61 protein-coding genes and 1 tRNA gene (2 of these 62 only partly in view) are annotated in these 55,943 nt (G+C 56.6%); 23 read left to right on the top strand and 39 right to left on the bottom strand.

The features are described 5' to 3' along the window. On the top strand, positions 1–925 hold the end of the coding sequence (pta, locus tag CWM57_RS16215; RefSeq protein WP_061153786.1) for a phosphate acetyltransferase. It extends 1,223 nt beyond the left edge of the window; only the last 925 of its 2,148 coding nucleotides appear in the window; its start codon lies beyond the left edge, outside the window; the stop codon is at positions 923–925. A 90-nt stretch (positions 926–1,015) separates the two neighbouring features. Here pta and yfcD read toward each other — a convergent pair whose 3' ends face one another. Genes yfcD through yfcF form a run of 3 tightly spaced genes read right to left on the bottom strand, consistent with a single transcriptional unit; the run spans position 1,016 to position 2,871 of the window. Then, a complete protein-coding gene (gene yfcD / locus CWM57_RS16210) occupies positions 1,016–1,561 on the bottom strand; it encodes an NUDIX hydrolase YfcD (protein WP_012540981.1) in 546 nt (181 codons plus the stop codon). 57 nt (positions 1,562–1,618) lie between these two features. Continuing rightward, positions 1,619–2,170, bottom strand: coding sequence for a phosphodiesterase (gene yfcE, locus CWM57_RS16205; RefSeq protein WP_074387939.1), 552 nt, complete (start codon positions 2,168–2,170; stop codon positions 1,619–1,621). A gap of 56 nt (positions 2,171–2,226) precedes the next feature. After that, entirely contained in the window at positions 2,227–2,871 is a 645-nt protein-coding gene (gene yfcF, locus CWM57_RS16200; RefSeq protein ID WP_100676085.1) for a glutathione transferase, read from the bottom strand. A 190-nt stretch (positions 2,872–3,061) separates the two neighbouring features. Between yfcF and yfcG the strand changes: the two genes are divergently transcribed. From yfcG to CWM57_RS16170, 6 genes are all read left to right on the top strand, one after another. Next, positions 3,062–3,691: a GSH-dependent disulfide bond oxidoreductase gene (yfcG, locus tag CWM57_RS16195; protein ID WP_074387938.1), complete on the top strand. Its 630-nt coding sequence runs from the start codon at positions 3,062–3,064 to the stop codon at positions 3,689–3,691. 65 nt (positions 3,692–3,756) lie between these two features. After that, positions 3,757–4,119, top strand: a complete 363-nt coding sequence (gene folX / locus CWM57_RS16190) for a dihydroneopterin triphosphate 2'-epimerase (RefSeq protein ID WP_002913200.1) — start codon at positions 3,757–3,759, stop codon at positions 4,117–4,119. A gap of 18 nt (positions 4,120–4,137) precedes the next feature. Then, entirely contained in the window at positions 4,138–5,031 is an 894-nt protein-coding gene (locus tag CWM57_RS16185) for a TIGR01777 family oxidoreductase (protein ID WP_100676084.1), read from the top strand. Positions 5,032–5,241: 210 nt separating this feature from the next. Beyond that, complete coding sequence (locus CWM57_RS16180) at positions 5,242–5,502, top strand: hypothetical protein (RefSeq protein ID WP_100676083.1); 261 nt, start codon at positions 5,242–5,244, stop codon at positions 5,500–5,502. A 3-nt stretch (positions 5,503–5,505) separates the two neighbouring features. Beyond that, on the top strand, positions 5,506–6,060 hold the full coding sequence (locus CWM57_RS16175) for a helix-turn-helix transcriptional regulator (protein ID WP_061153780.1): 555 nt from the start codon (positions 5,506–5,508) through the stop codon (positions 6,058–6,060). A gap of 75 nt (positions 6,061–6,135) precedes the next feature. Further along, positions 6,136–6,663, top strand: coding sequence for a GNAT family N-acetyltransferase (locus CWM57_RS16170; protein WP_074387935.1), 528 nt, complete (start codon positions 6,136–6,138; stop codon positions 6,661–6,663). Between the two features lie 5 nt (positions 6,664–6,668). Here CWM57_RS16170 and hisP read toward each other — a convergent pair whose 3' ends face one another. The 5 genes from hisP to argT all read right to left on the bottom strand — a co-directional run bounded on the left by hisP (position 6,669) and on the right by argT (position 10,748). Continuing rightward, positions 6,669–7,442 carry a histidine ABC transporter ATP-binding protein HisP gene (hisP, locus tag CWM57_RS16165; RefSeq protein WP_008803931.1) on the bottom strand — a complete coding sequence of 258 codons (774 nt, stop codon included), beginning with the start codon at positions 7,440–7,442 and terminating at the stop codon, positions 6,669–6,671. Positions 7,443–7,449: 7 nt separating this feature from the next. Continuing rightward, complete coding sequence (locus CWM57_RS16160; RefSeq protein ID WP_061153778.1) at positions 7,450–8,166, bottom strand: ABC transporter permease; 717 nt, start codon at positions 8,164–8,166, stop codon at positions 7,450–7,452. Then, entirely contained in the window at positions 8,163–8,849 is a 687-nt protein-coding gene (locus CWM57_RS16155) for a histidine ABC transporter permease HisQ (RefSeq protein ID WP_061153777.1), read from the bottom strand. Before CWM57_RS16155 ends, CWM57_RS16160 begins: the two co-directional genes overlap by 4 nt. Before the next feature lie 66 nt (positions 8,850–8,915). Beyond that, complete coding sequence (gene hisJ / locus CWM57_RS16150) at positions 8,916–9,698, bottom strand: histidine ABC transporter substrate-binding protein HisJ (protein WP_002913209.1); 783 nt, start codon at positions 9,696–9,698, stop codon at positions 8,916–8,918. A gap of 267 nt (positions 9,699–9,965) precedes the next feature. Next, positions 9,966–10,748 (bottom strand): lysine/arginine/ornithine ABC transporter substrate-binding protein ArgT, encoded by a 783-nt coding sequence (gene argT, locus CWM57_RS16145; RefSeq protein WP_008803930.1) that lies wholly within the window; start codon positions 10,746–10,748, stop codon positions 9,966–9,968. A 40-nt stretch (positions 10,749–10,788) separates the two neighbouring features. On the opposite strand from argT, the gene CWM57_RS27765 reads away from it, so the two are divergent. After that, positions 10,789–10,950, top strand: coding sequence for a hypothetical protein (locus CWM57_RS27765; protein WP_165784213.1), 162 nt, complete (start codon positions 10,789–10,791; stop codon positions 10,948–10,950). A gap of 65 nt (positions 10,951–11,015) precedes the next feature. Here CWM57_RS27765 and CWM57_RS16140 read toward each other — a convergent pair whose 3' ends face one another. From CWM57_RS16140 to pdxB, 10 genes are all read right to left on the bottom strand, one after another. Beyond that, on the bottom strand, positions 11,016–11,600 hold the full coding sequence (locus CWM57_RS16140) for a UbiX family flavin prenyltransferase (protein ID WP_074387934.1): 585 nt from the start codon (positions 11,598–11,600) through the stop codon (positions 11,016–11,018). A gap of 136 nt (positions 11,601–11,736) precedes the next feature. Next, entirely contained in the window at positions 11,737–13,254 is a 1,518-nt protein-coding gene (purF, locus tag CWM57_RS16135) for an amidophosphoribosyltransferase (protein WP_100631067.1), read from the bottom strand. A gap of 33 nt (positions 13,255–13,287) precedes the next feature. Next, the gene (cvpA, locus tag CWM57_RS16130; RefSeq protein WP_002913214.1) at positions 13,288–13,776 is read right to left on the bottom strand and encodes a colicin V production protein; all 489 of its coding nucleotides are present in this window, start codon (positions 13,774–13,776) and stop codon (positions 13,288–13,290) included. Between the two features lie 216 nt (positions 13,777–13,992). Continuing rightward, the gene (gene dedD, locus CWM57_RS16125; RefSeq protein ID WP_100676082.1) at positions 13,993–14,688 is read right to left on the bottom strand and encodes a cell division protein DedD; all 696 of its coding nucleotides are present in this window, start codon (positions 14,686–14,688) and stop codon (positions 13,993–13,995) included. Further along, on the bottom strand, positions 14,678–15,946 hold the full coding sequence (gene folC, locus CWM57_RS16120) for a bifunctional tetrahydrofolate synthase/dihydrofolate synthase (protein WP_100676081.1): 1,269 nt from the start codon (positions 15,944–15,946) through the stop codon (positions 14,678–14,680). The genes dedD and folC overlap by 11 nt, the downstream gene beginning before the upstream one ends. 75 nt (positions 15,947–16,021) lie before the next feature. After that, complete coding sequence (gene accD, locus CWM57_RS16115) at positions 16,022–16,942, bottom strand: acetyl-CoA carboxylase, carboxyltransferase subunit beta (protein WP_061153771.1); 921 nt, start codon at positions 16,940–16,942, stop codon at positions 16,022–16,024. A gap of 186 nt (positions 16,943–17,128) precedes the next feature. After that, a complete protein-coding gene (locus tag CWM57_RS16110; RefSeq protein WP_100676080.1) occupies positions 17,129–17,788 on the bottom strand; it encodes a DedA family protein in 660 nt (219 codons plus the stop codon). Between the two features lie 26 nt (positions 17,789–17,814). Beyond that, a complete protein-coding gene (gene truA, locus CWM57_RS16105; protein WP_100631064.1) occupies positions 17,815–18,627 on the bottom strand; it encodes a tRNA pseudouridine(38-40) synthase TruA in 813 nt (270 codons plus the stop codon). Further along, positions 18,627–19,640 (bottom strand): aspartate-semialdehyde dehydrogenase, encoded by a 1,014-nt coding sequence (locus tag CWM57_RS16100; protein ID WP_100676079.1) that lies wholly within the window; start codon positions 19,638–19,640, stop codon positions 18,627–18,629. The genes truA and CWM57_RS16100 overlap by 1 nt, the downstream gene beginning before the upstream one ends. A 63-nt stretch (positions 19,641–19,703) precedes the next feature. Continuing rightward, positions 19,704–20,840 (bottom strand): 4-phosphoerythronate dehydrogenase PdxB, encoded by a 1,137-nt coding sequence (pdxB, locus tag CWM57_RS16095; protein ID WP_074387930.1) that lies wholly within the window; start codon positions 20,838–20,840, stop codon positions 19,704–19,706. 110 nt (positions 20,841–20,950) lie between these two features. On the opposite strand from pdxB, the gene flk reads away from it, so the two are divergent. Next, the gene (flk, locus tag CWM57_RS16090; protein WP_100676078.1) at positions 20,951–21,931 is read left to right on the top strand and encodes a flagella biosynthesis regulator Flk; all 981 of its coding nucleotides are present in this window, start codon (positions 20,951–20,953) and stop codon (positions 21,929–21,931) included. 58 nt (positions 21,932–21,989) lie between these two features. Here the strand turns inward: flk and CWM57_RS16085 are convergent, their stop codons facing one another. The 4 genes from CWM57_RS16085 to CWM57_RS16070 form a co-directional block, all read right to left on the bottom strand. Then, positions 21,990–23,663 carry a carbohydrate porin gene (locus CWM57_RS16085; protein WP_100676077.1) on the bottom strand — a complete coding sequence of 558 codons (1,674 nt, stop codon included), beginning with the start codon at positions 23,661–23,663 and terminating at the stop codon, positions 21,990–21,992. A 60-nt stretch (positions 23,664–23,723) separates the two neighbouring features. Continuing rightward, positions 23,724–24,035, bottom strand: coding sequence for a PTS lactose/cellobiose transporter subunit IIA (locus CWM57_RS16080; RefSeq protein WP_023340577.1), 312 nt, complete (start codon positions 24,033–24,035; stop codon positions 23,724–23,726). After that, the gene (locus tag CWM57_RS16075) at positions 24,022–25,368 is read right to left on the bottom strand and encodes a PTS sugar transporter subunit IIC (RefSeq protein ID WP_061153763.1); all 1,347 of its coding nucleotides are present in this window, start codon (positions 25,366–25,368) and stop codon (positions 24,022–24,024) included. Before CWM57_RS16075 ends, CWM57_RS16080 begins: the two co-directional genes overlap by 14 nt. Positions 25,369–25,476: 108 nt before the next feature. After that, on the bottom strand, positions 25,477–25,791 hold the full coding sequence (locus tag CWM57_RS16070) for a PTS sugar transporter subunit IIB (RefSeq protein WP_100676076.1): 315 nt from the start codon (positions 25,789–25,791) through the stop codon (positions 25,477–25,479). 195 nt (positions 25,792–25,986) lie between these two features. Here CWM57_RS16070 and CWM57_RS16065 point away from each other — a divergent pair, with 195 nt between their 5' ends. Next, a complete protein-coding gene (locus tag CWM57_RS16065; protein WP_061153761.1) occupies positions 25,987–26,724 on the top strand; it encodes a GntR family transcriptional regulator in 738 nt (245 codons plus the stop codon). Position 26,725: 1 nt separating this feature from the next. Here the strand turns inward: CWM57_RS16065 and CWM57_RS16060 are convergent, their stop codons facing one another. Beyond that, positions 26,726–27,907 (bottom strand): MFS transporter, encoded by a 1,182-nt coding sequence (locus CWM57_RS16060; protein ID WP_100676075.1) that lies wholly within the window; start codon positions 27,905–27,907, stop codon positions 26,726–26,728. Positions 27,908–28,116: 209 nt separating this feature from the next. Beyond that, a complete protein-coding gene (fabB, locus tag CWM57_RS16055; RefSeq protein WP_008803915.1) occupies positions 28,117–29,337 on the bottom strand; it encodes a beta-ketoacyl-ACP synthase I in 1,221 nt (406 codons plus the stop codon). Positions 29,338–29,495: 158 nt separating this feature from the next. On the opposite strand from fabB, the gene mnmC reads away from it, so the two are divergent. After that, the gene (mnmC, locus tag CWM57_RS16050; RefSeq protein WP_100676074.1) at positions 29,496–31,484 is read left to right on the top strand and encodes a bifunctional tRNA (5-methylaminomethyl-2-thiouridine)(34)-methyltransferase MnmD/FAD-dependent 5-carboxymethylaminomethyl-2-thiouridine(34) oxidoreductase MnmC; all 1,989 of its coding nucleotides are present in this window, start codon (positions 29,496–29,498) and stop codon (positions 31,482–31,484) included. 61 nt (positions 31,485–31,545) lie between these two features. On the opposite strand, the gene CWM57_RS16045 is transcribed toward mnmC, so the two are convergent. The 6 genes from CWM57_RS16045 to prmB are packed head-to-tail and all read right to left on the bottom strand — an operon-like array spanning position 31,546 to position 36,102. After that, positions 31,546–31,827 carry a YfcL family protein gene (locus CWM57_RS16045; RefSeq protein ID WP_008803913.1) on the bottom strand — a complete coding sequence of 94 codons (282 nt, stop codon included), beginning with the start codon at positions 31,825–31,827 and terminating at the stop codon, positions 31,546–31,548. Positions 31,828–31,858: 31 nt separating this feature from the next. Then, the gene (locus CWM57_RS16040; RefSeq protein ID WP_100676073.1) at positions 31,859–32,407 is read right to left on the bottom strand and encodes an elongation factor P hydroxylase; all 549 of its coding nucleotides are present in this window, start codon (positions 32,405–32,407) and stop codon (positions 31,859–31,861) included. Next, entirely contained in the window at positions 32,407–33,216 is an 810-nt protein-coding gene (locus CWM57_RS16035; RefSeq protein WP_008803911.1) for a sulfite exporter TauE/SafE family protein, read from the bottom strand. The genes CWM57_RS16040 and CWM57_RS16035 overlap by 1 nt, the downstream gene beginning before the upstream one ends. Next, on the bottom strand, positions 33,216–34,040 hold the full coding sequence (mepA, locus tag CWM57_RS16030; RefSeq protein WP_074387922.1) for a penicillin-insensitive murein endopeptidase: 825 nt from the start codon (positions 34,038–34,040) through the stop codon (positions 33,216–33,218). Before mepA ends, CWM57_RS16035 begins: the two co-directional genes overlap by 1 nt. 2 nt (positions 34,041–34,042) lie before the next feature. Then, a complete protein-coding gene (gene aroC, locus CWM57_RS16025) occupies positions 34,043–35,128 on the bottom strand; it encodes a chorismate synthase (protein WP_061153754.1) in 1,086 nt (361 codons plus the stop codon). 41 nt (positions 35,129–35,169) lie between these two features. Then, positions 35,170–36,102, bottom strand: a complete 933-nt coding sequence (prmB, locus tag CWM57_RS16020; protein WP_074387921.1) for a 50S ribosomal protein L3 N(5)-glutamine methyltransferase — start codon at positions 36,100–36,102, stop codon at positions 35,170–35,172. Between the two features lie 167 nt (positions 36,103–36,269). Between prmB and smrB the strand changes: the two genes are divergently transcribed. Beyond that, positions 36,270–36,821, top strand: a complete 552-nt coding sequence (gene smrB, locus CWM57_RS16015; protein WP_100676072.1) for an endonuclease SmrB — start codon at positions 36,270–36,272, stop codon at positions 36,819–36,821. Between the two features lie 18 nt (positions 36,822–36,839). Here the strand turns inward: smrB and sixA are convergent, their stop codons facing one another. The 4 genes from sixA to CWM57_RS15995 form a co-directional block, all read right to left on the bottom strand. Beyond that, positions 36,840–37,325, bottom strand: coding sequence for a phosphohistidine phosphatase SixA (gene sixA, locus CWM57_RS16010; protein ID WP_008803906.1), 486 nt, complete (start codon positions 37,323–37,325; stop codon positions 36,840–36,842). Positions 37,326–37,534: 209 nt separating this feature from the next. Beyond that, a complete protein-coding gene (gene fadJ, locus CWM57_RS16005; protein WP_100676071.1) occupies positions 37,535–39,679 on the bottom strand; it encodes a fatty acid oxidation complex subunit alpha FadJ in 2,145 nt (714 codons plus the stop codon). Next, the gene (fadI, locus tag CWM57_RS16000; protein ID WP_008803904.1) at positions 39,679–40,989 is read right to left on the bottom strand and encodes an acetyl-CoA C-acyltransferase FadI; all 1,311 of its coding nucleotides are present in this window, start codon (positions 40,987–40,989) and stop codon (positions 39,679–39,681) included. The genes fadJ and fadI overlap by 1 nt, the downstream gene beginning before the upstream one ends. Positions 40,990–41,146: 157 nt before the next feature. Then, on the bottom strand, positions 41,147–41,431 hold the full coding sequence (locus CWM57_RS15995) for a YfcZ/YiiS family protein (RefSeq protein ID WP_012967491.1): 285 nt from the start codon (positions 41,429–41,431) through the stop codon (positions 41,147–41,149). A gap of 373 nt (positions 41,432–41,804) precedes the next feature. Between CWM57_RS15995 and fadL the strand changes: the two genes are divergently transcribed. Further along, positions 41,805–43,127, top strand: a complete 1,323-nt coding sequence (gene fadL / locus CWM57_RS15990; RefSeq protein ID WP_061153750.1) for a long-chain fatty acid transporter FadL — start codon at positions 41,805–41,807, stop codon at positions 43,125–43,127. Positions 43,128–43,188: 61 nt separating this feature from the next. Here the strand turns inward: fadL and mlaA are convergent, their stop codons facing one another. After that, the gene (gene mlaA, locus CWM57_RS15985; protein ID WP_008803901.1) at positions 43,189–43,950 is read right to left on the bottom strand and encodes a phospholipid-binding lipoprotein MlaA; all 762 of its coding nucleotides are present in this window, start codon (positions 43,948–43,950) and stop codon (positions 43,189–43,191) included. Between the two features lie 289 nt (positions 43,951–44,239). Between mlaA and CWM57_RS15980 the strand changes: the two genes are divergently transcribed. From CWM57_RS15980 to CWM57_RS15965, 4 genes are all read left to right on the top strand, one after another. After that, positions 44,240–45,169, top strand: coding sequence for a formate/nitrite transporter family protein (locus CWM57_RS15980; RefSeq protein ID WP_074387918.1), 930 nt, complete (start codon positions 44,240–44,242; stop codon positions 45,167–45,169). Positions 45,170–45,257: 88 nt separating this feature from the next. Continuing rightward, positions 45,258–45,332: transfer RNA gene (locus CWM57_RS15975), tRNA-Arg, on the top strand. Positions 45,333–45,579: 247 nt separating this feature from the next. Continuing rightward, positions 45,580–46,062, top strand: a complete 483-nt coding sequence (locus tag CWM57_RS15970; protein WP_100676070.1) for a WbuC family cupin fold metalloprotein — start codon at positions 45,580–45,582, stop codon at positions 46,060–46,062. A 365-nt stretch (positions 46,063–46,427) separates the two neighbouring features. After that, positions 46,428–47,285: a hypothetical protein gene (locus CWM57_RS15965; RefSeq protein WP_100676069.1), complete on the top strand. Its 858-nt coding sequence runs from the start codon at positions 46,428–46,430 to the stop codon at positions 47,283–47,285. Positions 47,286–47,315: 30 nt separating this feature from the next. Here the strand turns inward: CWM57_RS15965 and cynR are convergent, their stop codons facing one another. Then, positions 47,316–48,224, bottom strand: a complete 909-nt coding sequence (gene cynR / locus CWM57_RS15960; protein WP_100676068.1) for a transcriptional regulator CynR — start codon at positions 48,222–48,224, stop codon at positions 47,316–47,318. A 132-nt stretch (positions 48,225–48,356) separates the two neighbouring features. Between cynR and CWM57_RS15955 the strand changes: the two genes are divergently transcribed. The 3 genes from CWM57_RS15955 (at position 48,357) to ypdK (ending at position 50,418) form a co-directional block, all read left to right on the top strand. Further along, on the top strand, positions 48,357–48,815 hold the full coding sequence (locus CWM57_RS15955) for a nucleoside deaminase (protein ID WP_100676067.1): 459 nt from the start codon (positions 48,357–48,359) through the stop codon (positions 48,813–48,815). Then, positions 48,812–50,008, top strand: a complete 1,197-nt coding sequence (locus tag CWM57_RS15950; protein WP_100676066.1) for a cyanate transporter — start codon at positions 48,812–48,814, stop codon at positions 50,006–50,008. The genes CWM57_RS15955 and CWM57_RS15950 overlap by 4 nt, the downstream gene beginning before the upstream one ends. 338 nt (positions 50,009–50,346) lie before the next feature. Further along, on the top strand, positions 50,347–50,418 hold the full coding sequence (gene ypdK / locus CWM57_RS15945; protein ID WP_099119320.1) for a membrane protein YpdK: 72 nt from the start codon (positions 50,347–50,349) through the stop codon (positions 50,416–50,418). A 70-nt stretch (positions 50,419–50,488) separates the two neighbouring features. On the opposite strand, the gene alaC is transcribed toward ypdK, so the two are convergent. Both alaC and CWM57_RS27760 read right to left on the bottom strand, forming a co-directional pair. After that, positions 50,489–51,703 carry an alanine transaminase gene (gene alaC, locus CWM57_RS15940; protein ID WP_008803894.1) on the bottom strand — a complete coding sequence of 405 codons (1,215 nt, stop codon included), beginning with the start codon at positions 51,701–51,703 and terminating at the stop codon, positions 50,489–50,491. Positions 51,704–51,970: 267 nt separating this feature from the next. Further along, positions 51,971–52,087, bottom strand: coding sequence for a hypothetical protein (locus CWM57_RS27760; RefSeq protein WP_162677109.1), 117 nt, complete (start codon positions 52,085–52,087; stop codon positions 51,971–51,973). Between CWM57_RS27760 and CWM57_RS15930 the strand changes: the two genes are divergently transcribed. After that, positions 52,086–53,783: a sensor histidine kinase gene (locus CWM57_RS15930; RefSeq protein WP_074387912.1), complete on the top strand. Its 1,698-nt coding sequence runs from the start codon at positions 52,086–52,088 to the stop codon at positions 53,781–53,783. The two genes, CWM57_RS27760 and CWM57_RS15930, sit on opposite strands and share 2 nt — an antisense overlap. Before the next feature lie 11 nt (positions 53,784–53,794). Beyond that, positions 53,795–54,532, top strand: coding sequence for a LytR/AlgR family response regulator transcription factor (locus tag CWM57_RS15925; protein ID WP_012967486.1), 738 nt, complete (start codon positions 53,795–53,797; stop codon positions 54,530–54,532). A gap of 52 nt (positions 54,533–54,584) precedes the next feature. Here the strand turns inward: CWM57_RS15925 and glk are convergent, their stop codons facing one another. After that, entirely contained in the window at positions 54,585–55,550 is a 966-nt protein-coding gene (glk, locus tag CWM57_RS15920) for a glucokinase (protein WP_012540954.1), read from the bottom strand. A gap of 263 nt (positions 55,551–55,813) precedes the next feature. On the opposite strand from glk, the gene CWM57_RS15915 reads away from it, so the two are divergent. Then, a protein-coding gene (locus CWM57_RS15915) for an ion channel protein (protein ID WP_100676065.1) crosses the window boundary here: on the top strand, positions 55,814–55,943 show its start. 1,106 nt of this gene lie beyond the right edge of the window; only the first 130 of its 1,236 coding nucleotides appear in the window; its start codon is at positions 55,814–55,816; its stop codon lies off the right edge, out of view.

Genomic DNA, 55,943 nt, shown 5'->3' with positions numbered 1-55,943 from the left:
CCTGCCGGAAGGCGACGAACCGCGTACGGTGAAAGCCGCCGCTATCTGTGCGGAACGCGGCATCGCCACCTGTGTGCTGCTGGGTAACCCGGATGAGATCAACCGCGTTGCCGCAGCGCAGGGCGTTGAGCTGGGCGCGGGTATCGAAATCGTCGACCCGGAAGTGGTTCGCGAAAGCTACGTGGCTCGCCTGGTCGAACTGCGTAAGAGCAAGGGCATGACCGAAGCAGTCGCTCGCGAGCAGCTGGAAGACAACGTGGTTCTCGGCACCCTGATGCTGGAACAAGACGAAGTCGACGGCCTGGTGTCCGGCGCGGTTCACACCACCGCCAACACCATTCGTCCGCCGCTGCAGCTGATCAAAACCGCACCGGGCAGCTCGCTGGTCTCTTCCGTATTCTTCATGCTGCTGCCGGAACAGGTTTATGTCTACGGCGACTGCGCGATCAACCCGGATCCGACGGCAGAACAGCTGGCGGAAATCGCCATTCAGTCCGCTGACTCCGCGATTGCCTTCGGTATCGAACCGCGCGTAGCGATGCTCTCCTACTCCACCGGTACCTCCGGCGCGGGTAGTGATGTTGAGAAAGTCCGCGAAGCGACCCGTCTGGCGCAGGAAAAACGTCCTGACCTGATGATCGATGGCCCGCTGCAGTACGACGCCGCCGTCATGGCTGACGTGGCGAAATCCAAAGCGCCGAATTCGCCGGTTGCTGGCCGCGCGACCGTGTTCATCTTCCCGGATCTGAACACCGGTAACACCACGTACAAAGCGGTACAGCGCTCTGCCGACCTGATCTCCATCGGGCCGATGCTGCAGGGTATGCGCAAGCCGGTCAACGACCTGTCTCGTGGCGCGCTGGTTGACGATATCGTCTATACCATCGCTCTGACCGCGATCCAGTCAGCTCAGCAGCAGAATTAATTCCCCGCTGAGATAAAAGCAAAAGGCAGCCAGATGGCTGCCTTTTTTCATCAGGAGGCGAGCAGCTGTTGCTGCTGCGCGATGGCGATATTACTCGCCCTCTTCCGCGTCATCATACTCATTACCCGCGTTACGGGTCATCCACAGCGCCAGCGCTTTCAGTGAGTCCGGCGTGAACTCATCACAGCGGGCAGTGATCTCTTCCGGCGTTAACCAACACACCTCGCTTACCTCTTCTTCCTGCAGCGCAAATGGCCCATGCGAGACGCAGCTGAACAGGCTTCCCCAGACGCGACAGAACTTATCTTCGTAATAAAACTGACCGTGATCGGCAAACGGTACTCCCGCGATGCCCAACTCTTCTTCGGCTTCGCGACGGGCAGACTCCAGCAGTTGCTCATCGGCCTGAACGACGCCGCCGGCGGTCGCATCCAGCATGCCCGGATGAAAGTCTTTTGTCTCGGTGCGTCGCTGCACCAGAATTTTTCCCATTCCGTCGTGAACGACGATATAGGTCGCCCGGTGACGCAGGCACTGCGCGCGCATCTGCTCGCGGCTGGATTGTGCTATCACCTCATTGTTTTCATTAACAATATCGACCCATTCTGTGCTTGCCAAATGATTCTGTTCCGCCATCAGGAAACCTTACTTTGAAAGCGCTCTCACGGCGCGTCTTTATGATTGAGGGCTAAATTACGGGTAAATTGCGACCTCTGCAATAACCTGATTATCATTGAGTGCTAAAACCTGCAGACGCCCCTCATCCAGCAGCCCATAGCTGGCGGAATATCCCCCTTTCGGGATACTCACTGAGCCTGGATTAAACAGGTAGATCGCACCGCGTTTTTCCGCGACCGGAATATGAGTATGGCCATAAGCCAGAACATCACCAGCGTCCAGCGGCGGCAAATTTTCCGGACTATACAGATGGCCATGGGTCAGAAACAGGCGGTAGCGTTCGCTGAGCACCTGTTGCCAGGGCGCGGTCATGGGAAAACGAAGTAGCATCTGATCCACTTCGCTGTCGCAATTGCCGCGAACGGCAATAATGCGCTCCGCCACGCTGTTAAGCCGCTCGGCCACCTCCGCCGGCGCATACCCTTCCGGCAGCGCATTACGTGGCCCGTGATTGAGCACATCGCCGAGAATAATAAGCCACCTGGCGCCGCTTTGCGCGAACCGTTCAAGCACGCGTTCCGTAGCGGGCAGCGAACCATGAATATCGGAGGCAAACATCAGTTTCATAGATTCCATCTCCACTGGTTACGATGCCACTATGATAGCGGAAGCGTGGCGGGCGATCAGCCTGCGCGTTTGGCGGAAAGCGCCACGTAACGCTGGATTGAAGCCCGCTGCCACTGGAAAGTCGCATAATCGGCCAGCGCCTCCGGCACCTCATCGCCATTGAGAACCAGACGATTGAGCATCAGCGCCAGGTCGGCGTCGGCAATAGACCATTCGCCAAATAAATTTTGCCCGCCGTGGGCCAGTAGCGTAGCGGCGGTAGCAAACAGTTTTTCCGCAGATTGCTTGCCTGCCTCGCTGAGGGCCGGCATTTTCACCCCGCCAAACACCACGGCGGTGGATCGCTCTTCACGAATCGGCACCAGATCGCTGCGCAGCCAGGCCTGGATCTGCCGGGCGTGGGCGCGTTTTTGCAGGTCATGCGGGTAAATGCGCTCCCACTCCGGCGGGGCGAAACGCTCATCCAGATACTCGGTAATCGCCGAGGACTCGCTCAGCGCGAAATCATCAACCTCCAGCAGCGGTACGCGACGGGTGGCGGCATAGCCCGTCCAGCCAGCCTGCAGATGTTCGCCGCGGTTCAGATCGACGGTTTTAAGGCTAAAAGGCAGGCTTTTTTCCTGCAGAGCGACATAGACAGACATCACATACGGTGAGAAAAAATCGGCATCGGACCACAGGGTAATCACTGGCTGGCTCATGGCTTCCTCAAGGGTGGTAGACAGGACAATAAGCCAACATAGCCTGGCTTGCCGGCGATGTCACTGCTCGTCCGCGCGTCAGCATCAAGTGGCAGCCTCCAGAGCGACGCGCCGCTCGCGGATTTCCTCCCGGGTTGCGCAGCTTCACCTATACTCGAACAGTTTGCGACCCACGACGGCGGGAAATATTATGATCGATCTCTACTATGCACCCACCCCAAACGGCCACAAAATCACCCTGTTTCTCGAAGAGGCGCAGCTGGCCTATCGGCTAATCCGGGTCGATATTGGCAAAGGGGAACAGTTTCATCCGCAGTTTCTGGCGATTTCGCCGAATAACAAAATCCCGGCGATTGTCGACCACATGCCTGCCGATGGTGGAGCGCCGTTGAGCGTCTTCGAATCCGGTGCCATCCTGCTCTATCTGGCGGAGAAAAGCGGCAAGCTGCTGAGCGGTGAACTGCGGGAGCGCTATATTACTCTGCAATGGCTATTCTGGCAGGTCGCCGGTCTTGGGCCGATGCTGGGACAAAATCAGCATTTTACCCACTCGGCGCCGCAAACAGTGCCCTACGCCATTGAACGTTTTCAGGTGGAAACCCAGCGACTGTACCGGGTTCTCAATCACCGCCTCGAAGCCAGTCCGTGGCTTGGCGGCGACCATTACAGCATCGCCGATATTGCCGCCTGGCCCTGGGTCAACAGCCATGTCCGACAGCGTATCGATCTGGCGAACTATCCGGCGGTACACAACTGGTATGAGCGCATTAAGCAGCGGCCGGCGACGGTTGAAGCAATGCTAAAAATTCAGCCTTATTAACCCCCTGCTCGCCCGTCGCGCTTTGTTGTATGATTGCAGGACTTACAACACGGAGGAAGCCTGCAATGTCTCAACCAGACGCCATTATTCGTATTAAGAACCTGCGCCTGCGTACTTTTATTGGAATTAAAGAGGAAGAGATCGCCAACCGCCAGGACGTGGTGGTGAATGTTGCGATTCACTATCCCGCCGATAAGGCACGCGACAGCGAAGACATCAATGATGCGCTGAACTACCGCACCATTACCAAGCGCATCATCAGTCATCTTGAGAATGGCCGTTTCTCGCTACTGGAAAAATTAACTCAGGATGTGCTGAATATCGCATGCGAACATCACTGGGTCACATATGCTGAAGTGGAGATCGATAAACTTCATGCGCTGCGCTATGCCGACTCGGTGTCGATGACCATGAGCTGGCGGCGATAACGATGTCAGGGAGGTGGTATGAAGATCCTGCTTACGGGTGGCACCGGCCTGATTGGCCGACATCTGATACCCCGGTTGCTGGAACTGGGGCATAGCGTCACGGTATCCACACGGCATCCGGATACCGCCCGCGCCCGCCTCGATCCGCGCGTCACGCTGTGGCGCGATTTCGAAGGCCATCACCACCTCAACGAGATTGATGCCGTCATCAATCTCGCAGGCGAGCCCATTGCTGATAAACGCTGGACGGCCGAGCAGAAACAACGCTTGTGCCATAGCCGCTGGGATCTCACTCAGCGGCTGGTTGGCCTGATCCACGCCAGCGACACGCCTCCCTCCGTGCTGATCAGCGGGTCCGCCACCGGCTACTATGGCGATCTCGGCGAGGTGGTGGTGACCGAAGAAGAGCCACCGCACAATGAGTTTACCCATAAGCTCTGCGCCCGCTGGGAGCAAATTGCCTGCGAAGCGCAAAGCGAACAGACCCGCGTCTGCCTGCTGCGCACCGGTGTGGTACTGGCCCCGCGGGGTGGTATTCTCGGCAAAATGACGCCCGCCTTTAAGCTCGGCCTCGGCGGGCCCATCGGCAGCGGCAGACAGTACCTGGCCTGGATCCATATCGACGATATGGTTAACGGTATTCTGTGGCTGCTGGATAACGATCTACGCGGCCCGTTCAATATGGTTTCTCCCTATCCGGTGCATAACGAACAGTTCGCCCACGCGCTGGGTCATGCGCTCAATCGACCAGCCATTTTCCGCGTTCCTGCCGCTGCTATCCGCCTGCTGATGGGTGAGTCCGCCGTCCTGGTGCTCGGTGGCCAGCGCGCGCTGCCTAAGCGTCTGGAAGCCGCTGGCTTCGCCTTCCGCTGGTACGATCTGGACGAAGCGCTCAAGGATGTGCTGAGCTAATGGCTAAACGGGGGAGCATTGGCTCCCCTGATTTCCTCCAACTGGACACTACCTCGCAACGTTTTTTTCTTCTGTTCCCTTCACCGCGTTGATTGTGAAGTGTATTCCAACGTCAAATGACTTCTTCTGCCATAACGTCCTGGCGATGCTTTTATCGCCAAAAATGTTGACGAACGTCAACACCCCTTTTATTCTGAGCAGGACATCGCGATGAAGGAACATCCGGACAAACATATCAGGGCCGCCATCACCAGAGCGTTGGCGGAGGGCTGGATAGTGATACCCGCGGGCAGAAGCAGCCACTGCTTTGCGCGGCTGATTTGCGGGATAGCCGAACACCGTCAGCACATGATGAGCATATGGTCGACGCCTGCGCCGCCTGAAAATCATGCCCGGCAGATCATCAGAATGATCGAACGCTGCTCGCTTTCAGCGACGGACCGTATCACGCACACGCATAAGGAACGCTAAACGATGCCGCTTTTTAATTTTACGCTGACGCTTTCCGGCGTCACCAGCCAGACGCCAGGACTGGAAGATGCGCTCTTTGCCGCAGGCTGTAGCGATGCGCTGATCTGCTTCTACGGCACTGCGGTCTACCTGGAATTTGACCGCGATAGCGAATCTCTCGAACAGGCGGTACTGTCCGCGATCCGCGACGTTGAATCCGCCGCGCTACCCCAGGTCCGTGTGGAATCGGTAGATTCAACGCTGGTGGGGCTGAGCGATATCGCCGAGCTCACTGGCGTCTCCCGCCAGGCTATCGCCATGCTAAAAGAAGGCACTCGCGGTAGTGGGCGTTTTCCCGGGCCGGTCCAGCGGGTTACAGGCAACTCCCCGCTATGGCGCTGGAAAACCGTCGTTGACTGGCTGGTCGCGGAGAAGCGCCTCGCCGCCGATTCTACGCTGGTGGCTCATGCTCAACTCCTGGATAGCCTCAACCTGGCGCTGCAGCTTCGTAGTATCCCGGACAACCAGCGCGTACAGGGACACCTGAAACTCCTGAGTTCATCGCCAGCTGGCCGCTGACTGGCCGGTTCGCCGGTGTAATCAGAAGAAGCAAAGTGGTAAGGTGGACCTTCCTTTCTCCGTATTGACTGCTTTATGACGACAATAACCACGCTGCGCCTTTCGCTTACCCACTTTGTTGCCGCCGACTGGCCCTTTTTTCTGCGCCTGCGTCAGGATCCGCAGGTGATGCGTTTCATGGGGGAAGTGTTAAGCGAGACGGCGCTGCGCAGCGTGTTTGCCAGCCGCTGTGCCGATCCCGGGGTGTTTGTTTTGCGAGATAAACGCGGCGACGCACTGGGCGATATTGGGCTACGCATCAGTCCGAAAAATCCGCACGAGGCTGACGTCGGCTACGCCCTGCTGCCGCAGGCTCAGGGAAAAGGCTACGCCAGCGAAGCGCTGCGTGCGATCTGCGATTATGGTTTCAGCACGCTGGGCGTGCAGGCCATCAATGCCTGGGTGCTGGGAGAAAATCGTGGCTCATCGCGTCTGCTGGAGAAACAGGGCTTTGTGCGCACCCAGGTGCTGGAGAAAGCCTATCATCTGAACGGCGTCGATTACGATGACTGGATCTATCGGCTGGAGCGTGAATCTCACCCGACGCCCACAGACGCCGGGTGAAGCATTTATTTCAGCGAACCTTTCAGAAACTGCTGCAGGCGCGGGCTTTTCGGCGCGCCAAACAGCGCGTCCGGATGCCCTTCTTCTTCAATTTTGCCCTGATGCAGGAAAATAACATGCGAAGAGACGTGGCGGGCAAAGCCCATTTCGTGGGTCACCACCACCATGGTTTTTCCCTCTTCCGCCAGCTGCTGCATGATACGCAACACTTCGCCCACCAGTTCCGGATCCAGCGCTGACGTCGGCTCATCAAACAGCAGCACTTCCGGCTCCATCGCCAGCGCGCGGGCAATAGAGACACGCTGCTGCTGGCCGCCGGAGAGATGTACCGGGTATTTCGCCTGCTGACGTTCGTCAATCCCGACCTTGGCCAGGTATTTTACCGCGCGATCGCGCGCTTCCTGTTTGCTTAAGCCCAGCACCTGAATCGGCGCCTCCATGACGTTCTCCAGCACCGTCATATGGCTCCACAGATTGAAATGCTGGAACACCATGGTCAGGCGAGTACGCAGCAGACGCAGTTGGTTCTTGTCAGCCACCTTCAGCTGGCCGTCTTTATCCCGCACCAGGCCAATATTCTGGCCACTGACGACGATCGTGCCCTCGCTCGGTTTTTCGAGGAAGTTAATGCAGCGCAAAAAGGTGCTTTTCCCGGAACCCGATGAACCGATGATACTGATCACGTCCCCGGCTTTCGCCTGCAGGGAGACGCCCTTCAGCACCTCGTGTTCTCCATAGCGTTTGTGCAGATCGATAACGTTTAATTTATTGTCGGACATGGCGTTCTCAATGCGTCGAAGAAGGTTTGATATGCTGCAACCAGCGCTTTTCCGCTTTACGGAACAAGCTAATCAGCACATACGAGATAATTAAATAGAGCACCGCGGCGATGCCAAAGGCAGTGAACGGCTGATAGGTCGCGGAGTTAATATCGCGAGCGATTTTCAGCAGATCGGGCACCGTAGCGGTAAACGCCAGCGCGGTGGAGTGCAGCATGAGGATCACTTCGTTACTGTAGGCCGGTAGCGCAATGCGCAGCGCGGAAGGCAGAATAATGCAGCGGTACAGTTTGACGGACGAGAAGCCGTAGGCCCGCGCCGCTTCAATTTCCCCGGCAGGTACTGAGCGGATCGCCCCAGCGAAAATTTCAGTGGTATAGGCGCAGGTATTCAGGGTTAACGCCAGCACCGTGCAGTTTAGCCCGCTGCGGAAAAAAGCGTTCAGCAGTTCCGTGCCTTTGACGATTTCCAGGGTATACATGCCGGAGTAAAAAACCAGCAGTTGCACATACAGCGGCGTGCCGCGAAAGATGTAAGTGAACAGCCAGATGGGGAACTGGATAAATTTATTGCTTGAGACGCGGCCGATCGCCAGAAACACCGCCATAACGCCGCCCATCACCACCGAGGCGATCAGCAACCATAAGGTTATTGCCACGCCGGTAAAGCGATAGCCGTCGGTCCACAGCAGTGATTTCCAGTACTCCTGAATAATTTCAATCACAGGTCAGCCCTCTTCACGCCAACGGTATAGCGGCGTTCGAGCAGCAGCAGTACGCCATTAGAAAGGGTGGTAAACACCAGATAAATCAGGCCGCAGACGATGGCAAAGTAGAACGGCTGCCAGGTGCTTTTCCCGGCCAGCTGCGTGGCTTTGACCACATCCTCCAGACCCAGCAGCGAGACCAGCGCCGTTGCCTTGAGGATAACCTGCCAGTTGTTGCCGATCCCCGGCAGCGCGTAGCGCATCATCGCCGGGAACAGAATACGCCGGAACGTCTGCCCGCCGCTAAAGCCGAATGCGGTAGCCGCTTCGATATGCCCCTTTGGCACCGCAAGGTAGGCGCCGCGGAAGGTTTCCGTAAAATAGGCGCCATAGATAAAGCCGAGGGTGATAATCCCGGCGATCATCGGATCGATATCAAACTGCGTCATGCCCAGCGCATCAGTGACGCTGTTTAGCGCAATCTGCAGGCCATAGAAAATCAGCAGCATCAGCACCAGGTCGGGGACGCCGCGAATCAGTGTGGTATAGCCTTCAAACACCAGCGCCAGAGGACGATTGCTCGATAGCTTCGCGCCAGCGCCGGCCAGCCCGATCAGGATCGCAATAACGACCGAGCTGAGCGCAAGCTCCAGGGTGACGAGCGCACCCTGCAAAATAACCTGTGAAAACCCATACAGCATGCTGCCTACCCTGTCTGTCATTCACCACTGCGCGTGAAACGCACGCGCAGTGGTGAGGCGTGAGAATTATTCGCCGTATACGTTAAAATCGAAGTATTTTTTCGCCAGTTTGTCGTAGGTGCCGTCCTTACGCATCTCTGCAAACGCCTTATTCAGCGCTTCACGCAGTTCGTTGTCTTCCTTACGCAGCCCCATACCGGTGCCGACGCCGAACAGCTTCTCATCTTTAATCGACGGTCCGCCAAACTGGTAATCTTTACCGATAGGCTGTTTAAGGAACCCTTCACTGGCCGCGACCTCATCCTGGAACGCGGCGTCGATACGGCCGGCGGTCAGGTCGGAATAGATATTGTCCTGCCCCTGATAGGAGACAATTTCGATACCTTTCGGCGCCCAGTGCTCATTGCCATAGGTTTCCTGAGTCGTCCCCTGCAGCACGCCCACGCGCTTACCTTTCAGCGTGGCCAGATCCGGCGTTACCGGGCTGCCCTTTTTCACCACCAGACGCGAATCTGCCGCGTACAGCTTGTCGGTGAAGGCAATTTCCTGCTGGCGCTTTTCGGTAATCGACAGCGAAGACATAATCGCGTCGATTTTCTTGGCTTTTAAGGAGGGGATCAGTGCATCCAGCGGGTTTTCAACAAAGGTACATTGGGTATTAATACGCTTACACAGCTCTTTTGCCAGATCGATATCAAAACCCACCAATTCCCCCTGCGCATTCTTCGATTCGAAGGGGGCATAAGTCGGATCGGTGCCAATACGAATTTTTTGCGGAATGGCGGCAAAGACCGTGGAAACGCTGGAAAGGGCCAGCGCTAAAGAGAGAGACAACGCCAGTTTTTTCATAACTATCCTCGACAGACTGTCATTCTAACGGGTTTATTAGAACTATTTACGCCAGTTATCGTGCCATTATTCGCCCCTTGAGGGCAAAGATTTATGCACCAGAAAGGCCGATTTTTTGCATCAGAAACGCTTAACTATGCATTTTTTAGCCAAAAAACTGGCTGCTTTTGCACTGAAATGATCCACAGCGTTTTTTGTTGCACCGTTCTGGGGCAGGATCACGAGTATGGCGTCAGGCCCACACTATCGTGCGGGCCTGCAGCAGTCTTAGTCGCCGTAAACGTTAAAATCGAAGTATTTCTTCGCCATTTTGTCGTAGGTGCCGTCTTTACGTATCTCGCCCAGCGCTTTATCAAACGCGGCTTTCAGTTCGACGTCGTCCTTACGCAGGCCGATACCGGTACCGTCGCCAAAGTACTTTTTATCTTTCACCGACGGGCCGGCGAAGGCGAAATCTTTCCCGGCAGGCTGTTTCAGGAAGCCTTCGCTGGCGGCGACTTCATCCTGCAGCGCCGCATCCAGACGGCCTGCAGCAAGGTCTGAATAGATCAGATCCTGGTTCTGGTAGGCCACCACGTCAACGCCCTGGCTACGCCAGCGGTCGTTGGCATAGGCTTCCTGAGTAGAACCTTGCAGCACCCCGACGTGCTTGCCTTTCAGCGCCTCCAGCGTCGGCTGGATCGGCGACCCTTTGGCGGCGATCAGACGCGAGTCAGCGGCATAAAGCTTGTCAGAGAAGGCGATCTCTTGCTGACGCTTCTCGGTGATGGAGAGCGAAGAGATGATGGCGTCAATTTTCTTCGCTTTGAGGGAGGGGATCAGGGAGTCAAAATCACTGCCGACCCAGGTACATTTCACCTTAATTCGGGAGCACAGCTCATTGCCTAAATCGATATCAAAACCAACAAAGTCCCCTTTTGCGTCTTTCGACGAAAATGGCGCATAGGTCGCGTCAGTGCCAATGCGAATGCTCTGCGGCAGAGCAGCAAACACGCTCGCCGTGCTGCTCATTCCCACGAGTAAAGAGAGAGCCAGAATCGTCTTCTTCATACAGTACCCTTAAGTGTCGTGATGTGGTGCGTTGCTTGTTATGGTGATTGCCGATCAATCCTGCAGTTTTTGTGCCATCTTCCCGGTGCGTGTCGGGAACAGGGTTAAATTTGTTAAAATAAAGTTGCAGGATTGTCTTGGAAGGGAAGATACCAGCATTACTGGCGAAACCGCAGTGCCTCAGCGCAAAAAGACGAAATAAATGTCGAGGATTTGATCGGGACGACAAATTTGCACCACCGAGGCGCAAGCGTACATTGAATGCACTTATTTAGTGCAATCCAGTGTCCCCTGCCAGCGAGTAAACAGGTCTTGAGACAGGCTAATATCGAACTGATCGAGCACCCGATTGACGGTCTGGTTGATGACATCATCCAGGCTTTGCGGCCGGTGATAAAAGGCCGGCACCGGTGGCATAATGACCGCCCCGAGCTCCGCGGCCTGAACCAGCAATCGCAGATGGCCGAGATGGAACGGCGTTTCCCGCACGCAGAGCACCAGCGGACGACGCTCCTTCAGCACGACATCGGCCGCCCGCGTCAGCAGGCCATCCGTATAGCTATGGACAATGCCAGAGAGCGTTTTCATTGAGCAGGGTAAAATCACCATCCCGGCGGTTTTAAACGAACCGGAAGAGATACTGGCGGCGATATCGCGGGCGTCATGCACCACATCGGCCAGCGCCTGCACGTCGCGCACGCTGAAGTCGGTCTCGAGGGCCAGCGTTTGCCGCGCCGCCTGGCTGAGGATCAGATGGGTTTCAATCTCCGGCACACCCCGCAGCACCTGCAGCATCCGCACGCCATAGATAGCGCCGCTGGCGCCAGAAATGCCAATAATCAGTCGTTTCACGTTCTGTTACCCCTTGCGCGTGTGCCGCAGACTTTGCCGGATTATAGCCTCTGGCGCAACCATTGAGGCACCACCAATGGGATAAAAAAAGGCCCGCCGTCCCTCAGGAACGGCAGGCCCGCGATGCGCGAAGGGGTTAACCCTCGTTGTGCATCTCCAGATTTTCGACTTCGTTCTGCAGCTGTACCGCTTTGGCATCATCGTTACGCAGGGAGTCAAGGTAGTCGAGGTACTGTTGGTCGACATCCCGGGTGACGTACACGCCGTTGAACACCGAGCATTCAAACTGTTGAATATCCGGGTTCTCCGCGCGCACCGCGTCGATCAAATCGTTGAGATCCTGGAAAATCAGGCCATCGGCGCCGATGATCTGGCGGATCTCATCCACTTCGCGGCCATGGGCGATCAGTTCGTTGGCGGTCGGCATATCGATACCGTACACGTTCGGGAAACGAATTTCCGGCGCAGCGGAGGCCAGATAAACCTTTTTCGCCCCCGCTTCGCGCGCCATCTCAATGATCTGCTCAGAGGTGGTGCCGCGTACAATGGAATCATCGACCAGCAGCACGTTCTTATCGCGGAATTCCGCACGGTTGGCGTTGAGCTTACGACGAACAGATTTACGACGCAGCTGCTGACCCGGCATGATAAACGTCCGGCCGACGTAGCGGTTCTTCACGAAGCCCTGACGATAAGGCTTGTCGAGAATGCGGGCGATTTCCAGAGCGATGTCGCAGGAGGTCTCCGGGATCGGGATAACGACGTCAATATCCAGATCTTCCCACTCACGGGCAATCTTTTCGCCCAGCTTAGTCCCCATGTTGACGCGGGCGCTGTAGACGGAAATTTTGTCGATAAACGAGTCCGGGCGGGCAAAATAGACGTACTCGAACAGGCACGGGTTGCTGACCGGATTATCGGCACACTGACGGGTAAACAGCTGGCCTTTCTCGGTAATATAGACCGCTTCGCCCGGTGCGACATCGCGCAGGAATTCAAAACCAAGCGTATCGAGCGCCACGCTTTCAGACGCCACCATATACTCGGTGCGGCCGTCGCCAACGTCACGTTTACCCAGCACCAGCGGACGAATGCCGTTGGGGTCGCGGAAGGCCACCATGCCATGACCGATAATCATCGCCACGCACGCATACGCGCCGCGGATCTGGCGGTTGGTCGCCGCAATCGCAGCGAAGATGTTGTCCGCTTCCAGCGGGTAGTGGCGGAAGTTATCCAGCTCGCTGGCGAAAATATTGAGGAGGATTTCGGAATCAGAGGTGGTATTGATGTGGCGGCGTTTTTCTTCAAACAGCTTTTTACGCAGCTCGTGCGCATTGGTCAGGTTGCCGTTATGCGCCAATGTGATGCCATACGGCGAGTTAACGTAAAACGGCTGCGCCTCGGAGGCGCTGGAGCTGCCCGCCGTAGGATAACGCACGTGGCCAATACCCATATTGCCCTGCATACGCTGCATGTGGCGGGCTTCGAATACGTCGCTTACCAGCCCGTTAGCCTTACGCAACCGGAAGCAGTTGTTGGCATCAATGGTGATGATGCCAGCGGCATCCTGTCCACGGTGCTGGAGCACCGTTAGCGCATCATAAATCGACTGGTTAACCGGCATAACACCGGCGATACCGACAATACCGCACATACGTCTTTTCCTCGTTCAGCAACGACCCAAAGTCTATACTTTAGGCAAGAAACTTGACGAGCTTTGCAGGTATTCAAAAAACCATCTGATGACGGGGGTAAAATAGGGAATAAACTGCGACTGATGCCAGTCATCGCTCTTCGCCATCCCGGTAAAAGTGTCAAGGAAGAACAAGATAGCGGCGATGATCAGCACCCCACGTAGCGCGCCGAAGCAGATCCCCAATACCCTGTCGGTACCTGACAAACCGGTCTTCTCCACCAGCTGACCTATCACATAGTTCACGATAGCGCCAACGATGAGCGTCACGATAAACAGCGCCGCAATAGCAATCCCATTTCGAACCCGTTCATCCTCAAAGCCCGTAAACCAGACAGACAGGTCAGCGTAGTAATGGCTGGCGACATAAAACGCGCAACCCCACGTCACTAACGATAAAGCTTCGCGAACAAAGCCGCGGATCAGGCTGACCAGGCAAGAAAGACCCAGCACCGCCATAATGGCGTAATCAATCCAGACCATATACGTCCCACGATTTACGCCCTGTCGTCCAGTTCGGGGCGCATTCTAACAGAAAAAGAAAACGTTTGCGTAGGGATTTCCATGCCCTACAGAAATAAAAATGGCGCTGAAAAAACATTCAACGCCAGACTGCCTTTCGCCTCTTCAGGGCGGCTGAGACAGGGTTTGCGGGGCGTTTCTCCCCGCAACGTTCTCTCCGCATTACGAAAAAAACAATCAGTTTGGGGTGAAGCCCATCACGACCCCGCTGAGTCCGGAGATCTGTTGCAGATCGCCCAGTTGGCCTTTCAGCTTGTCTTTTGACGCATCCGGGCCGACGAGGATGCGGGTAATTTTACCCTGTACCGGCGTCGAAGGCGACGTATAGACTTTGAAACCCGAGGCCCGTAGTTTACCGACAATCTCATTCACTTTATCGGCGTTCTTCAACGCGCCCAGTTGAACCACATAGGCTTTGCCGGTCGGCGCCGGCAGGGCCGCCTGCTGCTGCGGTGGCTGTTGCTGCTGCGGCTTAGCCGGCTGCGGCGTTGGCGTCGCGGCCTGCTGTTGCGGCTGTGGCTGTGGTTTCGGCTGCGGCTTGGGTTGCGGTTTCGCGGCCACCACCGGCTCCTGAACGTCATCGAAGCTGTTGCTGTTCACCGGAATACGCGACGGATCTAACGATGGCGCGGCGGCATCGCCCGCCCGCACCTCTTCCGCCGCCCCTTCCGGCGGTTGCGAAGGCAACGCCTGGGTCGCCGCTGGCAACATATCCGGTTCATCGCGATCGCCCGGTTTCGGCACCAGTGGGATCGCGGCAAACTCATCCTGGTAATGCTTTTTCTGCCCGTCCAGCAGCCCTGGCAGGATAATCACCCCCAGCGCCACCAGCACGATTGTCCCGACTAAACGGTTCTGAAACTTACTCGCCACCGATTCTCCCCGCGTCTATCTCTTCCATTACCTGCGCTACGGTGTGAAATGAACCACACACCAGCACGGTATCTTCCACTTTAGCGTCAGCCATGGCCGCATGCCACGCCTGCGCCACGCTGGTATAGACTGTGCCGCCACGCAAATGTTCCACCAGTTGCTCCGCCGTCGCTCCGCGCGGCCCTTCCAGCGGCGCACAGTACCAGGCATCGACTTCCGGGGCCAGATTGGCCAGCGTGCCGGCAATGTCTTTATCATGCAGCATACCAATAACCGCCAGCACGCGTCCCGTTTTCGCTAACGTTTTGAGACGCACGGCGAGGTAGGCCGCCGCGTGTGGGTTATGCGCTACATCGAGGATCACCCGCGGGGCGTCGCTGATTATCTGAAAGCGTCCCGGCAGCATCGCATCGCGGATCCCATCGCGGAGGATAGTCTCATCGACAGCAAGCCCGCTGGCGCGCAGCGCCGCCACGGCCGTCGCCGCATTCGGCAACGGCACCTGAGGCAACGGCAGGCGGCTTAACGCCCCGGCCCCGTCGTGGAAGGACCATGTTTCGCCCTCCACCTCATAGCGCCAGTCGACGCCGCGGCGCTGGAGCAGCGCGCCTTTCTCGCTGGCCACGTCGGCAATGGTGTGCGGCATATCCGGCTCACCCACCACCGCCGGTTTACCGGCACGAAAGATACCCGCTTTTTCCCGGCCGATACTTTCGCGATCCGGCCCCAGCCAGTCGGTATGATCGAGGGCGATGCTGGTGACCACCGCCACGTCAGCATCCACGATGTTAGTGGCGTCGAGACGGCCACCCAGCCCTACCTCAAGGATCACCACGTCCAGCTGCGCCTGCTTAAACAGCCACAGCGCCGAGAGCGTGCCGTACTCAAAATAGGTCAACGATATGTCACCGCGCGCCGCTTCGATTTCAGCAAACGAGGCCGTATGCGCCGCCTCCGGTAGTTCAGCTCCCTGAATGCGCACGCGTTCGGTGTAGCGCACCAGGTGCGGGGAGCTGTAAACCCCCACTTTATAGCCAGCCGCCATCAGGACGGTTTCCAGGGTACGGCAGGTGGTGCCTTTGCCATTGGTGCCAGCAACCGTAAAGACAAACGGCGCCGGTTTGACGATAGCCATCTGCCCGGCGACCTCGCTGACGCGCGCCAGCCCCAGATCGATGGTTTTACTGTGCAGATGTTCCAGATAAGAAAGCCACGTAGCCAGGGGCGACGTGGCCTGAGGAATAGGATCTTTTTCCATGATGCCCGCAAGAATTGACGGTTAACGCGTATGAATAAAAAAGGGCAGCGCCGCCAGGCCCTGCCCTCTGCTTTATCAGGCCTCTGGTTCCTGATCCGGTGCCGGCGGCACCACCACGCCTTCATTAGGCGCTTCCGAAGCGGGAACCGGCGCCGGCAGGTTCATCAGCTTCGCCAGAATGCTGGCCAGCTTGAGACGCATTTCCGGGCGGCGAACGATCATATCAATCGCCCCTTTTTCAATCAGGAACTCACTGCGCTGGAATCCCGGCGGCAGCTTCTCACGTACGGTCTGCTCAATCACGCGAGGACCGGCAAAGCCGATCAGCGCTTTCGGCTCGGCAATGTTCAGATCGCCCAGCATCGCAAAGCTCGCCGATACGCCGCCCATGGTCGGGTCGGTCAGCACGGAGATGTACGGTAATCCGCGCTCCTGCATTTTTGCCAGCGCAGCGGAGGTTTTCGCCATCTGCATCAGCGACATCAGCGCTTCCTGCATACGGGCACCACCGGAGGCGGAGAAACAGATCAGCGGGCAGTTGTCTTCCAGCGCCTGCTCCACCGCGCGCACAAAGCGTGCACCGACGACGGAACCCATCGAGCCCCCCATAAAGGAGAACTCAAAGGCGGCGGCAACCACCGGCATCTCATAGAGCGTACCTTTCATCACCACCAGCGCGTCTTTCTCGCCCGTCTCTTTCTGAGCGGACGCCAGGCGGTCTTTGTATTTTTTTGAATCGCGGAACTTCAGCACATCTTTTGGCTCAAGTTCGCTACCCAGTTCTACCAGAGAACCTTCATCCAACAGGCTATGCAGGCGATTACGCGCCGACATGCGCATATGGTGATCGCACTTAGGACAAACCTCCAGGTTGCGCTCCAGCTCGGCGCGGTAGAGTACCTGACCGCAGCTGTCGCACTTGGTCCATACACCCTCAGGAATGCTCGCCTTGCGGGTGGGAGTGATGTTGCTTTTAATTCGTTCAATCCAGCTCATTGATAACCTTTCTGCCTGAACCTGGTCGATGCCAGTTTTGTCGTAAGGGGCGCATAATGCCATTTTTGCCTCTTACAGACCATGAATGTTGCACATTAAATCATATCATCCCGGAACATGGGATAAAAAAGTGGTCAAACCGCTGCGCGTGACGACACATGGCCGTCACGCGCAGCGCAGGGCGAGCTACTTCGCCTGCTTTGACGCCGCCCGCTTATGGCGGATGATTTCAATCACGCCGGGCAGGACGGAGAGGACGATGATCGCCACAATCAGCAGCTTCAGGTTCTCCTGCACCACCGGCAGATCGCCAAACAGATAGCCGGCGTAGGTGAACAACAACACCCACAGCAGCGCCCCGACCACGTTATAGGCTGCAAAATGACGATAGGACATATGCCCCATTCCCGCCACAAACGGCGCGAAGGTTCGGACTATCGGCACAAAGCGCGCCAGGATAATGGTTTTTCCGCCGTGACGTTCATAGAAGCTATGGGTTTTATCCAGATAGCTATGACGGAAAATCTTCGAGTTCGGATTACTGAACAGCTTCTCGCCGAACAGTCGGCCAATAGTGTAGTTAACCGCATCGCCGACGATAGCCGCGATAATCATCAGCAATACCATCAGGTGAACATTGAGATCGTTGGTCGGCAGCGCCGAGAGCGCGCCCGCCACGAACAGCAGTGAATCGCCCGGCAGGAACGGCGTCACCACCAGCCCGGTTTCGCAGAACAGAATCAAAAACAGAATGGCATAAACCCAGACGCCGTACTGGGCAACCAGTTCGGCAAGGTGCACATCAATATGCAGGATGAAATCAATTAAAAAGTGAATCAAGTCCATATTTGTCTTTACCCTTAATGACCCTATTAGTCCGCCAGAAACAGCGGGCCCATTGGCAGCACCGGTAAATCATAGTGGGCCGGGTAATCAACCGACACCAGATATAACCCTTCCGCTTTTGCCGTTGCCGCAGCGAGCGTCCTGTCTTTTGCTGCCAGCAGTTCTGCCATCCAGCTCTCCGGCTGGTTTCCGGCGCCGACTTCCATCAGGCTGCCCACAATATTCCTGACCATATGATGTACAAAGGCGTTTGCTTTGATATCCACCACCACATAAGCACCGTAGCGGGTAACGTTAATATGCATCACGTTTCGCCACGGGGTGCGCGACTGACACTGCACCGCGCGAAACGAGGTAAAGTCATTCTCCCCCAGCAGACACTGCGCAGCGCGCTGCATACGCTCGGCGTCGAGCGGTTGGTGAAAATGCGTGACGCCCTGGCTCAACACCGCCGGGCGCAGGCGATGATTATAGATAACGTAACGATAGCGTCGCGCTGTGGCGCTGAACCGGGCGTGAAAATCCGCCGGCACATGTTTAACCCAACGCACCGCGATGTCACCAGGTAAATTCGCATTTACCCCCAGCGTCCAGGCGGCATCTTTACGCTGCGCCCGGGTTTCGAAATGCACCACCTGGCCGGTGCCATGGACACCGGCGTCGGTGCGACCGGCGCAAAATACGCTTACCGGTTCGTTAGCCACCTGCGACAACGCCTTTTCCAGCTTCTCCTGCACGCTGCGCACTTCGTTTTGCCGCTGCCAGCCATAATATTTGCTGCCGTCGTACTCGATGCCCAGCGCGATTTTAAAGATCGGCTGCTGCTCCATCTCAGACATCAGTACAGGTACTCCTCAATCAGCTTCTCGGCGATCTTCACCGCCATCAGCGCGCCACCGAAGCGGACGTTATCCGCGACGGACCAGAACTGAATCTGCTCCGGCATGCCGTAATCGTTATGCACACAGCCGATGGAGAGACGGGCATTGCCGGAAGCGTCGCCAACCTGAGTTGGGAATTCGCCCTCTTCAGAAAGCTCAATTTCTTCGCCGCGAGTAAAGGCGTCGCGCGCCTCTTCCGCTGCCAGCGGACGCATCGCTTCAAAGTTCACCATCTGCGCATGGCCGTAGAAGACCGGCGACTGAACGACGCTGGCGGAAATCATCAGCCCGTCATCCTGAAGGATTTTGCGCGCTTCATCGACGATACGCCGCTCTTCGCGCACGCTCCCTTCACGATCCGGCAGCAGCGGTAGCATATTAAATGCCAGCTGGCGGCCAAAGAAATCGTCTTCATCAACGGGGATCCCGTTCAGCAGCTTGGCGCTCTGCCCTGCCAGCGCATCCACCGCTTTTTTCCCGTGTCCCGAAGCGGAGAGCAGGTTGGTGACGCTGATGCGCGACAATCCGCCCTGCTCGATAAGCGGCTTGAGTGCCGTCAGCAGCTGGCTGGTCAGACTATTGGGCACCGCGATCAGGTTGCGATTGCGGTAGTCGCCCAGAACGAACGGGTTCACGTCCGGCACCACCAGCGGCACGTCCGGCTCCAGCGCGAACAGGCCGCTGAGATCGATAACCAGACACCCGGCGTTAGTGGCGTCTTCGATATACGCCGCGCTGGCTTCGACGCCGGCAGCGAAGAAGGCCAGCTGGGCCTGGGTCCAGTCAAACTCGGCGGCGTCCTTGACGATCACCGACTTGCCACCAAAACGCAGATGTTCGCCCGCGCTTTCATTGCGCGCCAGAGCAAAAATCTCCCCCACCGGGAACTGGCGTTCAGCAAGAGTTTCGAGCAGGGCTTCGCCTACGGCGCCCGTTGCGCCCAGTACGGCAATATTCCAGCCTTCAGACATGGTGGTTTACTCCAGAAATAAAGCGGCCCTGCCGGAGTATCCGGCAGAGGCATTAAGAAGACATTAACGAACAGAATGATGCACAGCGTTAAAACCGAGCTGACGCAACAGCGTCGCCGCCTGCGCATCGCTGCACTGTACATACAGCGAAGACCATTCGCGGCGTTCCTGATAGTTTTTACGCAGCTTGTCGAATTCACCGGCGACGCCCGCCACCTTCCGCAGCGGCGCATCATCGCGGCGCACATCATACACCAAATGGACCAGTCTTTTCAGCGTCGGCTGATCGAGCGGGCCATGCAGGGTGATGCGGCCAAATTCCGGCGCCGGCAGCAGGGTATCCAGTGCCACCTGCTGCGGATGGCCGATAAAGGCGCTGTAGGCTTCAAAAACCTGCGTCGTCCCGCGCGCTTTCCCTTCGAGGGTGTAGCCGGCAATATGCGCGGTACCGATATCCACTCGCTTGAGAAGCGCAACGTTAAGATCCGGCTCCGGCTCCCAGACGTCCAGCACCACGCTCAGTGGCTGGCCGGCTTCCAGCCGTTTCAGCAGCGCGGCGTTATCCACCACCGGCCCGCGGCAGGCGTTAATTAAAATCGTTCCAGGCTTCAGTCGGCTAATCAGCGCTTCATCCGCCAGATGCAGGGTTTTATACGGCCCTTCTTTATACAGCGGGGTATGGAAGGTCAGTACATCGGCTTCCTGGACCAGGGCATCGAGGGAGCGGAAATCGCCTTCGTCTCCGCGATCGGCGCGCGGCGGATCGCAGAGCAGGGTTTTGATCCCCAGCGCTTCCAGCCGTTTTTGCAACCGTCCGCCGACGTTGCCGACGCCAACGATCCCGACGGTGCGATCGCGCAGCGCGAAGCCGTCGCGTTCGGCCAGCATCAGCAGCGATGAAAAGACGTACTCCACCACCGCAATGGCATTGCAGCCGGGCGCCGCGGAGAAACCAATCCCTGCCTGCTGCAGCCACGCCTGATCGACGTGATCGGTGCCTGCGGTAGCGGTGCCGACGAACTTAATGGCCTTGCCGGAGAGCAATGCTTCATTGACCCGGGTGACCGATCGCACCATTAAGGCATCCGCATCGGTCAGGGCATCGGCCGGAACCGGACGGCCTGGAACCGCTTGCACATCGCCTAAACGGCTAAAAAGATCACGGGCATAGGGCATATTTTCATCAACGAGGATTTTCACAGTTCAGTACCTGTCTGAGAACGAGAGTTAACCGGGGAAGTGTGCCATAATCTGGCCGCCAGGCATACTCATCACCTGGTTCCAGCACCGCGATATCGAAAGGATGAATCATGACGCACCCCCTTGCAGATATGCCAGACCGTCCTCCGGGGCGAGGTCCATCAGGCACTGCCGCCACCGGCGAACCTTCGCTTTCCATGCAGCAACGCACCGTCCTGGAGCGACTGATCACGCGCCTGGTGGCGCTGACCTCGCAGCAGAATGCGGAAGTGTGGGCCTGCGTCAAGCATGACCTCGGACTGAAAGGCGACACCCCCCTGCTGGCCCGCCATTTCAACGCCGCGGAGACGAGTCTCAATCAGCGTTTAACCACGGCTCAGGACAATCATCATCATCGCCAGACGCTGGCACAGCTCAGCGATCTGCTGGGTCAAGGCAATAACCGTCAGGCGGTCAGCGATTATATTCGTCAACATTATGGGCAAACGGCGCTGCATGCGCTAAGCCAGCCGCAGCTGGAGAACATTCTGCACCTGCTGCAGCGCGGCCAGCTATCGATCCCGCAACCGCAGCAGCGTCCCGCGACCCTGCGCCCGCTCTTGCCGGCGGAGCACAACACGCTTAATCAGCTGGTGACTAAGCTGGCGGCTGCCACCGGCGAACCGAGCAAGCTGATTTGGCAGTCCATGCTGGAACTTTGCGGTGTCAAATCCGGAGAGCTGATCCCGGCGACGCACTTCACGCCGCTTTCATACTGGCTTCAGGCGCGGCAAACGCTGAGTGCACAAAGCTCGCCCACGCTCACCTCGCTGCAGGGAGCGCTCAAGCAGCCGCTGGAGGCCGCAGAGTGGCAAAAGATTGTCGACTTTGCGCGTCGCAGCTGGCAGGTCACCCCGCAGACGACGCTGAGCCCAGCGCAGATCCTGGCGCTGTTGAATAAGGTGTTTGTGCTGCGGGTAGCCCGCGCTCAGGAGACGTTGGCCATCCCGCAGGAAAAGCCCGCGCCGAAACGAGCGTGGGCCGCTAAGCCGTGGCAGCTGGCGCTGGGCGGTGTATTGATCCTGCTCCTTCTGCTGTGGTGGCTGCTGTAGCCCACGTCGCAGGAAAACGCGCCCGCCTCATGCGGGCGCCCGTTAAGTGATTTGCCGGTTACCACCACACCTCGGCCTGAACGCCAACCATAAACTCATCTTTGCTTTCGTCGTTGAACGCAAACTGCGACAACTGGTTATCGAGAATATTGATATACGTTCCATAGAAGCGAATTTCAGGACGTGACCCCAGCAGGCTCGGCCCAACCTTCAGCGCATGGTACAGCGTCGTTTTATACGCTGACTCCTTCAGATCGTCGCCCTGACGGGTGTTGTTTTTCTGGGTAAACCACCCCAGCTCGACCCCGGTCTGGTTCCAGGTGTCCCATATCCAGGCTGGGCGGATCACCGCGCGCAGGCTGTCGAAATCGCTGTGCGCCCCGCTTTCATAGCTATACACATCATTGCCATGGGCCCACACCAGTGAATTCGCCATGATAATGCGATCGGCGAGGTACATTTCCCCCTGTGAAATCAGGCGCCAGGCCACGCCGTTGGTATGATCACCGTAGTAATAGCGACCGCTGGCCATGGAGTTGCTGGCGCCGGAGAAGTTGGCGAAACTGCTGGCGTACGAGTTGTCCGCCACCTGCAGCGTAAATTCGTTAAAGCCCTTGCGTTCCAGCTCCTGACGAATAATGGCGGTGGCCATCCAGGTATCTTTGAACCGGAAGTAGCTGTTGTTATCTTCGTTTCGCTCCTGCTCGTCATTTTTATTAGCGAACGCATATTTGCCCATTAGCGACAAAGAACCCGACTGCCACAGGGGAATATTACGATAGCGCAGGTCGACTGAGTTGGTGTTCATCTGGGTGGTTTGCGTAAAATCACGAGAATACACGTCGACATCGTTCCGGCTGACGGAAGCATCCAGCTGGCCAACCCCCAGCGCCCAGTTCTGGATCCCGACCCCGGCCGCAACGTCGGTGGTCAGCGACTTCCAGTCCAGCATCTGAATTTCATACTCGGGCAGTTTATGTTTGCCGACCCAGAAATCTGCCTTTGGCGCGAACGGCAGGAAACCTTTGGTGGTCAGATAAATATCACTAAACTGCAAAATGCTGTCGTTATCTTTGCCACCAAACCAGGCGTCGTTATACTGCTCGCCGACGTTACCGTCGTACGTCACAACGGCATTCGCCGTTTTGCCATCCTGGTTATAGACCCGCTGATTCAACGTTAAGTCGAACCAGCCACTCATTTCATTACCGAAACGACCCAGCGAGCCGGGGGCGTAGGTCTGCGACGATCCGTGATTTGATGTTCCCCAGCCGGAACGGAAGTACCCCTGGTAGCTAAAGCCAATATCATCTTTAACAAATTTACTGATGTCCTTCAGGGTGACGCTTTCCAGTTTCGGCTTCTGGCCTTCGGTATCAATAACCGCCACCTGCTGAGTGGCTTTCACCTGCACCGGGGCCGCTTTTTTACTCAGTTCATTATTTTCATTGGCTATATTTTCCGCCACCGGCGACGTTGTTGTTGGATAACCCGTCGTGACATGACGTTTTTCATTCTCCTTAATACTTTTTTGTAATTCGGCCACCTTACCTTTATAGGTCGATAATTGTGATTGCGTTTTTTGTAGCTCTTTTTTATTCGCCGACAGTTCAGACTCCAGTAATTCCAGACGCTGTTCAATGGTTAATTTAGCCGCCATCACATCACTTGTCGAAATAGCCAGCAGTACCGATAAAGACAATAAGCTCACCTTCAATTGACTTGAATACATAGGGTACCTTTACATATTGTTATAATTGGCCTTCAGCCAGAACGGCTGAAGGCGGGTAAATCAGGCAGAGCGCTCCTGGCGCAGGGCAATAATTTCTTTGGCTAAATCCTGGCACAGCATCGCGGTCATTAAGTGATCCTGGGCGTGCACCAGAATAAGGTTAACGGTGATTTTTCCGCAGCCTTCGTCCTGACCTATCAACGCCGTTTGGATCTTATGCGCTGCCCGACAGGCCGCTTCCGAGCTGGCCATCAAATCCGCTGCCCGCCCCCATTCCCGCTGCCGGGAGGCGGCAATCGCCTCCATGGCGTCTGATCGCGCCTGACCAGCATAAATCAGCAACTCCATGACCGTACTTTCATCTGCAAACATCGCCATCCTCCTGGTCGGTCGCCGCCGCGGTATTGACCTTGTTAGCGGCAATCACAAACGGTAAGTAAATGAGTGTTGAAACCGCGAGGCACAGAATGCCGACAAACAGCGCCAGCCAGTTGCCGCCGGTGCCAAAGAAGGCGATAAGCGGCCCGGGCGTGGTCCAGGGTACGGCGTAAGCAATCGGCGGAATAAACTCCATGCTAATAAAGAAATAACCGATCAGTGAATTCACAAATGGCACCAGAATAAACGGGATCACCAGGATAGGGTTAAGCACAATCGGCAGGCCAAACATCACCGGTTCATTGATGTTAAACAGGCCCGGCACGAAGGCCATTTTTGCCAGGTCACGGTAATCTTTGCGTCGGGAGGCGATAAAGATGGCCAGTAACAGGCCCAGCGTCATACCCGACCCGCCGCAGTTAGCAAACGCATCATTGATGCCGGTCCAGGTAATGGGGTACGGCGCTCCCCAGGTGCTGCCATGCGAGGCGGCATAGGAGAGATTTTCGAGGTTAGCTTCCGAGAAGATGGTCTCGCGGATGGCGGCCACGGTATTCGGCCCATGGATCCCCAACACCCAGAGGAAATTCGCCACCAGTCCCAGCACCAGAACGGTCACAATGTTGGTCCCCATATCCTTCAGCGGAGCCTGAATAAGGGTATAAATCAGATCGTTAAGACCATTCGGCGAAATACGCGTCAACAGATAGTTGAGGATCGAAAAGAAGATCATCACGAAGAAAATCGGCAACAACACCTTAAAGGAACGCGCCACCGCCGGCGGCACCGCAGCCGGCATCGTGATGGTCACCCTTGGGTTGCGCGCCAGGCGGCAAAAGACTTCGCTGGAAATCAGCGCGACGATAATCGCCACAAACAACCCCTGCGGGCCAAGATATTTGGTCGCCAGATAGGCCTGACCATCGATGATGGTATAAGGCGTGTACACCACAAAAAAGGCGCCGATCGCCGTCAGGCCGCACAGGAGATCGTCCTGCTGATAGCTGATCGCCATATTGCGCGCCACCAGAAAGGTGATCAATATCGCCATGATATTGACCGAACCGTTCATTACCGGGGTGAAAATCTGCTGCGCCTCCGCGAGATGGGGGAATATCGACCCTAAATGCAGAATACTGGCGATAAATCCGTCAGGCGACAAAATAGCAAAGTTGATAAGAATAATCAGCGAACTGGCCATGACGATGGGAAACGAAAGAATAAACGCATCGCGAATCGCTGAAACGTGGATCTGAGAATTTAACTTAATTGCGACAGGCACGAGGATTTTTTCCATGCCACGCTCAAAGGTATCCATGAAACTCATGACGAACCCTTATTCATAATAATTTATTAACGTCATCGTGTTTTTTAGCCGTAGCAGCCCAGGGAAGCAACGAAAGTACCCACACGATAACGGGGATAAATGAGAAAACTATCGGTTTGCCAATAATGCCAGCGCACTTTCCAGAACGGCTTTACCGTCCATTTGCCCATAATATTTCATGTCAATCACCGCCACCGGCATTTTCCCCTGGGCCACCTCTTCTATTTCTTTTTTTTGAAAACGAACCTGCGGCCCTAAAAGGACGACATCCACTTCATTGTCCTTAATCTTTTCTTTGGCTTCAGAAATAGCCAGCGCATTGATATTAACCTGAGCCTGAATATTTTCAGCCTGCTCCTGCATTCTTTTCACCAGCATACTGGTCGACATTCCCGCCGCACACACTAACAATATATTTTGCATTACCCCTTCCTGTTTTACTGATGACCTCAATTGACGAGCACTTTAATAATTGTTAATTTTCTTAACCGCGGTTTTGATCACAGTTAGCCATCCTGAAGTGGTGCAGAAGCAAAGCAAAAAATGAACGTCTTGCCCTGTATTTAACAACATACGATAGCAAGGCCATGTTTCCAAAGGGATTATGGAGGTTCAAAAGTGGTGTACAAAAATATCGTCAATTTGCTTAAAAACAAAATTAATAGCCCGTTCTACAACATTGGCGATCTTCTGCCGGCCGAAAAAGAGTTGGCAGAACTTTATGATGTTTCACGCAATACGTTACGTAAAGCGCTGAAAACGCTGGAAGAGGATGGTTTAATCGAACGCCGACATGGCTCAGGCACATGGATTAGAAATAAGCATTTCCAGGCGTCGGTGACGCATTTAGACAGTTTTACCGAAATTGCCCGTAATCAGGGAAAAACGCCCTCCAGCCAGATCCTCAAATTTGAGTTACAGCCAGCGTCGGAGGAAATTGCCCGTGGACTGCAATTGCAGCATGGCGAAGCGGTATATTATGCTAAAAGATTGCGTTTTATCGATAATATCGCCATGCAATTAGAGGAAACATGGCTCTCCGCGACCCGTTTTCCCGATCTGACCATCGCGCATATGAAGAAATCGAAGTTTTCATATATAGAAAACGAATGCGGAGTAAGAATAAATGGATGTTACGAATCAATAGTGCCGGTGCTCCCAACGCCTGAGCTGGCAACTCTCCTGCATATCAGCGCCAAAGATCCGATTATCCGCATGCAGACGCAGGCGATTGATGAACACCACCAGCCTATCGATTACTCCATTCTGTATACTAATATGTTCGAATTCCAGGTGAAGTATTACCTGCCGCGGCAGACGGCGCCCGGCCTGCCCGCGGGCAAGGCCGGACAATAACCTAACCCTGGCGGCGGAAAGAGACGAGGGTGACGATAATCCCCAGCGCCGCGCAGAGAGCACCAGCAAGGAACACCGACGAGTAACCCAGCGAGGTCGCCAGCAGGCCGGTTAGCGGCCCGGTCAGGCCATAGGAGATATCCTGAAAGGCCGCATAGCCGCCGAGCGCGGTGCCGCGCACCTGCGCCGGGACGCGCTTCACCACCTCCACGCCGAGTGAAGGGAAAATCAGTGAGCAACCGCATCCGGTTAGCGCCGCGCCAGCCAGCGCCAGCCAGGCATTCGGCGCCAGCCCCAGCAGCGTCAGACCAACCGCCTCTATCAGTAACGAGACCATCGCCACCCTGACGCCGCCAAACCGGTCCGGCATCCAGCCAAACAGAATACGCATCAGCACAAAGGCACCGCCAAACGCCGTCAGGGTAAAGCCGGCCATCGGCCAGTTATGACTGGCGAAATAGAGGGAAACGAAGGTGCCGATCACCGCAAAACCAACGCCTTGCAGGCCCAGACCAATGCCTGGCCGCCAGATCATGCCGATGACGCTCCATAATGAAGGCCGCTCGCCACCGTGAGCCGCCACTTTGCGCACAGTACCGTTAATAAGCCAGGCGACGAGCGGTAATCCCATGGTGACGCAGGCCAGCACCGCCACACCGAAATGGCTATAGATCAATAATCCCAGTGGGGCGCCCACCGCCAGCGAGCCATACATCGCCATGCCGTTCCATGACATCACTTTGCCGGAGCGGGCCGGCCCCACCAGCCCCATCCCCCAGCTCAGGTTACCGGTCAGCAACTGGCTTTCGCCAAATCCGAGGATCAAGCGCCCCAGCAGCAGCAGGCCAAGCCTGGCGAGCACCGGCAGCGGCAGTAGCGCAGCGGCCAGCCATGCTGCGCCCGCCAGGGCACAGGCCAGCATCCCTTGCAGGACGGAGCGTTTGGCGCCGTACTGGTCTGCCAGGCGCCCGGCGTAGCCGCGGGTCAGAACGGTGGCGAGGAACTGGATCCCTACTGCCACGCCAACCACGGTGTTGCCAAATCCCAGCTCCTGATGGACAAACAGCGGGATCACCGGCAGCGGCAAACCAACGGTCATGTAGGTCAAAAAGACAGCAAACGTAATACGGAAAAGCGAAAAATTCGCTGAGGAATGGGATGTTGTTTCAGTAACTGCGGACATGCATTACTCCAGATTCGCAGAGTAAGGCGAGCAAAGCGACACGCCCCCTCCACCTGATTATCAGGGTTAAGGCGCGTTGGTTGACGTTAAACGCTTACGCATTAGTGGAGAGACTAATGGATCCGCCAGCAGTGTGCCTGCAGGCCCTTACCCTGTCAAGATAACAAAAAAGGGGAGCCGGTGGCTCCCCTCTGCACTTCGCATGCTGATTAGGCGTTGTATTTACGCATCACCAGCGTGGCGTTGGTGCCGCCGAAGCCGAAGCTGTTGGACATCACGGTGGTCAGCTTAGCGTCAGTCGGTTTGGTGACGATGTTCAGGCCGGCAGCCTGCTCGTCCAGCTCTTCGACGTTGATGCTCGGCGCGATAAAGCCGTGCTCCAGCATCAGCAGGGAGTAGATGGCTTCCTGTACGCCCGCCGCGCCCAGCGAGTGGCCGGTCATCGCTTTAGTTGCAGAGATAGCCGGGCTGTTGTCGCCGAACACTTCACGGATAGCACCCAGCTCTTTCACGTCGCCGACCGGAGTAGACGTACCGTGGGAGTTCAGGTAGTCAATCGGGGTATCAACGCCGTGCATCGCCATCTGCATGCAGCGCACTGCGCCTTCGCCAGACGGGGCTACCATGTCAGCGCCATCGGAGGTTGCGCCGTAGCCGACGATTTCGGCATAAATGTGCGCGCCACGCGCCAGGGCGTGTTCCAGTTCTTCCACGACGACCATACCGCCGCCGCCGGCGATAACGAAGCCATCACGGTTCGCATCATAGGTACGGGACGCTTTTTCCGGGGTGTCGTTGTATTTGGTGGACAGTGCGCCCATGGCGTCGAATTCACAAGCCATTTCCCAGCACAGCTCTTCGCCGCCGCCGGCAAAGACGATATCCTGTTTGCCCAGTTGGATCTGCTCTACCGCGTTACCGATGCAGTGGGCGGAAGTGGCGCAGGCCGAGCTGATGGAGTAGTTAACGCCGTGGATTTTGAACGGCGTGGCGAGGCAGGCGGAAACGCCGGAAGCCATCGCTTTGGTGACCACATACGGGCCCACGGCTTTCAGACCACGCGGGCTACGCATGGCATCAGCGCCGAAGACCTGGAATTTCGGGGAGCCGCCGCCGGAGCCTGCAATCAGGCCAACACGCGGGTTGCTCTGGTATGCTTCCGGCGCCAGACCTGCGTCGGCAACGGCCTGTTCCATGGACAGGTAAGCATAGATGGAAGCGTCGCTCATAAAGCGCACTACTTTGCGGTCAATGAGGCCAGTGGTATCCAGTTTGACGTTGCCCCATACGTGGCTGCGCATCCCTGAATCTTTAAGCTCCTGAGAGAAAGTGATCCCTGAACGTCCTTCACGCAGAGATGCCAGGACTTCCTGCTGGTTATTACCGATGCTGGAAACGATGCCCAAGCCAGTAATCACTGCACGTTTCATTCAATACCTCTGTAAGTCGCACTATTTTAAGTTTCGTGTCGCACGATAGCGTACACTTGTACGCCGAACAAGTCCGATCAGACAATTTATGTATAAATTTGCGCCCTCAGGCACACATCGTTAAGATCGTGCTACGCCTTGTAATTCGAGTAACTTACGTGAAACAAAACGTCATACAACCAGCCAACCTGGAATTCAACGCTGAGGGTACACCTGTTTCCCGAGATTTCGACGATGTTTACTTTTCCAATGACAATGGTCTGGAAGAGACGCGCTACGTTTTTCTCGGTGGAAATCACCTGCCGGAGCGCTTCGCCAGCCACTCTCGGCCACTGTTTATCGTCGCGGAGAGCGGCTTCGGCACCGGTCTCAATTTCCTGACCCTCTGGCAGGCGTTTGACGTTTTTGTTCGTGATAACCCGGACGTTACCCTGCAAAGGTTACATTTCATCAGTTTTGAAAAATATCCACTGAAGGCTGAAGATCTCCGCCTGGCGCACCAGCGCTGGCCAGAGCTGGCTCCGTGGGCGGAGCAACTGCAGGCGCAATGGCCGTCGGCCTTCGCCGGATGCCATCGTCTTCTGCTCGACGGTGGACGGGTGACGCTCGATCTGTGGTTTGGCGATATCAACGAGCTGACCAGGGAACTGGATGATTCACTAAACCAGCAGGTGGACGCCTGGTTTCTTGACGGCTTTGCCCCGGCCAAAAATCCCGATATGTGGACTCAGGATCTGTTTAACGCCATGGCACGCCTGGCGCGGCCTGGCGGGACACTGGCTACCTTCACTTCCGCTGGTTTTGTCCGTCGCGGTTTGCAGGAGGCCGGCTTTACCATGCGTAAAAGCAAAGGCTTCGGCCGCAAACGGGAGATGTTGGCCGGAGAGATGGCGCAAGCGCTGAGCTTTTCTGCGCGCGCGCCCTGGTTCGCTCGCAGGAGCAGCGATGCCCGCGAGGCAGCCATCATCGGTGGAGGGATCGCCAGCGCCCTGCTCTCCCTCGCGTTGCTGCGCCGAGGCTGGCAGGTGACCCTCTACTGCGCCGACGACGCCCCGGCGCAGGGCGCCTCCGGCAATCGCCAGGGTGCGCTGTATCCGCTGTTAAGCCAGCACGATCCGGCGCTGGCGCGCTTTTTCCCTGCGGCCTTTACTTTCGCCCGCCGAATGTATGACGCGCTGCCGGTGATGTTCGATCATCAATGGTGCGGCGTCACCCAGCTCGGCTGGGATGAAAAAAGCGCGCACAAAATCGCCCAGATGCTGGCGCTGAATTTACCCCCGGACATCGCCTGCGCGGTGACGGCGGAACAGGTTGTCGGGCTGACCGGCGTCGATACCGGCTGCGGCGGCATCACCTATCCGGCCGGCGGCTGGCTGTGCCCGCAGCAGCTCACCGCCGAGCTGCTGGCGCTGGCGGCAACTCGCGGCCTGCACGTGCGCTATGGTTATCACGTCGAAACGCTCAGCATGGAAGGCGATGGCTGGCTGCTCAATCAGCAGCAGCATCATCAGGCGGTGGTGCTGGCCAACGGCCACAGCATCGCGGATTTTGCGCAAACCGCCCAGCTGCCGGTCTACCCTGTTGGCGGCCAGGTCAGTCATATACCTACCACCCCGCAGCTTTCCGCCCTGTGCCAGGTGCTGTGCTACGATGGCTACCTGACGCCGCAGAATCCGCACAATCAGCAGCACTGCATTGGCGCCAGCTACCATCGCGGGAAGACCGACACCACCTTCAGCGAGGAAGATCAGCAGCACAACCGGCAACGGTTGATCGACTGCTTCCCGGACGCGGACTGGACGCAGGACGTGGATATCAGCGCCAATGATGCCCGCTGCGGTGTACGCTGCGCCACCCGCGATCACCTGCCAATGGTCGGTAACGTGCCGGACTATCAGGCAATATTGACGCAATACGCCAGCCTCCACGAACAGCAGGATAACGCCGGTCGCGCGCCGGTCTGTCACAACCTGTTTATGCTTGGCGCGCTCGGATCGCGGGGTCTCTGCACCGCGCCGTTAAGCGCTGAGCTGCTGGCGGCGCAGATGAGCGCTGAACCGCTGCCGCTGGATAGCGATACCCTGGCGGCGCTGAATCCGAATCGTCTGTGGGTGAGAAAACTGCTGAAGGGAAAAGCGGTGAAATAAAACCATGAGGGCAGGCAATTTCCCGGGTACGGCTGACGCCTGACCCGGGCTACAACATGGCTCAGGCCTGATTTTTCGCCTGTTGATACAGGTTATGCCACATCCCCTGCACCAGAATTTGGTCCGGCGGCGACAATTCGCCAGCGCTGATGGCCTTCTCCAGGCTCTGGCTGACCTTACTGTTTACCGCTTCAGCAGAATGCTCGCCCTCCCCTTCCAGCTCAGCCACCGCCAGCGTCAGGTGGCCGCGCAGATAACCGCCGGCAAACAGTTCATCATCACTGGCGTGGTCTACCATGTTGTCAATCAGCGCCAGAATGCGTGATTCAAACTCCGCGATCATCATCTTACCTCTTGTCATGTAATGTGTGGCCTTAGTGCAGGTCTTCCGGCCACGGAAAGTGTTCCGCCGTCAATGTCGGCGTTTGATAATAATGTTGCAATGCGCGAATAAAACGCGCCGGACGTTCGGGGAGCCCTTGTTCAAGCAAAGTCATCACCCGAGCATGGACCCGGCGCTGGAAGGCGATGCGATCGGGCTCAACGTCTCCTTCCAGATTGTCACAGCTGACGTTAAACGGAAATCCCGCCGCCACGCAGAACAGCCACTCATAGGCCTGCGGTTTCACCTCGACGTCCTCAAACTGGCTTTGAGTCATTGCATCGCGGCCGTCCGGGCAGTACCAGTAGCCAAAATCGACTTGTTCGCGGCGCGCTTTGCCGGCGACACACCAGTGAGAAATCTCGTGCAGGGCGCTGGCAAAGAAACCGTGCGCAAACACGATACGGTGATAGAGCGTGTCGTCATCGGCCGGAAGGTAGATCGGTTCATCGTCGCCTTTTACCAGGCGAGTATTAAAATCTTCGGCAAAGCAGCTGTCGAAGAGGTCAATCAGCTGCTGATAATGGTGTTGCTGTTGCATTAATGAATTCCCAACCACTGCAAAATCTCAGCCCCGTGGCTGTCATAGAGAAGCTTCGCGCTCATCACCGCCGAGACGATAACGATCATCGGCCGGATCAGCGACTGCCCTTTACTCAGCACCAGCCGGGAGCCGGCGCGAGCGCCAATAAACTGGCCGGCCATCATCACAAAGCCGGTGGCCCAGATGACCTTCCCGCCGATGATAAACAGCAGCAGACCGCCGACGTTTGAGGTCGCGTTCAGCAGCTTGGCATGGGCCGTCGACTTCGCCAGGTTAAATCCGGCCAGGGTGACAAAAGCCAGTGCATAAAACGAACCGGCGCCGGGGCCAAAAAAGCCGTCGTAGAATCCTACGCTGCCGCCAGCAACCAGCGCAAACGGCAGACCGTACAGCCGACGCTGCCGGTCCGCTTCGCCCAGTTTCGGCATCAGCAGAAAATAGAGACCGATGCCGATCACCAGCAACGGCAGGATCTGCTTAAGAATATCGGACTGGACGTGCTGGACCAGCAGCGCACCAGCGGTTGAGCCGATAAAGGTCATCAGAATATTCAGCTTCTGATCGGCGAGGCTGACTACCTTACGGCGGACAAAATAGAGGGTCGCCGATAGCGACCCGCCGCAGGCCTGCAGCTTATTGGTCGCCAGCGCCTGCGCCGGCGGCATGCCTGCCGCCATCAACGCCGGAACGGTCAGTAACCCCCCGCCTCCGGCCAGTGAGTCAATAAAACCGGCCAGGATGGCGACAAAGAAGAGTACCACCAGCACCAACGGCGATACGGCAAACAACTCGATAAAACTATCCATTACAGCACATGCTCATCCAGTAGCGCCTGGCAGGAAGGCGGCAGCGGCGGCGGCGTCTTCTTCACAGGGGGGGTAGACCCGGGTTTAGGTGGTTCGAACCAGCTCTGCAGCTCCGCTCCGCAGCCATCGCCGGGCGGCGGTGGCGCCTGATCCTCGCACTCCAGACTTCCCGCCGGGCAACGCAGTCGGACGTGCATATGAGCGCGATGCTGGAACCAGGGACGGACTTTACGCAGCCACTGGCGGTCGCTGCCCGCGTCCAGGCACAGTTGCTGTTTAATCGCCGGGTTGACGAAAATACGGGTGACCTCGCTATCTTCCGCCGCCAGCTTGATCAGCTGGCTGATTTGCGGGCTCCACAGCGACGGCACCACGTGCTTGCCGTCGCTGGCGACCAGATCCAGCGCCTGCGGCTTCAACAGCTGAGACGATGTCCAGCGCGTTTGCGGCAGCTGGAGGAAAATATCGACATCCAGGCCCGTCTGGTGACTGGCGTGACCGCCGTTAAAGCGCCCGCCCGCCGGCATCCCCATGTCGCCAATCAGCACGGTTCCCATTCCTTTATTGTGCACCTGATTACTCAGGCGCTGAATAAACTGAACCAGATCCGGATGACCGAAGTAGCGACGCTGATCGGTACGCATCACCTGATAGCCGGTGGCGCTCAGAGGGAGCGCCTCGGCGCCCACGATACAGCCATTGGAAAATGCGCCGATTGACTGGGCACTGCCGCCGATCGGCTGGGATATTTTCTGCCACGGCGTCGCGGCCAGGGTACCGGCGCTAGCCAGCAGCGCGAGCAGTGCGATAACGGTGTTTTTCATGGTTACCAGCGTGGAATTGTCGTCGTCACATCGCCATTCTGCGCGCGCTGACGCATAAAGTGATCCATCAGGACGATCGCCAGCATCGCCTCAGCGATCGGTACGGCGCGAATGCCGACACACGGATCGTGACGCCCTTTAGTGATCATCTCCACTTCTTCGCCAAAGCGGTTAATCGTATGACCGGGAACGGTAATACTGGAGGTAGGTTTCAGCGCGATATGGGCAACGATCTGCTGTCCGCTGCTGATGCCGCCAAGAATGCCGCCGGCGTGGTTGCTCTGGAATCCATCTTTGGTGATTTCATCGCGGTTTTCGCTGCCGCGCAGCTTCACCACGTCGAAGCCGTCGCCAATTTCCACCCCTTTCACGGCGTTGATACTCATCAGCGCGTGGGCGATATCGGCATCCAGGCGATCGAAGACCGGCTCGCCGAGGCCCGGCGGTACGCCGTCAGCCACCACCGTCACTTTCGCGCCAATGGAGTCACCCTCTTTTTTCAGGCCGCGCATCAGTTCATCCAGAGCGTCGATTTTATCCGGGTCCGGGCAGAAGAACGGATTCTGCTCGACCTGATCCCAGTCTTTGATGGCCAGCGGAATATCACCCATCTGCGTCAGGCAGCCGCGAATGACAATGCCGAACTTCGCGGCGAGGAATTTTTTGGCAATCGCCCCGGCCGCCACGCGCATCGCCGTTTCACGGGCGGAGGAACGACCGCCGCCGCGATAGTCACGCAGACCATACTTTTGCTCGTAGGTGTAATCGGCATGGCCCGGACGGAACAGATCTTTGATCGCGCCGTAATCCTGCGAACGCTGATCGGTGTTCTCAATCAGCAGACCGATACTGGTCCCGGTAGTAACGCCTTCGAAGACGCCGGAAAGAATTTTGACCTGATCCGGCTCGCGACGCTGCGTGGTGTAACGCGAGGTGCCCGGGCGACGACGATCGAGGTCGTGCTGCAGGTCGGCTTCGGTCAGCGGGATGCCCGGCGGCACGCCGTCGACGATGCAGCCCAGCGCCAGGCCGTGCGATTCGCCGAAGGTAGTGACGCGAAAGAGTTGTCCAATTGTATTTCCTGCCATCACGGCTCCAATCTTTTTCGTTATGTTGGCGTGTTGTTTTTTTAGTCTTTATAAATACCGAAGTGCGCGCGGGCGTCAATCAGCTGCTGTTTGGTCAGCATAAAGACGCCGTCGCCGCCGTTATCAAACTCAAGCCAGGTAAACGGCACGTCCGGATATTGCTCCATCAGATGTACCATGCTGTTACCGACTTCACAAATCAGAATCCCGTCATCGCTGAGATAATCCGGCGCGTTGCCGAGGATGCGGCGCGTCAGCTTCAGGCCGTCGCTACCAGAGGCCAGACCCAGCACGGGCTCATGCTCATACTCTTCCGGCAGATCGGCCATATCCTCTTCGTCCACGTACGGCGGATTGGTGACGATCAGATCGTACTGCAGCTTCGGCAGATCGCGGAACAGGTCGGAGCGGATCGGCGTAACCTGATGGATCAGCCCGTGGGACTCAACATTGTGCTCGGCGACGGCCAGCGCGTCCGGGGAAATATCCACGGCGTCGACTTCGGCTTCCGGGAAAGCATAGGCGCAGGCGATGGCGATGCAGCCGCTGCCGGTGCACATATCAAGGATATGCTGCGGCTTATGGTTAATCAGCCCGGCAAACTGATTGTTGATCAGTTCGCCAATCGGGGAGCGCGGGACCAGCACCCGCTCATCGACGTAAAACTCATGCCCGCAGAACCACGCTTTGTTGGTCAGATAGGCGACGGGAATGCGCTCGTTCACGCGGCGGATCACCCGCTCAACGATGCGGTGTTTCTCGCTGGAGGTCAGACGCGCAGTCCGCATATCTTCCGGGATATCCAGCGGCAGGTAGAGCGACGGCAGCACCAGCTGTACTGCCTCGTCCCACGGGTTATCAGTGCCGTGACCGTACCAGATATTAGCAGCACTGAAACGGCTTACCGCCCAGCGCAGCATGTCCTGAATGGTATGCAGCTCATTGACTGCCTCATCAACAAAAATTTTATCCACGACAACCTCCAGGGCACACTCTGCTATAAATTCGGCGGCTAGTGTGCCATGAAGACGGCGATAAATCAGCATTCTTGCGTAGGGTGGCTGGGGAAAAAACAGGTTTTCCTTGCCCGAAGGGATATTGAGTCGGGTAAACTAGCGCAAAGTATTAATGAGAGCGGACAATGAAAAAGAAGACATCGCTAAGCGAGGAGGATCAGGCGCTGTTCCGTCAGCTGATGACCGGCACGCGAAAGATCAAGCAGGACACCATCGTTCACCGCCCGCAGCGCAAGAAAATCACCGAGGTTGCCCCGAAGCGTTTGCTGCAGGAACAGGCCGATAACAGCCACTATTTCTCCGATGAGTTTCAGCCGCTACTGAATACCGAAGGCTCAACGAAATATGTCCGCCCCGACGTCAGCCATTTTGAGCTGAAAAAGCTGCGCCGAGGGGATTATTCGCCGGAACTGTTTCTCGATCTGCATGGGCTCACCCAGCAGCAGGCCAAACAGGAGCTGGGCGCGCTGGTTGCCGCCTGCCGCCGCGAACATGTGTTTTGCGCCTGTGTGATGCACGGGCACGGCAAACATATTCTCAAACAGCAAACCCCGCTGTGGCTGGCGCAACACCCGCATATTATGGCGTTTCACCAGGCACCAAAAGAGTACGGCGGTGACGCCGCACTGCTGATACTGATTGAGGTAGAGGAGTGGCAACCGCCGGAGCTGCCTTAACGGCGGGCTCCGGGGCCGTCAGATGGCGTTGGCCATCTTGAGATTGCAGGGGCTTTTCTGCCAGAGGTATTCACCCTTGCCGTCGGCGTCCAGCGTCACGCAGGCGATAGCCGAGGTGGTGAACATCGGAGGCGTTTCCCCCGGACACAGCTCTGAGACCAGGTACCCCACCAGCGGCAGGTGGGAGACGACCAGCGCCGTCGCCACGCCTTCATTCGCCAGCGCCTGCAGATAGGCGCTAACCAGGCCTACGTCGCCGCACGGCGTGAGTTCCGGCATCACGTCGACATGTTTCGGCAGGTTCATGCACTCCCCAACAATATCCAGCGTCTGTTCTGCACGCAGATAGGGACTGACAAGAACGCGCTCAATATCCACTTTTTGACCTTTCAGCCAGGTTGCCATCTGACGAGACTCATCACAACCGCATACGGTTAATGGACGAACTGAGTCGCTGGCTGCATCGAGGGCAGCGTCGCCGTGACGCATAATAAAAACTTGCATATTGCACCGCTTTTGTTAACCAGAAGCACCGTAGTTTGGCCTGCGAAGACAATACGCAGGTGACCCGGTGGCCGGGCATTGTGCCTGATCCATTCAACGAATGAAACGCTGTTTTTTACCTCAATGGCGTAAGTATAGTCAATCATTGTTTACAAAACAGCCAATCAACAGCGTCATCCGCAGCCGGATTTATCTTCTTTGACCACAACTTAGGTCAGCCGTTCATCCGCTGGCCAAAAGGTTGTCCCCTGTTCGGCCATGCGTAATAAAGTGTCACAGGGTGTAAAACGTGGGCCGTACTGGGCGGCCAGGCGCTGCAGGATCGCGGCTACTTCACCCGCGCCGATAGTATCCATATACCGGAACGGGCCGCCAAGAAATGGCGGAAACCCTATACCAAAGACGGCGCCGATATCGCCATCGCGCGCGCTACGGATAATCTGCTCATCAAAGCAGCGCGCCGCCTCGTTAAGCATCATCATCACACAGCGTTCCGCCACCTGCTGCGCGGAGAGCCGCGACTGGGGGCGGTCGATGCCGAGCAGCGGATAGACTGCCTGGTCGGGCCGTTTTTTGCTTTTACGCCCTTTTGTCTCATAAAGATAGAAACCACGATTATTTTTTCTACCTTTGCGATCGTCCTTCAAAATCGCGTCAATGATGTTTGCAGGTGGGCTAAAACGTTCTCCAAACGCGCTCTCCAGTACGGGGATAATTTTGGTGCCGGTATCGATACCAACCTCATCCAGTAGCTGGATTGGCCCTACCGGGAAACCGAATTTAACCAAGGCCTTATCAATCTCTTCAACCGGTTCGCCCTCCACCAGCAGGCGCATCGCTTCATTGATATAAGGCGCGAGGATGCGGTTCACATAGAAGCCCGCTTTATCCCCCACCACAATCGGCGTTTTCCCCTGACGTTTAGCCAGTTGCACCACGGTGGCGATAGCCTGCGGATCGGTTCCCTTATGCGGGATCACTTCAACCAGCGGCATTTTTTCCACCGGACTGAAGAAATGCAGGCCGATCACCCGCTCGGGGCGACGGGCCTGGGCGGCAATATCGCCTATCGGTAACGATGAGGTGTTCGACGCAAAGATGGTCTGCGGCCCACTGTATTGCTCCACTTCGCTGACCATCCGCTGCTTCAGGGCCAGGTCCTCAAATACCGCCTCGATCACCACGTCGCGATGAGCAAAGCCCTGATAGTCGGTGGCGCCGGAGATCAGCGCCATCTGGCGATCGCGCTCGCTGGGACGCAGTCGACGCTGGCGGACCTGTTTATTCAGCAGATCCCAGCTGTACTTTAAGGCATGGTTAATGCCACGCGACTGGATATCTTTAATGCGCACCGGCAGCCCGCCCTTACAGGCGGTCACATAGGCGATCCCCCCGCCCATCAGGCCGCCGCCCAGCACCGCAATGCTCGTCAGCGGTCCGGGCTCGGCTTCGGCGCCACGGTCTTTTTTCAGATCGGTACTGGCAAAAAAGATCGAACGCAGCGCTTGCGACTGCGGGGTCATCGCCAGTTCGCCAAACGCGCGAGCTTCTTCGGCGTAACCGCTGCTGCAGCCGTGGGCCAGGCCATTCTCGACAACCTGCAGAATTCGCTTCACCGCCGGATAATTCCCCTGGGTCTTGCGCTGCGTTTGTTTGCCGACGAAATGGAATAACAGATGACGGCCCAAAGGCCCCGCCAGCACGCGTTCTCGTACGGGCATATCCCGACTGGCCGGTCGCCCCTTCAGCGCCAGCTCCACCGCCGCCTGCAATAAAATCGCCTGCGGAACCACCTCGTCTACCAGACCGGCCTTCAGCGCCTGGCGCGCACGCAGCTGCCTGCCGGTAAGCATCATATCCAGCGCTGTACTGACGCCAATCAGCCGCGGTAAACGCTGCGTTCCCCCGGAGCCCGGCAGCAGGCCAAGCTGCACTTCCGGCAAACCGAGACGGGTTTTTTCGTCATCGCTACAGATCCGGCCATGACAGGCCAGCGCCAGTTCCAGACCGCCGCCAAGGCAGGCGCCGTGGATGGCGGCAATCACCGGGATCGACAAGCCATGGATCTCAGCCATAATCTGCTGTCCCTGGCGCGCCAGCGCTTCCGCTTCCTGCGCGCTGCGGCAGCGGGCAATCATGTTAATGTCTGCGCCGGCGATAAAGTTATCCGCTTTGGCGGAAATAAACACCACGCCGCGCACCGACTTATCATCACGAATCTGGCGTATCAGCCCCCGCACCTGATTGCCGAACTCGGCTTTCAGGGTATTCATTTTCTCACCCGGGGCATCGATGGTGATCACCGCGATCTTGTCCGCACGGACCTCAAGCTTAAAAGCGGAAACAGCATCCATTATTCAGCCTCCACGATCATCGCCGCACCCAGACCACCTGCCGCGCAGGCCGTCACCAGACCGAATCCCCCGCCCCGTCGCCGCAGCTCATGCAGCGTCTGGGTGATCATCCGCGCGCCGGTGGCAGCAAAAGGATGACCGTAAGCAATAGATCCGCCGAGGACGTTAAACTTGCTCTCATCCACCTCACCGGTGGCCTGCGAGCGTCCCAGCACTTCACGAGCAAAACGCTCGCTTGCCAGACACTGGAGATTGGCCAGCGTCTGCGCGGCAAAAGCTTCGTGCATATCAATAAGCGTCAGATCCGCCAGCGTCAGACCTGCCCGCTCCAGCGCCAGCGGCGTGGACCATGCGGGCCCCAGCAGCATATCCTGCCAGACGTCGATGGCGGTAAAGGCATAGCTGCGCAGATAACCCAGCGGCGTCAGCCCCAGCTCTTTGGCCCTCGACTCGGTCATCAGGATCACCGCCGCCGCGCCGTCCGTCAGCGGCGTGCTGTTGGCAGCGGTGACGGTGCCATGTTTGCGGTCAAAGGCAGGGCGTAATTTTTGGTAATCTGCGAGGGTTGAATTTTTACGAATATTGTTGTCCTGCTCCAGCGGTTCGCGGAAGGGGGGTGCGTAGGCGGTCATCACCTCGGCTGACAACTTTCCCTCTTCCCAGGCTTTGGCCGCCAGCTGGTGCGAACGATGCGCCAGCGCATCCTGTTGTTCCCGGGTGATCCCCCAGCTTTTTGCCATCTGCTCGGCGGTATCGCCCATCCGCAAACCGGTTGAATATTCCGCCACTGCCGGGGGGACCGGCAGCAGGTCGCGCGGCCGCAGACGTGAAAATAGCTTCAGTTTCTGGCTCAGCGTGCGGGCCTTATTGGCATCCACCAGCGTGCGGGCCAGCGTTTTACTGACCCCAATGGGCAACACAGAGGAGGAGTCGGCGCCGCCGGCGATACCGGCGCGGATGGTGCCAGCCATCAGGCTTTCAGCGACATTCGCCACGGCCTGGAAGCTGGTGGCGCAGGCGCGGCTGACGCTGTAGGCATCGGTGTGCACGCTCATTCCGGTGCCGAGCACGATTTCCCGGGCGATATTCGGCGCTTCCGGCATCTGCACCACCTGACCAAATACCAGTTGCTCAATGACGTCCGCGGGAATGTCACTCCGGGCGAGCATTTCGCCAACGACCATTTTTCCTAAATCAACGGCCGGAACGCCATGAAAAACCGTTGCCTGGCGCGCAAATGGCGTGCGTAAACCCCTGACAATGGCAATGCGATCGCCCTGACGGGTGATAAGCGGTAATGCCTGACTCATAACGCTCCCCTGTTAAGCAAAACAACCAAGTGGTCTGACCTGATAACAGTCTTAACTAATTTTTTACATTAAGCCAATCGGGGAAGCGAAAAATTGCGAGCCAAAACACATTGAACAGAAAGGTAACGCCCCTTCTACGGGGCGTTAAACGGAGGGATTAACGTAATCCTAACTGGAAGATCAGCGATTCGGCTTCGCAGCTAAAAATAAAATCGATATCCAGCTGTACGCCGCCGTCAACGTCGGTGAAGGTCGGGTTGATTTTGCACGGTTCAGATTGCACATTACGCGCTTTCTCGCTCAGCGCAGCGAGCGTTTGCTCCGCTTCAGCGCGGTTGGCGAACACGCGGCTGTATGAGGCGGTGCAGTCGGTGTTGTCCACAATGGTACCAACATCCATACAGCAGCATACCGGGGTTTCATCAGCGCTACATTTACTCATCGTAGATTTCCTCTGTATAGGCACCTTCGGCGCCAGACAAATAATGTGCCTATTTTACGCCCTGCCCCCGGTGAGCCTCCAGCCGAGAATCGCCATCACCGCGTTAAGTGACAGAAATCACACTTAAAAATGATCTAAAACAAAAATCACCTTTTCTGCCTCTTACTCCCCCCGACAATTTTGCCAGCTGGATCGCGTTTCTGTTATCACAATTGAAAAACTTCATAAACAAACTTGCAACAACTCATCTGGTCAGACCTATACTCAGCGCACTGGTCTGATTTCTCTGTTGTAACACAGACCCTACACTTCCGCGCTTCTGTTACGGCATGTAACATAGTTTAAAAAAAAATAACTCAATGAGGTTATGGGCATGAGCCAGAAAACCCGCTTTACCCAATCTGCCCTTGCAGTGGCTGTAGCACTTGTTTCCACCCAGGCCTGGTCAGCAGGCTTCCAGCTCAACGAATTCTCTTCATCAGGGCTGGGTCGGGCCTATTCCGGTGAAGGGGCTATCGCAGACGATGCAGGCAATGCCAGTCGTAACCCGGCATTGATTATGATGTTTGACCGTCCAACTATGTCGGCGGGCGCCGTTTTTGTTGACCCGGGTGTCAATGTCTCCGGCACCTCTCCCACCGGCAAGAGCCTGAATGCGGACAATATCGCCCCGACGGCGTGGGTACCCAACTTCCACTTTGTCGCGCCGATTAACGATCAATTCGGTTGGGGGGCATCCATTACCTCTAACTACGGCCTGGCAACGGAATACAACGACGACTATGCGGCTGGCAGCATGGGCGGTAAAACCGACCTGACCACCGCTAACTTCAACCTGAGCGGCGCCTACCGTCTCGACAGCAACTGGAGCTTTGGCTTAGGTTTTGACGCGGTCTACGCCAAGGCGAAGATCGAGCGCTATGCAGGTGACCTGGGTCAGATTGTCGCAGGCTCTGGCGCGCTGCCGCCAGCGCTGGCAGGCCAGGTGGCGAAGATCCCTGCCGACACGCAGATCGCCCATCTTAACGGTAACGCCTGGGGCTTTGGCTGGAACGCCGGTATTCTCTATGAGCTGGATAAGAACAACCGCTACGGTTTTACCTACCGTTCCGAGGTGAAGATCGACTTCGACGGTAACTACCGCAGCAGCCTGCCGGCGGCCTATAACCAAATCCTCGGCAACTTCGGTCTGCCAGCGGGCACTAACGGCCAGACCACCGGCGGTTCACTGACCCTTAACCTGCCGGAAATGTGGGAGCTGTCGGGCTATAACCGCGTGGCGCCGCAGTGGGCGGTCCACTATAGCCTGACCTACACCAGCTGGAGTCAGTTCCAGGAGCTGAAAGCCACCGGCAGCAACGGCCAGACGCTGTTCTATAAAGAGGAAGGCTTTAAGGATGCCTACCGCATCGCGCTGGGGACCACTTATTATTACGACGATAACTGGACCTTCCGCACCGGTATCGCCTTCGATGACAGCCCGGTGCCGGCCAACAACCGCTCCATCTCCATTCCTGACCAGGATCGCCTGTGGCTGAGCGCGGGTACCACTTACGCGTTCAACAAGGATGCGTCGGTTGACGTCGGTCTTTCCTATATGCACGGCCAGCACGTTGAAATTAAGGAAGGTCCGTATACCTTCCGTTCCGAAGGGACCGCCTGGCTGTACGGCGCCAACTTCAACTACCGCTTCTGATAAGCCGCGCGCAACAAAAAAGGGTGAACAACATGTTCACCCTTTTTTTATCGTTCGCAGATTACTGGGAATCGATGTCTTTCAGTTCATCCTGAATAGCCTGGGCATTCGGGTTGTCCGCCGGGGTCAGCTTACCGCCGTTGGCGATAAAGTCATGACGCTGGAAGTAAGCTTCACGCACCAAAATGTAAGGATCGGAAGACTGACGCAGCAGACCGTCGGAATCCAACAGCTGAGCACGCGTTTCAATCCCTTCGACAGCCCATTTGCCAATCGACATCGGCCAGGTCAACCAGGAGAGCACCGGGTACAGGCCATCGGCCATATCGCCACCTTCATCGCGCAGCGTAAAGCTGCCGTAGAATGGCAGTTGCACATACGGACCATAGCCGACGCCATAATGGCCGAGCGTGCTGCCGAAACGATGCGGTTCAACGCGCTGCAGCTGCGGATTCGCCATGCCCGCGACATCGATCAGACCGCCCATCCCGAGGATAGTGTTCAGGAAGAAGCGGGTAAAGTGCACCATACCTTTATAGGGGTCGCCCTGCAGGAAGGAGTTCACCATTACCGCCGGCTCTTCCAGGTTGCTGGTGAAGTTGCTTAAACCATTGCGCGCCGGCTGCGGAACATAGTCACGCCATGCCACTGCCACCGGGCGAAGCACGTAAGGGTCAACCACGTTAAAGTTGAAATTGAACATCGTGCGGTTAAACCCTTCTAACGGGTCTGAACGCCCCTGCGGCTGATCGCCAGAGCTGGAACTGGCACATCCCACCAGCAATGTGGCGCCAAGCGCAAGCGCCGACAGGCGATAATTCATAGGTGTCTCCCTGGTTTTTATGGCTATCGCGAGTTGCCATCCATGACGGAAAGACAACGTTTCCGCCCGTATAGATGTGAGCGATTGTAACAGCACGTTGAACGATGTCTATATCACCCAAGTTGTTGATTTGATCATAGCCTGGGAATAACGAGATCGCGGGGCTCCTATTCTACCGGAGCAACAAAAATCTGACGTTACCATTTTTGCGATTTCAGAGTATGCCCAGCCAGACGGCAGGGAAAGCCGCTACGCTATAACTATATAGATTGATAGCGAGGGCCACGAAATGGATGAACTAGACGATAACAAATTAAAACCAGCGGATGACGAGCGAGAAGTCGAAAGTGAAGAAAAACAGCGCGGAGAGGAAATAGAAGTGGATGAAGATCGCCTGCCCTCGCGGGCGATGGCCATCCATGAACATATTCGCCAGGAAGGGGAAAAAGAGATGGAGCGCGATGCGCTGGCACTGCTGTGGTCAGCCATTGCGGCCGGTCTGTCGATGGGCGCCTCCCTGCTGGCAAAAGGCATTTTTCACGTCAAACTAGAGGGGCTCCCGGGCGGGTTTTTACTGGAAAATCTCGGGTATACCTTCGGCTTTATTATCGTGATCATGGCCCGCCAGCAGCTGTTCACGGAAAATACGGTTACCGCCGTACTGCCGGTGATGCACAATCCCACCCCAGGTAACGTCGGTTTGCTGATGCGGTTATGGTCGGTGGTGCTGGCTGGCAACCTCATCGGTACCGCAGTGGCCGCATGGGCCTTCAATTTTATGCCCGTCTTTGATGAACCCACTCGTCAGGCCTTTGTCAGCATCGCCGAAGACGTAATGAAAAACAGCCCGACGGAGATGTTCGCTAATGCGATTATTTCCGGCTGGCTGGTCGCCACTATGGTCTGGATGTTTCCTGTCGCCGGTGCGGCCAAGATCGTGGTGATTATTCTCATGACCTGGCTTATCGCCCTGGCGGATACGACTCATATTGTGGTGGGATCGGTCGAGATCTTTTATCTGGTGTTTAACGGAAGTCTGCCCTGGAGCGACTTCATCTGGCCGTTCGCCCTGCCGACGCTGGCGGGAAATATCTGCGGCGGGACCTTCATCTTCGCGCTGCTGAGCCATGCGCAGATCCGTAACGATATGAGCAGCAAGCGAAAAGCGGAAGCCCGCGCCCAGGCTGCGGAGAACGCCAAAAACGCCGACCGGGCATAAAAAAGCGCCCTGAGTGGCGAGGGTTTAAGCAGTCAGACGGTATGGCTCTTACTCAGGCGGGCAAAAAACGCTATACTCGCACCGCCTTGTCCCCTTAGTTAAATGGATATAACGAGCCCCTCCTAAGGGCTAGTTGCAGGTTCGATTCCTGCAGGGGACACCATATAAACATTGCCCGCCATTTCCCACAATGACTTAAATGCCAGCCAGGACGTACTCTTCTTGTAATCATAATTAGCTGACATAATCCACGTATGGATTAGCCGGGCAAGGAAGGGCCAGCTGCCAATCACACAGACAATAAACCGACAAGAACGCGCTTTCTGCGTACAATACTCTTTGGCTTACGCCTTAATAAGCCACTATCCCGTTGCAACCTTCTCTGGACGATACAGGAGCCAGGCGTTGATATGAAACAGATTACCTTCAGCGATATGCAGCAGCAGAGCGAAGCGGCGGCCAGTGCCCCGCGCTTGCGTGCCCATCGCAATTTTCATCCCGAACTAAATGACCCGGTACAACGCCTCGCTATTGCGATGGAACCCGGCACCTATATCCGTCCGCACCGGCACAGACATACTTTCGAACTTTTGCTGCCGCTGAAAGGCCGCTTTGTGGTACTGAATTTTGATGATAATGGCGTAGTCACCCGCCGGGTGGTGCTGGGTGAAACCTGTACAGCGCTGGAAATGGAAGCCGGTACCTGGCATACGGTGCTCTCGCTCGACCCGGGCGGGATGGTTTTTGAAGTTAAGCAAGGTGCTTACCAACCGCTTGCCGAAGTTGACACCATGGCCTGGGCGCCTGCCGAAGGCCAACCGGGCACCGCAGAGATGATGGCATGGTATGCCATCGCGCAGCCGGGTGACCGTTTCCTGTCAACGCCGCAATAACATCAGGTATATCAAACAGATGCTCCAGTCGTCTGTTTGATTCTTCCCAGCCGGCCATAAAGTTTGTCGAATTGACCGCTACTTTCTTCACACTTAGCGCATACTCACCTTCCGCATTCCTGCTAAAAAGAGAGAAATGGTTATAGTCAGTAAACTATTTTTCTCTACGAATAAGAGATGATAAGATAACGGGATAAAGTAAATACCTGGCAGAACAATAACAGTAGTCAATTTATCGATATATTATTCTCAATGTGAATGGATTTCATTAATCAGCTAAAGGACGTCAGCGGAAAGAATAAATCATTGTAATCGGCTCACTGTTGCTGACCATGACAATTTATTTTCATCGACATACAATCTTTATGAATATAACAGAACGGAACATCTGGAAGCTAAATAATTTACCGCCAATGGAGTATTGCTCTCTTGCCCGGGCGCAAAAATTATTAAACTGCGAACTTGAAGACATTCTTCACTGGCATGATATTGGCGCGATCAATCTCTGTCTGAAACTCAACCCGACGCGGGGAACCTTAAAAATAGCCGTCCTTTCTCACCAGGAAAAAGACGTGACCGCCGCGCTGAATCCGCTTGCCGCCGAGGCTGTGGAGACTATCTGGTCACCCCACTCCCATATCCGCAGCATTCTGCGGCTTGATGGCGATATTCCGATGATGGAAACATTACGCGGAAATACGGTGACGCAGTTTAACGTAAAAGTGTCCGCCTCCGGACTTTGGCACCCACATTGTCGGAATTTAATGGCGCTGCTGGAGGCGCCTGATGATATTCTTAACGAAAACAGACTCAGCATGATGCTGCCCGACAAACCGTTTGTCTATTGTCATTTCATTCCGGATGAAGACGAATACACTGCTATATCATTGAGCCGCATCTATATCACCAGCCAGGCCATTGAGAAAATATATGCTCACAGTATTAGCGCCCGGCCTATGGACGTGACAAAAAATTCGCTGCTGGAACAAACCAGTTACATCCATCAGGAATTAACCGTCCTGCCGCAAAATGAGGTGTTGCTGGAATTTATCCATTATCTTATTCAGTCCCATACCGTATTTAATGAGAAGTTGCAGAATATGGCCGAGCCAGATAAGACTCAGCTCTTTCATCACGTACTGGAAAGGCTCAAAGAAGAGGGCATGCTCCGGGAGAATACCCTGCCCGATGAGGCCGATATCCTCAGCGAAGCCGATCGTTAGTCCAGGCTCGCCGGCAAGTGACGCAGGTCCTCATGCAGGGGCCTGGCGGTTTTCCAGCTCAAGCGTTACCGCTATCTCCCGCGCCAGCGCGATGAATTCGCGCGCCGCAGCGCTCTGCCACGCCCCCTGGCGCTGGAGCAAACAGGCCGTTCGCTGCAGCAGCGCGGGTTTAAGCTCAATAGCCACGAGGTCATCATACTGTCCGGCGATCGCCGCCGGCAGTAGCGTCGCGAGCGGCGTGCCGCGAATAACCGTTAGCACGGCGCCGATCGAATTCGCCTCCATCCGCACGTCAGGTTCGAGCCGATGACGGCGACAATAGCGGTCGATCTGCTCCCGGGTGGCAAACTCGCTGCTCAGCAGGATCAGGGGCTGCGCGTCGAGAGCCTGTAGCTGCAGGTGGCTCTCATGAGCCAGCGGATGCGCGCGGCTCACCACCAGCGCGAGGGTTTCCGTCAGCAGCGGCTGAACCACAATATCCCGCGAGAGGCTCTCGTCAAAGGCAATTCCCACATCCAGTTCATCCTCCAGGAGCATCGTTTCCATCCGCTCCTGGTTCATCTCCTGGATAAGCAATTTCACTCCGGGGTAGCGTCGATAGTACGCCTCCACCAGCGCCCCCAGCATGTAAGTGGTAAAGGTCGGCGTCATGGCGATGCGGAGTTTACCACGCTGCAGATCTTCTGTGTCATGCAGGGCGCGCCGCCCCTCCTCAAGATCGCGTAACGCGCGGCGGGCATACTCCAGCCAGATCTCTCCGGCATCGGTCAGGCGGGTATAACGACCAGAGCGGTCGAAGAGCTGAACCTCCAGCATCGCTTCCAGCTGGCGGATCTGCTGTGACAGCGCAGGCTGGGAGACATGGAGCGCCGCGGCGGCGCGGGTAAATCCACGATGTTCTGCCACGGCGATAAAATAGGAAAGATGGCGCAGGAGCATCTGCTTACCTATAAGTAATTCAAATAGGGTTCATCATAAATAAGTCTTTTAACTTATGAAATAAGATACGTACCCTCTGGCTACCATCCTCTGCGTTTTCCACCATCAACATCATCTTGTGCAGGAGTGACTATGTCCGCTCACGATCGCTATCTCCAGCGCGCATTAGCGCTGGCAAACCAAAACATCGCTGACGGTGGCCGCCCCTTCGGCGCCTTGCTGGTGCGGCATGATGAGATTGTCGCCGAAGGCGTCAATACTTTTCATCTGAACGGTGACCCAACGGCGCATGCCGAACTGAACGCCGTTCGCGATCTTGCCGCCAGACTGGGAAGCGCGGTGCTGCGCGAATGCGTCATCTATGCCAGCGGGCAACCTTGTCCTATGTGCCTGAGCGCACTCTATCTAACCGGCGTGCGGGAAGTATTTTTCGCCAACAGTAATCAGGATGGCGAACCCTTTCAGCTCTCGACCGCCGCGATTTATCAGCAGCTGCAGCAGCCGCTGTCCCGGCAGACGCTGCCGATCCACCACTGCCCGCAGCCGGAGGGGCCGGCACTTTATCAGCGCTGGGCTGAACAGCAGCCATGAAACCCATGCGGCGACAGAATCTAATGCTGTGTGTCCTGGTACTCATCGGGATAAACATGCGTCCGCTGCTCACCTCGATAGGCCCCTTGCTGCCTGATATCCGCGCCGCTAGCGGGATGAGCTATACCCTGGCCGCGCTTCTCACCGCCCTGCCGGTCATCGCGATGGGCGTGCTGGCGCTGGCCGCTGGCTGGGTCGATCGCACTGTCGGTCAAAACCGCAGCATTGCGCTGAGCCTGCTGATTATCGCGGCGGGCGCCCTGCTGCGGGAAATCGCCCCACATAGTGGTTTGCTGCTCAGCAGCGCCCTTGCGGGGGGAATTGGCATCGGCATTATTCAGGCCGCCATCCCGGCGGTGATTAAGCGTCTGTTCGCCCGGCGTACGCCGCTGGTGATGGGACTATGGTCGGCGGCGCTGATGGGCGGCGGCGGGTTAGGCGCCGCGTTCACGCCGTGGCTGGCGTCGCACAGTGCGGCCTGGCACCAGGCACTGGCCTGGTGGGCGCTCCCTGCCCTGCTGGCCCTGCTCGGCTGGCTGGCGATTTGCCGGCAATTGCCCCGCGCACCGCATCAGACCAGCGCTTCCCCCCGGGTCGCGATTATTGGCCAGCGCCGCGCCTGGACGCTGGGACTCTATTTCGGACTGATTAATGCCGGCTACGCCAGTCTGATCGCCTGGCTGCCGCCCTACTATATCCAGCTTGGCGACAGCGCCCAGTACAGCGGCTCGCTGCTGGCGCTGCTGACCGTTGGGCAAACCGCGGGGGCGCTACTGCTACCAGCACTGGCTCGTCAGGATGATCGACGCCAGCTTCTGCTGTTCGCTCTGGCGCTACAGCTCATTGGCTTCTGCGGCTTCATCTGGCTGCCGCAGCACGTCCCAGCGCTGTGGGCCATCGCCTGCGGAGTGGGTCTGGGTGGCGCCTTTCCCCTGTGCCTGGTGCTGGCGCTGGATCACGCCGGACAACCGGCGGTAGCCGGCCGGCTGGTGGCGTTTATGCAGGGTATCGGATTTATCATCGCAGGCCTCTCCCCCTGGCTTTCCGGCCTGTTGCGTAGCCTGAGCGGGAACTACACGCTTGACTGGTCCTGGCATGCGCTCTGCGTCCTGCTACTCATGGCGCTCACACTGCGCTTTATCCCGGCTCACTACCCGGCCGAGTGGCGGCCGCGCGCCTCTGGCCAGCATTAAATCGGCGGCGGCGCGTGGCAAAGAATTTGCGCGCGCCCTCGCTGGCCGTCCTCCATTTTGCCCATCGCCAAAATCCGTTTTGACAGCGTCGCTGGCGTGAAATTTATTACCGAGTGAAATTAATGTGTCGCCGAATCACGACACTCGTAAGTAACTAAAAATTAATAAAAAAATGCCCCTTGTTTCCCTCATTTTTTAGGCGTACATTAGCGCCATCTGGAGCACAAAGCGCACAGAATTGCGAGCTGCCGCAGCGTGATTTTTCACCCGCGACAGCTCAGGAAAAACAGAACAATTAATTCATTTGAACGTCGCATAAGCGCGTGGAGTGATGAATCGTGAAATACTTCTTTATGGGCCTCTCTTTTATGGTCATCGTTTGGGCCGGTACTTTTGCCCTGATGATCTAGACTGCAGCGGTGTCAAAAAAAACGGGAGCCCACTGGCTCCCGTTTTTGTTATGGCGTATTCGCCGAAGCGCTAGCTCGCGGCGGGCAGCAAACCATCTGCGCGGAACATCGCCTTGATGCCGCGGATTGCCTGGCGCGTACGGTCCCGGTTTTCAATCAGCGCGAAGCGGACGTGAGTATCGCCATAGTCGCCAAAGCCTATCCCCGGCGAGACGCAGACCTTCGCTTCATTAAGCAACTTTTTCGCAAACTCCAGCGAGCCCATGGCGGCGTAAGGTTCCGGTATTTTCGCCCAGACGTACATGGACGCTTTCGGACACTCCACCATCCAGCCGGCTTCGTGGAGCCCTTTCACCAGCACATCGCGACGGCGCTTATATTGCTCGGCGATTTCACGCACGCACTGCTGATCGCCCTCAAGGGCAGCGATCGCCGCCACCTGCAGCGGCGTGAACGTGCCATAGTCGTGATAGCTTTTGATGCGAGCGAGGGCATTCACCAGGGTCTTATTGCCGACCATAAAGCCAATGCGCCAGCCGGCCATGTTATAGCTTTTCGACAGGGTAAAGAACTCGACGGCGACATCACGCGCGCCGGGCACCTGCATGATGGAGGGCGCTTTCCAGCCGTCATACACGATATCGGCATAGGCCAGATCGTGGACGACCAGGATGTCATACTGCTTCGCCAGGGCGACGACCTTTTCAAAGAAGTCCAGCTCGACGCACTGCGCGGTCGGATTCGAGGGAAAGCCAAGGATCATCATCTTCGGCTTCGGATAGCTCTCGCGGATGGCACGTTCCAGCTCGTTAAAGAAATCCACCCCTTCCACCAGCGGCACCGAGCGCACCTGCGCCCCGGCAATCACCGCGCCATAGATGTGAATCGGATAGCTGGGGTTTGGCACCAGCACCGTGTCGCCATGATCCAGAGTCGCCAGCATCAGGTGTGCCAGCCCCTCTTTCGAACCAATGGTGACGATCGCTTCCGATTCCGGATCGATGTCAACGTTATAGCGTTCTTCATACCAGCGTGAAATGGCGCGACGCAGGCGCGGGATCCCCCGCGAGGTAGAGTAACCATGGGTGTCAGGCCGTTGAGCAACGGTGCAAAGTTTTTCCACGATATGCGGCGGCGTCGCGCCATCGGGATTGCCCATGCTGAAATCAATAATATCTTCGCCGCGCCGGCGCGCAGCCATTTTCAGTTCAGCAGTAATATTAAAAACGTACGGGGGGAGACGATCGATACGCGTAAAACGGCGTTCAGGACTGGATTCAGCCATAGGTTCCTCTAATTAACGTTAGCGCCCGGACCGTCCGAGCGACGCTGCCGCTGTTGCGGCTCGTTTAGAAAATAACCTGAAAAAAATCATGTTGTCGAGAGGCATGATGAAAAATATTCTCTGGCGAAAAAAACGGGTATCGACCGCAGTAAATGCGGCTGTGAGTCGCCGGAATAATTCAGAGTTGCATAAGTGTGATAACACATTGATATCTTTCTTATCACAGATATTTTTCGTTAAAAGGCAAGACTGCGGCTATCGCGGTACTCACCCATTAATCCCCTTTAAAAAGCATGCCTTTTCCTCATTATATTTCTGCGGCTGGTCTTCTGCCGTCAGGTTTTTTATCATGTTCTTTTCTGGCCACTGACGCGGCGCACCCATGCACGAAATTTTTACGATGATGCTGGCGGTCTATGATCGTGCGGCCCTGATGCTTATTTGCCTGTTTTTCCTCATTCGCCTGCGCCTGTTCCGCGAACTGTTGCATAAGTCGGCCCATACGCCGAAAGAGCTGCTGGCCGTGACCGCCATTTTCTCGCTGTTCGCCCTGTTCAGCACCTGGTCCGGCGTCCCGGTGGAAGGTTCGCTGGTGAATGTGCGCATTATCGCCGTCATGGCTGGCGGGATCCTGTTTGGTCCGTGGGTAGGGGCAATTGTCGGGGTAATTGCCGGCGTACACCGCTACCTGATTGATATCGATGGCGTCACCGCCGTGCCCTGCTTTATCACCAGCATTGTCGCAGGCCTGCTGTCAGGATTGATTAACCGTAAAGTGGCCCGCGATCAACGGTGGAAAATCGGTATTCTGGCCGGCATGGTGTGTGAGACCCTGACCATGATCCTGGTAGTGGTCTGGGCACCTTCCCTGAACCTCGGCCTGGATATCGTCTCTAAAATTGGTATCCCGATGATCCTCGGCAGCGTCTGCATAGGTTTTATCGTGCTGCTGGTACAGAGCGTGGAAGGGGAAAAGGAGGCCAGCGCGGCGCGGCAGGCAAAACTGGCGCTCGATATCGCCAACAAAACCCTGCCGCTGTTTCGTCATGTTAACAGCGATTCTTTGCGCCAGGTATGCGAGATTATCCGCCGCGACATTACCGCCGACGCGGTGGCGATCACTAATACCGAACACGTACTGGCCTACGTCGGCGTGGGGGAAGCCAACTATCAACACCACGACGATGTCATCAGCCCTACCACCCGGCAAGCGATTCGTTATGGGAAAATCATCATAAAAAACAATGATGAAGCCCACCGCACGCCGGAGATCCACTCCTTGATGGTCATTCCGCTGTGGGAAAAAGGCGTGGTGACCGGCACGCTAAAAATTTATTACTGCCACGCCCATCGCATCACCTCGACACTGCAGGAGATGGCGATTGGCCTGTCGCAAATTATCTCCACCCAGCTGGAGGTCTCCCGCGCCGAACAGCTGCGGGAGATGGCCAATAAAGCGGAGCTGCGCGCCCTGCAAAGCAAGATTAACCCGCATTTTTTATTTAATGCGCTGAACGCGATCTCCTCCTCGATTCGCCTTAATCCGGACACCGCGCGCCAGCTCATTTTTAATCTGTCGCGCTATCTGCGCTATAACATCGAATTAAAAGACGATGAGCAGATTGATATCAAACGAGAGCTGTATCAGATCAAAGATTATATCGCCATTGAACAGGCGCGATTCGGCGACAAGCTGACGGTCATCTATGATATTGACGACGACGTCAGCTGCGTGATCCCGAGCCTGCTTATCCAGCCGCTGGTGGAGAATGCCATCGTTCATGGTATCCAGCCCTGTAAAGGCAAGGGGGTGGTGACGATCGGCATTAACGAGTGCGGAAATCGGGTACGCATCAGCGTTCGCGACACCGGCAACGGCATCGATCCCGCCGTCGTCGCTCGCGTGGAAGCCGACGAAATGCCGGGAAATAAAATCGGCCTGCTTAACGTTCATCACCGGGTGAAGCTCCTCTACGGCGAGGGGTTGCATATCCGCACCCTGACGCCAGGAACAGAAATCGCCTTTTATGTCCCCAATCACCACACGCCGCAGGCGCTGACGGAGTCTCTGTTGTCATGAGCGGAGAAAAGATGAAAGTTATTATTGTGGAAGATGAGTTTCTGGCTCAGCAGGAGCTCTCCTGGCTTATCAACACCCACAGCCAGATGGAGATCGTCGGCAGCTTTGACGACGGCCTGGACGTGCTGAAATTTCTCCAGCACAACAAGGTCGATGCCATTTTTCTCGATATCAATATTCCGTCGCTGGACGGGGTTTTGCTGGCGCAAAACATCAGCCAGTTTGCCCATAAGCCTTTTATCGTCTTTATCACCGCGTGGAAAGAGCACGCCGTGGAAGCCTTTGAGCTGGAGGCGTTTGACTACATCCTGAAGCCCTACCAGGAGTCACGCATCATCAATATGCTACAAAAGCTAACCGCCGCCTGGCAGCAGCAAAATAACGTCGCTGCGGGAGCGACCAGCGCGGCGCCACGAGAAAACGACACCATCAATCTGATAAAAGATGAACGAATAATCGTCACTAGCATCCATGATATTTATTATGCTGAGGCGCATGAAAAGATGACGTTCGTCTATACCCGCCGGGAGTCATTCGTCATGCCGATGAACATCACCGAATTCTGCAGCAAACTGCCCACCGCACATTTCTTTCGCTGCCACCGCTCGTACTGCGTGAATCTGAGCAAGATCCGCGAAATTGAGCCGTGGTTTAACAATACCTATGTGCTGCGCCTGCGCGACCTTGAATTTCAGGTGCCGGTGAGCCGCAGTAAAGTGAAAGAGTTTCGCCAGCTGATGAATCTGTAGAGGCGGGAAGTCCCGCCATCCGGGCTACGACGGTAGCCCGGGAGGGATGCGCTTATAACACCTGGCCCAGCGTCTGACGCAGATGCGCGCCGGAGCCCAGCAGGCCCGGGTTTTCATGGACGATCAGGTAAACCGGAATATCCTGAACATAAGCTTTGAAACGGCCTTTGTCTTCAAAACCGCCGCGGAAGCCGGAGGCTTTAAAGAACTCCAGGAAGCGCGGCACGATGCCCCCGGCGATATACACGCCGCCAAAGGTCCCGAGAGTCAGCGCCAGGTTTCCGCCGAAGCGGCCCATAATGACGCAGAACAGCGATAGCGCCCGGCGACAGTCGGTACAACTGTCCGCCAGCGCTCGCTCGGTGACCTCGCGCGGCTGCAGGTTTTCCGGCAGGCGGCCATCAGATTTCACAATCGCGCGGTACAAATTGACCAGTCCGGGACCCGAGAGCACGCGTTCTGCGGAAACATGCCCCAGCTCGGCGCGCAGCTCCTCCAGAATAATCCCCTCTTCTTCGCTGTTCGGCGCAAAATCGACATGACCGCCTTCGCCCGGCAGGCTGACCCAGCGCTTGTCAACGTGCACCAGATGCGCCACGCCAAGCCCGGTTCCGGCGCCATAAACGGCGATCGGTTTGCCCGCTACCGGAGCGCTGCCGCCAAACTGAATGAGGTGCTCGGCTTTCAGCATCGGGATGGCCATGGAAACGGCGGTAAAATCGTTAATTATCTCCAGATGGGCAAAGCCAAGGTTGCGCTTCATTTCAGCGATGGAGAAGGCCCAGGTATGGTTGGTCATCGCTACCCAGTCGCCGGTGATCGGGCAGGCAATGGCGATGCAGCCTTCGTTGACGGTCACCTGGTGCTCCTCCAGATAGACGCGCACCACCGCCTCCAGACTGGGATAATCGAGCCCGGAATAGGTCTTAGCACGAGAGATCTCTCCGCTCGCCAGATCACATAGCGCCAGGCGGGCGTTGGTCCCCCCGACATCTCCTACTAAAGCAAATTTTGTCATTCCGTTACGGCTCCGCTAAAGTCAAAATAATTCTTTTGGCACACTGTAAATTCATGGCGGCTTAACAACAACGTCCAACGCGCAGACGCCCCTTGTTTAGCGACACAGGTCACATTTAGTTTGTAATCTATGCAAGGTAGTCTGTAAACGACGCCTCGGATATCAGACGCCGCCTTAACTTTATCGTTTCAGCACCATTTGCATCGACGGCCCCTACCGACGAAGGCAAAGTAGTGCTTCAGAACTTTGACAAGGACATTTTCATGCTCCATCCTCGCGCCAGAACAATGCTGATCCTGTCGGTGCCGGCCATCCTGATAGGTATCGCCTGCAGTCTGATCCTGATCGGCGCGATGAAGGTTGCCGCGCTGCTACAGCGCGTGCTGTGGAGCA

The organism is Klebsiella sp. G-Nf4 (assembly GCF_002810615.1).
Taxonomy (GTDB): Bacteria; Pseudomonadota; Gammaproteobacteria; order Enterobacterales; family Enterobacteriaceae; genus Klebsiella; species Klebsiella variicola.
This window is presented reverse-complemented; position numbering and strand designations above follow the sequence as displayed.

Bases quoted from the DNA above. Each gene is read 5' to 3' on its own strand.
- yfcD (WP_012540981.1), bottom strand. From the start codon at position 1,561: ATGGCGGAACAGAATCATTTGGCAAGCACAGAATGGGTCGATATTGTT.
- yfcE (WP_074387939.1), bottom strand. From the start codon at position 2,170: ATGAAACTGATGTTTGCCTCCGATATTCATGGTTCGCTGCCCGCTACG.
- yfcF (WP_100676085.1), bottom strand. From the start codon at position 2,871: ATGAGCCAGCCAGTGATTACCCTGTGGTCCGATGCCGATTTTTTCTCA.
- yfcG (WP_074387938.1), top strand. From the start codon at position 3,062: ATGATCGATCTCTACTATGCACCCACCCCAAACGGCCACAAAATCACC.
- folX (WP_002913200.1), top strand. From the start codon at position 3,757: ATGTCTCAACCAGACGCCATTATTCGTATTAAGAACCTGCGCCTGCGT.
- CWM57_RS16185 (WP_100676084.1), top strand. From the start codon at position 4,138: ATGAAGATCCTGCTTACGGGTGGCACCGGCCTGATTGGCCGACATCTG.
- CWM57_RS16180 (WP_100676083.1), top strand. From the start codon at position 5,242: ATGAAGGAACATCCGGACAAACATATCAGGGCCGCCATCACCAGAGCG.
- CWM57_RS16175 (WP_061153780.1), top strand. From the start codon at position 5,506: ATGCCGCTTTTTAATTTTACGCTGACGCTTTCCGGCGTCACCAGCCAG.
- CWM57_RS16170 (WP_074387935.1), top strand. From the start codon at position 6,136: ATGACGACAATAACCACGCTGCGCCTTTCGCTTACCCACTTTGTTGCC.
- hisP (WP_008803931.1), bottom strand. From the start codon at position 7,442: ATGTCCGACAATAAATTAAACGTTATCGATCTGCACAAACGCTATGGA.
- CWM57_RS16155 (WP_061153777.1), bottom strand. From the start codon at position 8,849: ATGCTGTATGGGTTTTCACAGGTTATTTTGCAGGGTGCGCTCGTCACC.
- hisJ (WP_002913209.1), bottom strand. From the start codon at position 9,698: ATGAAAAAACTGGCGTTGTCTCTCTCTTTAGCGCTGGCCCTTTCCAGC.
- argT (WP_008803930.1), bottom strand. From the start codon at position 10,748: ATGAAGAAGACGATTCTGGCTCTCTCTTTACTCGTGGGAATGAGCAGC.
- CWM57_RS27765 (WP_165784213.1), top strand. From the start codon at position 10,789: ATGGTGATTGCCGATCAATCCTGCAGTTTTTGTGCCATCTTCCCGGTG.
- purF (WP_100631067.1), bottom strand. From the start codon at position 13,254: ATGTGCGGTATTGTCGGTATCGCCGGTGTTATGCCGGTTAACCAGTCG.
- cvpA (WP_002913214.1), bottom strand. From the start codon at position 13,776: ATGGTCTGGATTGATTACGCCATTATGGCGGTGCTGGGTCTTTCTTGC.
- folC (WP_100676081.1), bottom strand. From the start codon at position 15,946: ATGGAAAAAGATCCTATTCCTCAGGCCACGTCGCCCCTGGCTACGTGG.
- accD (WP_061153771.1), bottom strand. From the start codon at position 16,942: ATGAGCTGGATTGAACGAATTAAAAGCAACATCACTCCCACCCGCAAG.
- CWM57_RS16110 (WP_100676080.1), bottom strand. From the start codon at position 17,788: ATGGACTTGATTCACTTTTTAATTGATTTCATCCTGCATATTGATGTG.
- truA (WP_100631064.1), bottom strand. From the start codon at position 18,627: ATGTCTGAGATGGAGCAGCAGCCGATCTTTAAAATCGCGCTGGGCATC.
- CWM57_RS16100 (WP_100676079.1), bottom strand. From the start codon at position 19,640: ATGTCTGAAGGCTGGAATATTGCCGTACTGGGCGCAACGGGCGCCGTA.
- flk (WP_100676078.1), top strand. From the start codon at position 20,951: ATGACGCACCCCCTTGCAGATATGCCAGACCGTCCTCCGGGGCGAGGT.
- CWM57_RS16085 (WP_100676077.1), bottom strand. From the start codon at position 23,663: ATGTATTCAAGTCAATTGAAGGTGAGCTTATTGTCTTTATCGGTACTG.
- CWM57_RS16080 (WP_023340577.1), bottom strand. From the start codon at position 24,035: ATGTTTGCAGATGAAAGTACGGTCATGGAGTTGCTGATTTATGCTGGT.
- CWM57_RS16075 (WP_061153763.1), bottom strand. From the start codon at position 25,368: ATGAGTTTCATGGATACCTTTGAGCGTGGCATGGAAAAAATCCTCGTG.
- CWM57_RS16070 (WP_100676076.1), bottom strand. From the start codon at position 25,791: ATGCAAAATATATTGTTAGTGTGTGCGGCGGGAATGTCGACCAGTATG.
- CWM57_RS16060 (WP_100676075.1), bottom strand. From the start codon at position 27,907: ATGTCCGCAGTTACTGAAACAACATCCCATTCCTCAGCGAATTTTTCG.
- fabB (WP_008803915.1), bottom strand. From the start codon at position 29,337: ATGAAACGTGCAGTGATTACTGGCTTGGGCATCGTTTCCAGCATCGGT.
- CWM57_RS16045 (WP_008803913.1), bottom strand. From the start codon at position 31,827: ATGATCGCGGAGTTTGAATCACGCATTCTGGCGCTGATTGACAACATG.
- CWM57_RS16040 (WP_100676073.1), bottom strand. From the start codon at position 32,407: ATGCAACAGCAACACCATTATCAGCAGCTGATTGACCTCTTCGACAGC.
- CWM57_RS16035 (WP_008803911.1), bottom strand. From the start codon at position 33,216: ATGGATAGTTTTATCGAGTTGTTTGCCGTATCGCCGTTGGTGCTGGTG.
- mepA (WP_074387922.1), bottom strand. From the start codon at position 34,040: ATGAAAAACACCGTTATCGCACTGCTCGCGCTGCTGGCTAGCGCCGGT.
- aroC (WP_061153754.1), bottom strand. From the start codon at position 35,128: ATGGCAGGAAATACAATTGGACAACTCTTTCGCGTCACTACCTTCGGC.
- smrB (WP_100676072.1), top strand. From the start codon at position 36,270: ATGAAAAAGAAGACATCGCTAAGCGAGGAGGATCAGGCGCTGTTCCGT.
- sixA (WP_008803906.1), bottom strand. From the start codon at position 37,325: ATGCAAGTTTTTATTATGCGTCACGGCGACGCTGCCCTCGATGCAGCC.
- fadJ (WP_100676071.1), bottom strand. From the start codon at position 39,679: ATGGATGCTGTTTCCGCTTTTAAGCTTGAGGTCCGTGCGGACAAGATC.
- fadI (WP_008803904.1), bottom strand. From the start codon at position 40,989: ATGAGTCAGGCATTACCGCTTATCACCCGTCAGGGCGATCGCATTGCC.
- CWM57_RS15995 (WP_012967491.1), bottom strand. From the start codon at position 41,431: ATGAGTAAATGTAGCGCTGATGAAACCCCGGTATGCTGCTGTATGGAT.
- fadL (WP_061153750.1), top strand. From the start codon at position 41,805: ATGAGCCAGAAAACCCGCTTTACCCAATCTGCCCTTGCAGTGGCTGTA.
- mlaA (WP_008803901.1), bottom strand. From the start codon at position 43,950: ATGAATTATCGCCTGTCGGCGCTTGCGCTTGGCGCCACATTGCTGGTG.
- CWM57_RS15980 (WP_074387918.1), top strand. From the start codon at position 44,240: ATGGATGAACTAGACGATAACAAATTAAAACCAGCGGATGACGAGCGA.
- CWM57_RS15970 (WP_100676070.1), top strand. From the start codon at position 45,580: ATGAAACAGATTACCTTCAGCGATATGCAGCAGCAGAGCGAAGCGGCG.
- CWM57_RS15965 (WP_100676069.1), top strand. From the start codon at position 46,428: ATGAATATAACAGAACGGAACATCTGGAAGCTAAATAATTTACCGCCA.
- cynR (WP_100676068.1), bottom strand. From the start codon at position 48,224: ATGCTCCTGCGCCATCTTTCCTATTTTATCGCCGTGGCAGAACATCGT.
- CWM57_RS15955 (WP_100676067.1), top strand. From the start codon at position 48,357: ATGTCCGCTCACGATCGCTATCTCCAGCGCGCATTAGCGCTGGCAAAC.
- CWM57_RS15950 (WP_100676066.1), top strand. From the start codon at position 48,812: ATGAAACCCATGCGGCGACAGAATCTAATGCTGTGTGTCCTGGTACTC.
- alaC (WP_008803894.1), bottom strand. From the start codon at position 51,703: ATGGCTGAATCCAGTCCTGAACGCCGTTTTACGCGTATCGATCGTCTC.
- CWM57_RS15930 (WP_074387912.1), top strand. From the start codon at position 52,086: ATGCACGAAATTTTTACGATGATGCTGGCGGTCTATGATCGTGCGGCC.
- CWM57_RS27760 (WP_162677109.1), bottom strand. From the start codon at position 52,087: ATGGGTGCGCCGCGTCAGTGGCCAGAAAAGAACATGATAAAAAACCTG.
- CWM57_RS15925 (WP_012967486.1), top strand. From the start codon at position 53,795: ATGAAAGTTATTATTGTGGAAGATGAGTTTCTGGCTCAGCAGGAGCTC.
- glk (WP_012540954.1), bottom strand. From the start codon at position 55,550: ATGACAAAATTTGCTTTAGTAGGAGATGTCGGGGGGACCAACGCCCGC.